Source organism: Streptomyces dryopteridis (genome assembly GCF_049606955.1).
Classification (GTDB): Bacteria; Actinomycetota; Actinomycetes; order Streptomycetales; family Streptomycetaceae; genus Streptomyces.
In genome coordinates, this window is sequence record NZ_CP187113.1 from 4,192,166 (window position 1) to 4,249,836 (window position 57,671).

Here is a 57,671-nt window from a genome sequence, read left to right on the forward strand (position 1 = left end):
TCGAACGGCCTTCGGAGCGGCCGGAGTTGGTGCGGGACACGCTGTGCGTGAACAAGCTGTACGCGCGCGAGTTCCTGGACGCGCACGAGATCCGCTTCCCCCAAGGCCGGTTCGTGTACGAGGACTTCGTGTTCACCGCGCTCGTGTTGGCGGCGGCGCCGCGCCTCGCGGTGGTCCCCGATCCGGTGTACGTGTGGCACGTGCGGCGGACGGAGGATCAGGTGTCGATCTCCCTGGACCGGGACCTGGACAACTGGCGGGCGCGGATCCGGGCGCACGAGCGGGCGGCCGAGATCCTGACGAAGGCGGACCCGCTGCTGGGTCGGGCCGCGCGCGCGAAGTTCCTCGACGTGGACCTGCGGATGTACCTGCGGGAGCTGGCGGCCGAGCGGGACCGGCAGGCGAGCTGGTGGCGGGTGACGCGCGAGTACACCACCGGGTTCCCGGCGGCGGAGTCGGCGACGGCCGGCGCGGCCGGGCAGTGGATCGCGGCGCTGCTCGCGGCGTGCGAGGAACTGCCGTCGGCGGCGGACGTGTCGCGGCTGCGGGCCCTGGCCGCGCGGCCGGCCCGCCTGCTGCCCCCGTACGCGCGGGATGCGGAGGGCCGGCCGGTGTGGAGCACGGCGCTGCCGGTGCCGGAGCCGCCGGCCCTGGCCGCGCTGCCGCCGGCGGCGCTGCCGGTGTCGGCGGACGCGGAGGGCTGCAAGCGGGGCCTGCGGGTGCGGGTGCGGGACCAGTACGGGCGGTTGGCGGCGGCGCATCCCCGGCGGGTGTTCCTGCGGTCGGTGCCGAGGGCCGGCGGGGACCCGGTGGACGGGGAGTCGGCGGCGCTCAGGCCGGAGCCCGGCGAGGGTGCGTGGACGGCCGAACTGCCGTTCAACATGCGGCCGTTGGCGGTGGCGGGGCGGCGTCGCGGTCGGCGCGGGCTGCAGGGCTGGGAGGTGCGGCTCGTGGTGGTCTTCGACCCGCCGCGCGGCGCCCGGGGCCCGGACCGGTCGGAACCGGTCGCGACCGGAGCCCCGGGTGATCAGGGTCGGGCCGGAAGCGGCACGGAACCGCTCGTGGTCGGACTGCGTCCCCTGGGAGGGCTGCTCCGGCGTCGGGTGCTGCCCGACAGCCGGTACGGTGTTCTGCTGGCGCAGCCCTTCCGGACGGCTTCCGGGACGCTCGGGCTGCGGCTGGCGCCCGGGAAGACCGGGGCGTTGAACCTGCTGCGCAACCGCCTGCACCGGTTGCGGGTCCACCTGCGCCGGCGTCTGCGGCCGTGACGCACGGGTCAAGGGAGAAGGCATGACGTATCTGATCACCGGTGGGGCCGGCTACATCGGCTCGCACGTCGTCCGCGCGATGTTGGCCGCGGGGGAGCGGGTGGTGGTCTTCGACGACCTGTCCACCGGCAAGACCTCGCGGGTCCCGGAGGGCGTTCCGCTGGTCGTCGGATCGGTGCTGGACCGCCCGCTGCTGGACAAGGCGATCGCCGAGCACGGGGTCACCGGCGTGGTGCACCTGGCCGGCAAGAAGCAGGTCGGCGAGTCCGTCGAGCGGCCCCTGTACTACTACCACGAGAACGTGGAGGGCCTTCAGGTCCTGCTCGGGGCCGTGGCGGACGCGGGCGTGCGCAACTTCCTGTTCTCCTCCTCGGCCTCCGTCTACGGGATGCCGGACGTGGACTCGGTCACCGAGGAGACTCCCTGCGCCCCCCTGAGCCCGTACGGCGAGACCAAGCTCGCGGGCGAGTGGCTGGTGCGGGCGGCGGGCCGGACCCACGGCATCGCCACCGCCTGCCTGCGGTACTTCAACGTGGCCGGCGCGGGCGCTCCCGAGCTGGCCGACACCGGGGTGTTCAACCTGGTCCCGATGGTCTTCGAGCGCTTCGAGGCGGGGGAGGGCGCGCGGATCTTCGGCGACGACTACCCGACCCCGGACGGCACCTGCGTGCGCGACTACATCCACGTGGCCGACCTCGCGGACGCGCACCTGGTGGCGGCCCGCAAGCTGGCCGAGTGGGCCGAGGCCGGCACCCCCCGCGACCTGACCGTGAACATCGGGCGCGGCGAGGGGGTCTCCGTGCGCGAGATGGTCGAGCTGATCAACGAGCACACCGGGCACGCGCACGAGCCGCAGGTCGCGCCGCGCCGTGCGGGCGACCCGGCGAAGGTCGTGGCCGCCGCCGACCGGATCCACGCCGAGCTGGGCTGGAGCGCCAAGCACGACGTGCGGGACATGATCGTCTCGGCGTGGGAGGGCTGGCAGGCCAACCGCGGCTGAGCCCCACGCGCCCCACGCGTCACGAGCGCCCCGTCCGGGCGGCCCCTCAGGGGGTCCGGGCGGGGCGCTCGCGCGTTCCGGGGCCCCTGAGGTGCCCCGGGGTGTCAGCGGCCCCGGGAGCCCGTCAGGGCCCGGCGGGCCCGGTCCACGAGGCGGCGGGGGACGGAGGCGGCGGCGAGCAGGCGCAGCGGTTTGCCGTCGGGGCCGGGCACGGGGAGTTCCACTCGGCAGCCGGCGGCGTCGACGCGGAGCAGCACGGTCCAGCGGCCGGGCGCGAGGCCGCGCGGTCCGCCGGTCAGCAGCAGTCGGCCGTCGGGGGCGGCCTCGGCGGCGGGGTGGGCCTCGGCGGAGGCACGGGCGCCGTTCGGGCCGTGCAACACGAGGCGGACGGTGGCCTCGGCGGGCAGCGGGGCGAGGTCGGCGCGGAGTTCGACGCCGCCGGGTCGGTCGGGGTCGACGGTGCCCCGGAGCCGGTCGACGAGGGGGAACGCGCCCGCGCCCACGTCGAGGACGAGGTGGCGGTGGGCGGCGTTGTGGAAGAGCAGCACGGGACGGACGCCGGCCGGTCCGAGATCGGCGAAGTGCGGGGCGGCGGCGGGCCGGGGCGCGGGGCCGTCGGCGGGCGCGGCCCCGGGGGCGGGCGCGTCGTGGCGGTCCCAGGCGGGGCCGGCGGGGCGGGCGAGCCATGCCTCGCGGGCGGGCCCGCCGGCGTCGGCGGTGACGCGGAGCCTGAGGGTCCAGGCGCCGTCGGGCAGGGGAGCGCCGTCGAGGGCGTGGGCGAGGTCGATCCGGTGCGTCCAGGAGAGGGTCCCGGGTTCCTCGGTGCCCTCCGTGCTCGCGGCGCTCTCGACCGGGAGGGTCAGTGCGTGGCCCGGGGCCCGCAGCAGCAGTTCCACGCGTTGCCCGGCGAGCGGCAGGCCGGTCAGGCGGGCCCGGCCGGTCAGGGTCAGGACGGGGCCGTCGAGGGCGTGAGCGAGGAGCTCCTGGCGCAGGGCGACGCGGTCGGTGAGGTCGAAGAGCGCGTCGGGCAGGGCGAGGTCGGGGGCTGCGTCGGGGTCGCGGAACAGGGGGTAGTGGGCGTAGGCGCGACCCCCGTCCGTCAGCACGGGCACCTCGGGGGCCGGGGCGCCCGGGTCGCGGGAGGTGTCGGCGGTGACGATCCGGTCGAGGTCGGCGAAGCGACGGGTCCGCAGGAGGTGGGCCCGCAGCCGCAGGCGCGGCGGCAGGGCCCCGGATATCCGCTCGGTGAGCCAGGCGTCCACGAGGGGGGCGGCGGCCTCGGCCACGGCCCGGCGGCCGGCCTCGTCGCGGGCGAGGTAGTGCGGGCCGAAGGGGGCGAGGAGTTCGCCGTGGAAGTGGCGTTCCATGAGCTTGTCGCGGTTCGGCCCGGCGGGGACGTGGGCGGCGACGAGGTCGAGGATGTCGGAGACGTGCGCGAGCTGGGCGACCCAGTCCACGTCCTGGCGGCTGGCGTTGCTGCCGTCGTCGCGGCCTTCGAGGTGGTAGCAGTCGTGGTCGGCGACCACGGATATGCGGGCGGCGTGCAGCAGGGCGTGCACGGCGAAGGGCAGGTCTTCGCCCAGGAGCCGCCCCTCGGTGAACCGCAGCCCGTGGGCGTCGATCAGCTCGCGACGCCACAGCTTGTACGCGGCCAGGGTCCAGTAGACGGGGGAGGAGTACAGGTCCACATCGGGGCTGGTGGTGCGCAGGTCCACCGGGGCGGGCCGGCCGCCGACGCCGACGATCCGCCCGTAGACCACGTCGGACCCGTGTTCGTCGGCCATGGCCAGGAGGCGTTCGAGGGCCTCGGGGCCGAGGAAGTCGTCGGAGTCGAGGAAGAACAGGAACTCGCCCCGGGCCCGTTCGATGCCCACGTTGCGGGGTCGGCCGGCGCCGCCGGAGGGCGGCTGGTGCACCACGACGGTGCCGGGGCGGTTCGCGGCCCAGGCGTCGAGGAGGGCGCCGCTGCCGTCGGTGGAGCCGTCGTCGACGAGGATCACCTCCACGGTGTCCGCCCGCAGGGTCTGGGCGGTCACCGAGTCCAGGCAGCGCGGCAGCCAGCGCTCGGTGTCGTGTACCGGGATGATGACGCTGACGCGCGGATCCATGCGTGACTTCCTAGGCTCGTGACCCTTTCGGACGTGCGTCCGAGCCTACGATCCCCGCCGGCCGCCGACCACCACCCTGGGGTGGAGAGCGGTCGGCCGGCGGGGATCCGCGCCGGTCAGCGGCGCAGGAACGCGAAGAGCTCCTCCCACCGGTCGGTGATCGCCCCGGGGGCGTAGCGGCGCACGTCGCGGAAGGCGTTGTCGCCGAGGCGGGTGCGCAGGGCCTCGTCGCGCATCAGCGCGTCGAGGTGCGCGGCGAGCTCCACGGTGTTGCCGAGCCGGGCCAGCAGCCCGTCCTCGCCGTGGGTGACGATCTCGCGGACGCCGGGGGCGCAGTCGAAGGCGGCGCAGGGCACGCCGGCCGCCATGGCCTCCAGCAGCGTGATCGGGAAGCCCTCGGCGCGGCTGGCCTGCGCGAAGACGGAGGCGCCGGACAGGGCGCCGAGCACGTCGGAGGTGCGGCCCATCCACTCCACCGAACCGTCCAGGCCCAGGTCGGTGCAGCGGCGGCGCAGCATGGCCTCGTCCTCGCCGGCGCCGTAGATCCGCAGGGTCCAGTCGGGGTGCTTGGGCGCCACGTCCGACCAGGCGTCCAGGAGCAGGTCCACGCCCTTCTCGTCGGAGAGCCGGCCGATGGAGGCCACGACCTTGGCGGTGCGGGCCACGGGGGCGTCCGGGGTGAAGGGCAGCGGGTTGGGCATGTGGCCCACGTTGTCCAGGCCGGAGCGGATCCAGGCGTCGGCGTCCTCGGGGGTGAGGGCGAGCATCCGGTCCACGTCGGCGTACCAGCGCTTGACGCGGTGGCCCCGGGAGGACTTGAAGCTGGCCTCGTGGGACTCGTGGCTCATGCCGATCACGGTCAGCCCGGCGGTGTCGGCGGCGGCCACCCACTCCATCGCCCACACCTGGGTGACGATCACCACCGAGTTCGGGCGGGCCGCCCGGAAGAGGGCGCCGAGCCGCTCCGAGGCGGTGCGGGCCGCCGCGTCCCGGGCCGCGCGCCGGGCCCGCAGGCCCGCGTTCAGCTTGTCCCGCACGCCCCGATTCGCGGGGATGGACGGCGGGCGCTCGCGGTACAGGGTGGTGGTGGCGTAGGGCAGGTCCTCGGGGAACTCGCGGCGCAGTTCCTCGGCCACGGGGGAGATGCCGATCACGTGCACGGCGTGGCTGCGGGCGGTGAACAGCTCGGCCATCTGGTGCGACCAGGTGGTCACGCCGCCGATCTCGTCGACGGAGTTCGCGATCAGGAACACGTCGCCGGGCGCGGTCGGGTCCGGGACCGCGGGGTCGGCGGGGGCGTCGGGGGCGGTCAGGGTGTCGTGCGTGCTCACTTGGTGCCCCCGAAGAACTTCTCGACGATCTGGCGTGCGGCGTCGCCCCGGTCGTACTCGCCGAACTCGGCGGTGAAGCGGGCGCGGGCCGCCGCGTGCTTGGCGGCGTCCTCCTCGAAGTCCTCGACCGCGTCGAAGAGCTCCTCGGCGGTGGCGACCACCGGCCCGGGGGCGACCTCGCGCAGGTCGAAGTAGGTGCCGCGGATGTCGCCCGCGTAGCTGTCCCAGTCGTACGCGTAGAAGAGCACGGGCCGGTCGAGGTTGGCGTAGTCGAACATCACCGAGGAGTAGTCCGTGATCAGTCCGTCGGCCAGCGCCAGCAGGGGGGTGATGTCGTGGTACCCGCTGACGTCGAGCACCCGGTCGCGGACTGAGGGCGGCAGCGACACGTTGTTCAGGTAGTGCGTGCGCAGCAGCAGCGTGTACCGGTCGCCGAAGCGGTCGGCGAACTCGTCCACGTCGAAGGGAAGTTCGAAGCGGCGCACCGCCCCGTCCACCCCGGCCCGGAAGGTCGGGGCGTACAGCAGCACCTTCTTGTCCGGGTCGATGCCCAGCTCCGCCGCGAGCGGGCCGCGCACCCGCTCGCCGCTCTCGACCTCGGCGCGGTGCGTGGCGACCAGTTCGTCGTTGCGCGGGTAGCCGGTGCGCAGCAGCACCTCCGGGCTGAGCCGGAAGCCCTTGGCCAGGGTACGGGCGTCGTGCTCGGAGCGGATCAGGAAGTGGTCGAAGCGGTCCAGGGCGCGCTGGTAGTTGTCCTGCCCGGCGCGGGCCATGGCCTTGGTGCGGGGTTCGTCGAAGCCCATCCGCTTGAGGGCGGAGCCGTGCCAGGTCTGGATGTAGGTGGTGCCGGGCCGCTTGCGCAGGGCCAGCGGGAAGCCCTGGTTGTCGATCCAGAACTCGGCCTGGGCCAGCGCCCGCAGATACTGCCGGCCCCAGCGGCGGACCAGGATCGCGTCCTTGGGGAAGCCGACGGGCTTGGCCCCGGCGTAGGACCAGACGGCGGTGAAGGGCACGCCCTGGCGGCGCATCTCCTCGTAGATCGCCTTGGGGCTGTCGCTGTACTGCTTGCCGAGGTGGCTCTCGAAGACCACCAGCCCCTTCTTGATCGGCAGCTTGGAGAACACCTCGTGGTACAGCTTCACGAGCTGCTCGCCCGAGCCGATCTTCCGGCGGGTCTGGAGGGCCTTGCGCAGGCCCGACTTGAGCAGTCCGGCGGCCTTGCCGTGCATCGCGTTCTGGATGGCGCCGTGGCCGCGCAGCGCGGCGGCCCCCTCGGGCACCAGCACGTAACTGAGGTTGCCCTTGCGGGTGATCTCCGGCTCGAAACGGTCCGAGACCAGCCGGGTCAGGCGGGGGCGCACGGGCAGCCGGGAGGCGGACTCCAGGTCCACGTCGCCGACCGCGACCCGGGAGACGAGCAGGCCGCCCTCCCCGGTGTCCACCTTCAGCAGCACGTCCCACACCACGTCGATCACGCCGAGCGGGCGGACGGCGCGCGCGATGTCCGCGCGCCCGGACCACACGATCCGGTCACCGGCGTGCTCCACCCGGTCCAGGGGGAACGACACCGGCCGGCCCCCGATCCGGCGCCGGGCCCGGAACTCCAGCTCACCCTTGAGGGGGGCGTCGGCGGGGATCCGGCCCAGCGGGTTGACCAGGGTGCCGGTCATCGTGATCGCGCCCTGGCCGTCGTCCTCGTAGGAGGTCAGACGGCTGCCGGGGCGCACGGAGGGCAGCGGGCGGGTGTGGTAGCCCTGCGTGGTGACGTCCATGATCCGGCGCCCCTCCTCGGTGTCGAGGAGGGTGTCGCACCAGTAGATCCGGCCGTCGCGCTCGACCAGCGGCGAGGTCAGGCGGCCGGTGTTCGTCATGGACTCGGCGGCGGCCAGCAGGTTGTCCCAGTCCTCGGCGGCCAGCAACTGCGCGCAGATCGCCTGGAGCGGGCTGACCCGCTCGTAGGCGGCCGGGTCGATCTCGGCGAGGTAGCTGTTGGCGAGGCGGGCGAACTCGTGCCGGTAGGCGTCGTCGAGGAGGTGCAGGTCGCGCAGGTGCAGCACGAGGTCGTGCTTGAGGAACTTGACGTCCTTGGCGAACTTGAGGTCCTCGTGCCCGTGCTCCTCCAGCAGGTGGTCCACGCGGCGGTGGATCTCCATGCGGTGCACGAAGTTGGCGATCTCGTGGCGCCGGTTGCTGATGGACTTCGCGGCGGACTTCTCGGCCACGTTCCAGTAGTAGACCGTGTTCGGGATCAGCGTGATCCGGCGCGCGGCCACGTACGCCTGCGCCGAGAACAGCAGGTCCTCGTAGTGGATGCCGACGGGGAAGTCGAGGCCCTGCTCCAGCAGGAAGGAGCGCCGGTAGCACTTGTTGGTCGACAGGGTGTCGTAGACCAGCAGATCGGGGTACTCGGTGATCGAGTCCAGGGTGCGCGTACGGGTGTAGATCCACCGGTACCAGTCGGTGGTCTTGCGATTGCGGCTGTCGAGGTGGACGCGGACGCAGAGACCGGCCACCAGATCGGCGTCGGTGCGCTCGGCGGCCTCCAGCATGTTGCGGCAGGCGTTGCGCTCAAGGACGTCGTCACTGTCGAGGAACATGACGTACGCGCCCCGGGCCTGCCGGATGCCGTGGTTGCGGGGCGCCCCGCACCCCCGCTGTTCTCGGGCAGGCGGAACGCGCGGACCCGGCCCGGGTGCGCGGCCTCCAGCTCCTTGGCTACCTCGAAGGAGCGGTCCTTGCTGCAGTCGTCGACGATGACGACCTCGACCCCGCGAAGGGTCTGGTCGATCACCGACGCGACCGCCGCCGGCAGACGCTCTGCGTCGTTGTAGACGATGACGACCACGGAGACGTCGGGCACGTGCACCTCGATCCTCGCTGCTTTCGGGTATGTGCGTTCCGGATTCGAACCCGTCAAAGCTACCTCCTGTACAGACGGACTTCGGCAGGCCGGCCGCGGCAGTGCATACTTCTGGCGGAGGCTCGGGGGGTACGGGTCCACGGGCCGGGAGGCCGCGACGACGACCCCATCACCAGAAAGAACCTGATGACGAAGCTGTCCGTAGTGGTTCCCTGCTACAACGAAGAAGCCGTCGTGGAGAGCTTCGACAGGGAGATCAGAAAAGTCCTCGACGCACTCGACGGGATCACCTACGAAGTCTGCTACGTGGACGACGGATCCCGCGACGACACCCTGGTCAAACTCCGCGCCATCGCCGCCGAGCACCCCGAACGCACCCGGTACGTGTCCTTCAGCCGCAACTTCGGCAAGGAGGCCGGCATGCTCGCCGGCCTGCGCGAGGCCGGCGGCGACGCCGTCGTGATCATGGACGCCGATCTCCAGCACCCGCCCGAGATGATCGCGACCATGCTCGACCTGTACCGCCAGGGCCACGACCAGATCATCGCCCGCCGCACCCGCGAGGGCGACAAGATGGTCCGCTCCGCCCTCAGCCGCGTGTACTACCGCGCCGTCAACCGATGGGTGGACGTCGAGATCGCCGACGGGGTCGGCGACTTCCGGATGCTCTCGCGGCCCGCCGTCGACGCCCTGCTATCGCTGCCCGAGTACAACCGCTTCTCCAAGGGCCTGTTCTCCTGGATCGGCTTCGACACCGTCACCTTCGACTACCGCAACGCCCAGCGCGAGGCCGGCGAGACCAAGTGGAAGCTCGGCACCCTCGTCAACTACGGCATGGACGGGCTGATCTCGTTCAACAACCGGCCGCTGCGGATCGGCATCTGGGCCGGGGTGAGCCTCTTCGGCCTCGCCCTGCTGTACGCCGTGTGGATCATCGTCGCCGCGATCATCGGCGGGGTCACCGCCCCCGGCTACGTCACCACCATCGCCACCATCACCGGCCTCGGCGGCGTCCAGATGGCCATGCTCGGCCTGATCGGCGAGTACATCGGCCGCATCTACTACGAGACCAAGCGCCGCCCCCACTTCCTGGTCAGGGAATCGCACGGCGCGCCCCGCCGACCCGACACCGACCACCGCACCGGCATGACCCCCGGCGGACAGGTCCCCGAGATCCCCGACCTCCCCGAGGTCAAGGAACGGTCCACCCGATGAGCACGGCCTCCCGCCCCGCCCCCGCGACCGACAAGGCCGCGGCGCGGCGCACCGCCCTCGGGCAGATCTTCCGCTTCGGCCTGGTCGGCGGCGTCAACACGCTCACCTTCTACGGCATCTACCTGCTGCTCCACCCGTGGATGCCGTACTTCGTCGCCTACACCCTGGCCTTCCTGTTGTCGATGGTCGGCTCGTTCTTCATGAACACCTACTTCACCTACCGCACCCGGCCCACGTGGCGGAAGTTCCTGTTCTTCCCCCTCACCAACGTCACCAACTTCGTGATCCAGTCCGTCGGCCTGTGGGCCCTGGTCACCTGGGCCCACATGGACAGCCGGATCGCCCCGCTCGTCGCCGCCGTCGTCGCGATCCCCTTCACCTTCGTGCTCTCCCGCAAGATCCTCGTGCCCGGCGCCGCGCACGCCGCCGCCGTCCAGGCCGAGGGCGCGCCCGCCCGCACCTCCCCGTCCGGGGGCTGAAACGCGCGGGCGCCCGACCGGGGCCACGCCGTAGATTGAGGACGCGCGCCGCGTGCCGCGCGCACCGATCCGAAGCAGGGCGAAGGGCAAGGGGACCAGGGTGTCTACGGCGAGTGGGGTCCGGGAAGACGAGCGGGAGATCGTGCGCGCCGCGCACCGGATCGTGGTCAAGGTGGGCTCCTCCTCCCTGACCACCGCCGCCGGAGGGCTCGACGCCGACCGCGTCGACGCCCTCGTCGACGTCCTGGCCAAGGCCCGCGACGGCGGCGCCAAGGAGATCGTCCTGGTCTCCTCCGGCGCCATCGCCGCCGGCCTAGCCCCCCTCGGACTGCACCGCCGCCCCGCCGACCTCGCCCGCCAGCAGGCCGCCGCCAGCGTCGGCCAGGGCCTGCTCGTCGCCCGCTACACCGCCTCCTTCGCCCGCCACGGCACCCGCGTCGGCCAGGTCCTGCTCACCGCCGACGACGTCAGCCGGCGCGCCCACTACCGCAACGCCTACCGCACCCTGGACCAGCTGCTGGCCATGGGCGCCCTGCCGATCGTCAACGAGAACGACACCGTCGCCACCGACGAGATCCGCTTCGGCGACAACGACCGCCTCGCCGCCCTCGTCGCCCACCTCGTCCGCGCCGACCTCCTCGTGCTCCTCTCCGACGTGGACGGCCTCTACGACGGCGACCCCTCCCGCCCCGGCACCACCCGGGTCGAGGAGGTCCGCGGCCCCGAGGACATCGCGCACGTCACGATCGGCAGCGCGGGCAAGGCCGGCGTCGGCACCGGCGGCATGGTCACCAAGGTCGAGGCCGCCCGGATCGCGGCCGAGGCCGGCATCCCCGTCGTCCTCACCTCCGCCCAGCAGGCCGCCGCCGCCCTCACCGGCCGCCGCACCGGCACCCTCTTCCACGCCACCGGCCGCCGCTCCGCCGGCCGGCTGCTGTGGCTGCGCCACGCCTCCGCGCCCCAGGGGCACCTCGTGCTCGACGACGGGGCCGTGAAGGCCGTCGTGGAGAACCACAGCTCCCTGCTGCCCGCCGGGATCTCCGCCGTCGAGGGCGATTTCGTCGCCGGCGACCCGGTGGAACTGCGTGCGACGGACGGACGTGCGGTGGCCCGCGGACTGGTCAATTTCGACGCCCGCGAACTGCCCCGCCTCCTCGGCCGATCCACCCGTGACCTCGCGCGGGAGCTCGGACCCGAGTACGAACGCGAGGTCGTGCACCGTGACGACTTGGTGCTGCTCCCGGGCTGAGTCTCGCCAAAACCCGCACGCGTGCGGTCCGGGACTGGTCAACTGTGGTGGGAGCGGGACCACCCGGACAGGCCGGACGAACAGGAGACGATCGGTGGGACGAGCACTGACCAGCGTCAAGGGCGGCGCCGCGGACGAGCTCTCCCGGCTCTGGCACGTCACCCTCAGCGTCTCCGGCGCCCCCGTCCCCCTCGCCGAGGTCCGCCGGGGCCTGGAGCAGCTCGCCCACGACCACCCCTTCCTCCTCACCAGCCGGTACGCCGACGACCACGCCGAGATCCGGTACTGGGAGGAGGCCCGCGACCTGCACGACGCGGCCGCCGTCGCCCTGCGCCTGTGGGGCGAGCACCGCTCCACCGCCGGACTGCCCGCCTGGGAGATCGTGGGTCTGGAGGTCATCGACCGGGTCACCTACCGGCAGCGGGTCTCCGAGGGCTACGGCCCGCCGCCCGCGCACCCCGTCGGCGTCCACCCGTACTGAGCCGGCAGGCCCGGGCGCGGCGGCCCGTCTCGCCCTCCGGAAGGCCCGGGCCCGGGCCCCGGGCCTGGGACTACCCTGCGAGCATGACCTCGCAGAACGACGCTCCCGCCACCGCATCGCCCGTGCTCGCCACCGCGCGCGCCGCCCGTGAGGCCGCCGCCGAACTGGCCCCGCTGCCGCGCTCCGCCAAGGACGCCGCGCTGCACGCCATCGCCGACGCCCTGCTCGCGCGGGCCGCCGAGGTCGTCGAGGCCAACGCCACCGACGTGGCCAAGGCCCGGGCCGCCGGCACCGGCGAGACCACCATTGACCGGCTCACCCTCACCCCCGAGCGGATCGCGGCCATCGCCGCCGACGTGCGCTCGGTGGCCGCCCTCCCCGACCCGATCGGCGAGGTCGTGCGCGGCTCCACCCTCCCCAACGGCATCGACCTGCGCCAGATCCGGGTGCCGCTCGGTGTGGTCGGCATCATCTACGAGGCCCGCCCCAACGTCACCGTGGACGCCGCCGCCCTCTGCCTGAAGTCCGGCAACGCGGTCCTGCTGCGCGGCAGCTCCTCCGCCTACGCCTCCAATACCGCCCTCGTGGCCATCCTCCGCGACGCCGTGGCCGCCGCCGGGCTGCCCGCCGACGCCGTGCAGCTCGTGCCCGGCGAGAGCCGCGACTCCGTGCACGAGCTGATGCGCGCCCGCGGCCTGGTCGACGTGCTCATCCCGCGCGGCGGCGCCTCCCTGATCCGCACCGTGGTCGAGGAGTCCACGGTCCCGGTCATCGAGACCGGCACCGGCAACTGCCACGTGTACGTGGACGCCGAGGCCGACCTCACCACCGCCGTCGAGATCCTGATCAACTCCAAGGTCCAGCGGCCCTCCGTCTGCAACGCCGCCGAGACCCTCCTCGTGCACCGCGACATCGCCGACGCCTTCCTGCCCGTCGCCTTCGCCGCCCTCGCCGAGGCCGGGGTCACCGTGCACGGCGACCCGGCGATCCTGGCCGCCGCCGAGGGCCACAAGGTCACCGTCGTCCCCGCCGACGACACCGACTGGGCCGACGAGTACCTCTCCCTCGACATCGCCGCCGCCGTCGTGGACTCCCTCGACGACGCCGTCGCCCACATCCGCCGCTGGAGCTCCGGCCACACCGAGGCCATCGTCACCACCTCGCAGGGCGCGGCGCGCCGGTTCACCCGTCTGGTCGACTCCACCACCGTCGCCGTCAACGCCTCCACCCGCTTCACCGACGGCGGACAGTTCGGCTTCGGCGCCGAGATCGGCATCTCCACCCAGAAACTGCACGCCCGCGGCCCCATGGGCCTGCCCGAGATGACCTCCACCAAGTGGATCGTCACCGGCGACGGGCACGTCCGGAACTGATCGCACGAAGGGTGTCCCGGGGGCCCGGAACCGCCCCCGGGCACCCCGTTCGGCCGTCGGCCGGCCGGCCGGAATTCGGCGGGAACCCTGTCGGGACACCCGCCCCGGGTCTACCCTGAGCCTGTGCCGGACGACGTGGGGGGCAAGCCGTTCCCGGACGACGGGACGCCCGACGACGACCGCGGAGGCGCGGGCCAGGACTTCGCCTCCGTGGTGTTCGACGAGGTCTTCGTCCAGAACGCCAGGATTCACGAACCGAGCGCGGCGGAGCGGCTGCGGGCCGCCGAGGCCGCCCGAGCCGTCGCCGGCGGGCGCGGCGCCGACGAGGACCACACCGACCCCTGGGACCCCTGCGCCCCGGGCACAGCCCTGATCGGCTTCGACGGCTACGGGACGGCCTTCGCCTACGGCTACGGGCCCTACGGTGCGTACGGCGGGGCGCTGCGCCCCTACCGGGGCCGGTCGCGCTGGCTGCGGCCGGTGGCCTGGGTGCTGGCCGTCGTGATCGGCGTGGGGATGGTCTCGCTGGCCTTCGTCTCCGTCTACCGGGGCAACGAGGCCGCCGCGGCCGACCCCGGTCCCGTCCCGGCCGGCACCCCCTTGGCCGAAGTTCCCGGGCGCGCCGCGTTTACCCACCCCGTCACAGACCCACCCTGAAAGTGTGAACCCTTCTCCCGTGCGCGCCGGGCGCGCACGACGGCGGAGCGGGGGGCTTCTCTGAAGCGGGGACAGCGGGGAGAAGCGGATGGCCGCAGCAGAACCACCCGACCGCCCCGACGGGCCGGCCGGCGGTGACGACGAGTTCCGTGCCCTCGTCTTCGACGAGGACTTCGTGCGCTCCGCGCGCATCCAGGAGTACTCGGCCGAGGAACGCATGGGCGAGCACGCCCGCGCCGTGCACAGCCGTTCCCGCTGGTCGACGGCGTCGGGCGCGGCGGAGGGCACGCCGAGCCGGCACGCCCGCACCGGCCTGCTCCTCGTCATGATCATCACGATGGCCTTCGCCACCGCCGTCTACCTCGGCCTGCGCCGCCCCTACGAACCCCCGCGCGCCGACCGCACCGACCCGCTCAGCGGCATGGTGGTGCCGCTCGCGCCCACCGAGACCGTGCCCGGCGGCACCCCGGCGCAGCTCTACGAGCACAGTCCCGCCGCCCGCTACCGGGTGGGCGCGGCCGGCATCACCCTGCCCGCCGTGGTCCGCACCGACCACTTCACCGAGACCCAGATCGTCACGGCCCTCACCGTCGCCAAGGACTACCTCGTGCAGTCCGGCCTCGACCCCGACGTGCTCGACGGCAGCGCCACCCGGCCGGTGCGGGCCCTGCTCGACCCCGATCAGCTCGACCAGTTCGAGAAGAGCCTGCGCGAACCCGTCGCCGACGGCCGGCACGCGGCCACCGCCTGGCTGGTCCGCTTCGACCCGGCGGTGGCGGTCCTCGCCGATCCGAGGGTCCGGGTCAGCGGGGAGCTGAGCTACGCGGAGGCGGGCGGGGACGTGCTGGAGGTGGTCGCCGACCACAGCTACGTGTACGCCGTGCGGCCCGCCGGGGCGCCCGGGCGGCGCACGGGGGAGAACGCGCCCTCGGGCGCGGCCTCGCTGTTCACCGTGCGCCGCGAGATCCGGTTCCGCTTCGACCGCGAGGACCTGGCCGCGCGCCGGGCGGAGCTGTTCGGGGCGTACGTGATCGCCGGGCCGCAGAGCTGCGCCGAGGACCCGGCGGGAGCCTTCCGCCCGCTGCTCGCCGGGGCCGCGCCGACCACGGTGGGACCGGCGGCGGGGGATCCGTACGACACCGGTCGGGACCGGCGCCCGGGCGGGCTGTGCGGGGTGCTCGCGGCCCCCGGGGCCCCGCCGGCCGCGTCCGCGTCGGCCCCCGCGTCGGCGTCGGCGACCGACCGGCCCCGGGCGACGGCCCCGGGCGGCGCCGTGCCCGAAGCGGCCGCCCTCGTCCCCGACCCCACCCCGCTGCCGCGCGGCACGGGCTGAGGGGGCCGGTCCCGGCCCGCGGGGGTCAGGACTCCTTGGTGCCCGCGCCGCCGCCCTCGGCGCCCTCCTCGGGCGCGCCGTCCCCGGCGCCGCCGCGCCGGCCCGCGCCCGTGAAGCGGTCGCGCAGGGAGCCGGCCAGGTCCCCGGCCCCGCCCGCGAGGTCCCCGACCAGCTTGAACAGCGGGTCCTTGCTCTCGCGCACCGATTCGGCGTAGTGCGCGGCGGACTGCCGGAAGGAGTCGGTGACGGAGGTGTCCTTGTCCTCCTCGCGGCGCGGGTAGTGGCCGGCCATGAGCCGCTGGTGGTCCCGGCTCTCGGACCACTCGCGCAGCTCGGCGGCGCGCACGGTGGTGAAGGGGTGGGTGCGCGGCAGCACGGAGAGGATCTTCAGCACCGAGTCGCGCAGGTCACCGCCCCGCTCGTACTCCTCGGCCTGGGCGAGGAAGGCGTCCACGTTCATCTCGTGCAGGTGGTTGCCGCCCGCGATCTTCATCAGGCCGCGCATGGACGCCTGCGGGTCCTGGCCCACGAGCAGCCCGGCCCGGTCCGCCGACAGCTCCGACTTGCGGAACCACTCGCGCAGCGCCGTCACGATCGCCGTGATCGCCACGTTGCCCAGCGGGATCCAGGCCACCTTCACGGCCAGGTTCGTCAGGAACAGCAGGATGGTGCGGTAGACCGCGTGCCCCGACAGGGCGTGCCCGACCTCGTGGCCGATCACCGCCCGCATCTCCTCCTCGTCGAGCAGCTCGACCAGGGCCGTGGTCACCACGATGATCGGCTCGTCCATCCCGACGCACATCGCGTTCGGCTTCGGGTCCTGCTGCACGTAGAACTGCGGCACCCGCTCCAGGTCGAGGATCCGGCAGGCGTCCACGAGCATCTCGTGCAGGTGCGGGAACTGCTCGGGGCCCACCCGCACCGAGTCCGACAGGAACAACAGCCGCAGGCTGCGCTCCGGCAGCAGTCCGCTCAGCGCCTTGAAGACGGTGTCGAACCCGCTCAGCCTGCGCAGCGCCACCAGCGCCGACCTGTCGGCCGGGTGCTCCCAGGCCCGCGACGAGATGCCCGGGAACTCCCTGCGCTCCCTGGCCGGCGTCTTCTCGAAGTCCGCGGTGTCCGTCATCGCGCCTCCCCCTTGATCGTCCGATTCGTCCTGCGTCTATCCTCTCCAACGCCCGGGTCGGCGCGAGCGTGCCCAGGTCACCGGCATACGATGTGAGCGAGATCTCGTCGCCCCGTGCCCGCCGGCCCCTGCCCGCGCCGCCGACGCTCACGGGCGACCCGTCCCCGACCCGAAGAGGTACCTGCCCGATGAGCTTCACCGCCTCCGCCCAGAACCTGATCCTGCTGGCGTCCGAGGGCGCCGAGCAGCACGGCGGCAACCACGACAGCCTGTCCCCCTACCTCACCGGTGGCGGCGCCCTGGCGATCCTGCTGTTCATGCTGTGGGTCACCACCCGCCTGAACCGCGACCGCTGAACCGCCCCCGACTGTTCGCCGAAGTGTTCGAAAGTCGGCTCGGCTCGGCCGTGACGGGCCGGTAGGGTCTGCGCTCATGGGAGAGCAGGAAACGCCTACCGGCCCGATCAAGCGCCGACTCGGCGTGATGGGCGGGACATTCGACCCGGTCCACCACGGGCACCTGGTGGCAGCCAGCGAGGTCGCCGCACTTTTCCACCTCGACGAGGTGATCTTCGTGCCCACGGGGGAGCCCTGGCAGAAGTCGCAGCGGGCCGTCTCGCCCGCCGAGGACCGCTATCTGATGACGGTCATCGCCACGGCCTCCAACCCGCAGTTCTCGGTCAGCCGCATCGACATCGACCGCGGCGGCCCGACGTACACCATCGACACGCTGCGGGACCTGCGCACCCTCAACGACGACGCGGACCTCTTCTTCATCACCGGCGCGGACGCCCTCGCCCAGATCCTCACCTGGCGCGACGCGGAGGAGCTGTTCGCCCTCGCGCACTTCATCGGTGTCACCCGTCCGGGTCACGACCTCACCGACGACGGACTCCCCAAGGGCGGAGTCTCGCTGGTGGAGGTGCCGGCGCTCGCGATCTCCTCCACCGACTGCCGCAGCCGGGTCCGCCAGGGCGACCCGGTCTGGTATCTCGTTCCCGACGGTGTGGTCCGCTACATCGACAAGAAGGAGCTGTACCGCGGGGACTGACGCGCCCGCGGCGGCCGGCCGAGAGGGGCGATGAGGGTGACCGAACGGGACGCACGCCGCGGAGCGCACCGACCGCGGAGCGGAGCCCCCGAGCCCGCGCCCCCGCCCGGCCCCCAGGCCCCGCCCCCCGAAGGCCGCCCCTTCGTCCCGGCCCCCACGAGCCCCCCGTACGAACAGCCGTACGGGGGGCTCCCGTACGAATACGGCCCCCCGCAACCCCCGACACCGCACCCCGCGACGGCCGGGCCCGGGATCCCGCGCCAGGCCGCCGCCGAACCCGCGCCCGAGGCCCCCCGCTACCACCCCGAACAGTTCGCGTTCGTCGAACAGGCCGACACCGACGCCGGCTCGGGCGACGTCATCGACTGGCTCCGCTTCACCGAGAGCCGCACCGAACGCCGCGAGGAGGCCCGCCGCCGACTGCGCGCCCGCGCCCGGCTGCTGACCGGCGTGCTCGCCCTCGCCCTGCTCGCCGGGACCGGCGGGCTGTGGGCCGCCGGCCTGCCCCCCTTCGCCCCGGCCGCCGACGCCCCCGCCGCCGACGCGGGCCCGCAACGCCGGCACACCCTCGTGGTCCACCTGCACGACACCAAACGCGGCGGCACCGCCACCGCCCTCCTCGTCGACAACGTCACCGCCCGCCGCGCCACCTGCCTGCTGCTGCCCAACTCCCTCGCCGTCCCCGGCGACCGGGGCGACGGCCAGGCCACGGGCCTGGGCGCCTCCGTGGCCGAGGACGGCCTCGGCGGCACCCGCGAATCCCTCGACACCCTCCTGGGCACCCGCCTCGACGCCACCTGGCGCCTCGACACCCCCTACCTGGAGACCCTCGTCGACCGGCTCGGCGGCATCACCCTCGACACCGACACCGCCGTCCCCGCCGACCCGGCCCTCGGCACCCCCGCCGTGCCGCGCGGCCCGGCCCGCGCCCTGACCGGCGCCATGGCCGCGGCCTACGCCACCGCGCGCGGACCCGAGGAACCCGAGGAGGCCGCCCTGCGCCGCTTCGGCGCCGTCCTGGCCGCCGTCCTCGCCGAGACCCCCACCGACCCGGCCGCCGCGGGCCGGCTCGTCACCGCCCTCGGCCGGATCCCCGACCCCGCCCTCACCGACACGGCGCTGGCCGGCACCCTCGCCGCGCTCGCCGCCCACGCCGACCGGGGCGCCTACGCCACCGCCCTGCTGCCCGTCGGCGCCGGCGGGGCCCTCGCCGCCGACACCGGCCCCACCCTCGTGCGCGAGCTGCTCGGCGGCGCGGCCCGCGACCCCGGCGGGGCCGTCACGGTGCCCCGGATCGGCCTCGTGGACGCCACCGGCGCGAGCGGCCCCGGCTACGCCGCCGCCCGCGCCGCCCTGCGCAACAGCGGCTGGACCCTCGTGGAGGCCGCCGCCCCGGCCCGCGCCGCCGCCCGCACCCGGATCGACTACCCCGACGCCGCCCGGCGCGCCCGCGCCCTGGAGGTGGCCGCCCTGCTCGGACTGCCCGATTCGGCGGTGGCCCCGGCCCCGCGCCCGGCCGACACCACCGTGAACACGGACGTGTCGGTACTCCTCGGACGCGACGCCGGCTCCGCCACGACCCCGCCCGTCACCCCGTGAAACCATGCCTGACCTGCGGCGATCCAGCCGGCCGGGCGTTCGCGCGGGCGGCCGCGGCGGCGCGTGAGATCCTGGGAGGGATCTGCCCTCGACCCGAAAGCATGGCCAGTGACCGCCACGGACCGCTCCATCGAGCTCATCACCGCCGCCGCCCAGGCCGCGGCCGACCGGCTCGCGCACGACATCATCGCGTACGACGTCAGCGACGTGCTGTCGATCACCGACGCCTTCCTGCTCGCCTCGGCGCCCAACGACCGTCAGGTCAAGTCGATCGTGGACGAGATCGAGGAGCGCCTGCTCAAGGACCTCGGCGCCAAGCCGGTCCGCCGCGAGGGGGACCGCGACGCCCGCTGGATCCTGCTCGACTACGTCGACATCGTGGTCCACGTCCAGCACAGCGAGGAGCGCGTGTTCTACGCGCTGGAGCGCCTGTGGAAGGACTGCCCCGAGATCGACCTGCCCGAGGACGCCAAGCTCACCAAGGGCAAGGCCGAGGAGCACGCCGCGCTCAAGGCCGCCCGGCCCGAGGGCGAGGACGACGAATGGGACGGTGAGGAATTCTGAGCACGAGCGCGAACGCCCCCCGGGGGCGCAGGATCGTCCTGTGGCGACACGGCCAGACCTCGTGGAACCTGGAACGCCGCTTCCAGGGCTCCACGGACATCGAGCTGACCGAGACCGGCGTGGCCCAGGCCCGTCGGGCGGCCCGACTGCTCGCGGCCCTGCGGCCGGACGCCGTGATCGCCTCCGACCTCAAGCGGGCGGCGGCCACCGCCGCCGAACTGGCCGCGGTCACCGGACTGTCCGTCACCCACAGCGACGCCCTGCGCGAGACCTACGCGGGTGAGTGGCAGGGGCTGACGCACGACGAGATCCTCGACAAGTACGGCGAGCAGTACGCCGCGTGGAAGCGCGGCGAGGCCGTGCGGCGAGGCGGCGGCGAACTGGAGACCGAGGTCGCCGACCGCGCGGCCCCCGTGGTCCTCGCGCACGCCGACGCCCTGCCCGACGGCGGCACCCTCGTCGTGGTCAGCCACGGCGGCACCATCCGCACCACCATCGGCCGGCTGCTCGGCCTGGACGCGTACCACTGGGAGGGCCTCGGCGGGCTCTCCAACTGCTGCTGGTCCGTGCTGGGCGAGGGCGCGCGCGGCTGGCGCCTGCTGGAGCACAACGCGGGCACCCTGCCCGAGCCCGTGCTCGGCGACGACGACTGAGCTTCCAGCGGTCCGTCGGCGCCGTCCCACACGGCGCCGACGCACCCCCGTTCCCCCAGCTCACACGGGGTGCGGACCCGGATTTCACTTTTCGGGGAAGGTCAGGCTAGAGTTCTTCTTGTTCGCAGCGAAGAACACCGGAAACGGAAGAAACGCGGCGGACGAGAGGCAAGGGGCTATAGCTCAGTTGGTAGAGCGCCTGCATGGCATGCAGGAGGTCAGGAGTTCAATTCTCCTTAGCTCCACAGTGACAAGGATCCCGTCCCCCGATCAAGGGGGGCGGGATCCTTGCCGTTCGGCCCGCTGCCCCGACCCGTCCCGGCGTGGCAGAATCGGACGGCCGATGGGGGAGACGACGGCCCGCGAACGGGAGGGAGTCGCTGAGGGATGGGTGCACACCGGCGGCGGTGCGACTGGTGCGACAACGGCACGCCGATCGTTCGGGACATGGAACCGGTCAATCCCGACTACCAGTACTGGTGCGAGGAGTGCGCGCGGGCGCTGATCATAAAAGGCGACCCGATCGAGACGTACCGGGAGTTGGAGGGCGAGCCCATCTACGGCCGCCTGCTCGACGAGCACTGCACGCTCAAGCGCTTCTACCAGTTCGCCCGCGCCTGAAGGCGATCTGACGCCGCGAAACCCGCGCCCCGACACCCGACGCCCGCGACCCCGCACCACCCGAGCCCCGGCCCCGGACCCCTCGTCCGCGCCGGGGCTCCGTCGTGCCCGCCACCGGCGGAAACCCGTTTTTGGAGTTCGGCGCGGACCGTGTAATGTTCTCGATGTCGCCAGGGGGAACCGGACAGGGAAACCGGCCGGGAAGCCTGGAGGACACGGCAGTACAACAGGACACGGGGCTATAGCTCAGTTGGTAGAGCGCCTGCATGGCATGCAGGAGGTCAGGAGTTCAATTCTCCTTAGCTCCACAGAAGAGAAGCGGGTCATCCCAAGAGATGGCCCGCTTCCTCGTTTCCCGGCCCGTGGACGAACCCGCGCCGGCCGACCGCGCTGCGGTACCCTGGCGCCATGCGTGCCGTACGTCTTCTGCTTACCGAGCCGCGCTGAGGAGCGCCGACCCACGACGGGTCGGCATCGGCGCGGCGTCCCCTCCTGTGCGAGGGGTTTTTTCGTTTGGGGCACAGCACAAGACGGCAGAGACGATCGATGGAGCTTCGAAGGACATGAGCGAGACGAACAGCGCGGCCCCCGAGGCGGCCGCGGCGCACCGTTACACGGCCGAGGCGGCCGCCCGGATCGAGGCACGCTGGCAGGACGCCTGGGACGCGGAGGGCACGTACGAGGCCCCGAACCCCACCGGCGACCTGGCGGGCGACGCGGAGCTGGTCGCGCGCCCCAAGCGCTTCATCATGGACATGTTCCCGTACCCCTCGGGCGCGGGCCTGCACGTCGGGCACCCGCTCGGCTACATCGCCACCGACGTGTTCGCCCGCCACCAGCGGATGACCGGGCACAACGTGCTGCACACCCTCGGCTTCGACGCCTTCGGCCTGCCCGCCGAGCAGTACGCCGTGCAGACCGGCACCCACCCGCGGGTCTCCACCGAGGCCAACATCGAGAACATGAAGTCCCAGCTGCGCCGGCTGGGCCTGGGGCACGACAAGCGCCGCTCGTTCGCGACGATCGACCCCGAGTACTACAAGTGGACGCAGTGGATCTTCCTGCAGATCTACAACTCGTACTACGACGAGGACGCCAAGCGCGCCCGGCCCGTCGCCGAGCTGGTCGCCGCCTTCGAGAACGGCACCCGTGAGGTCCCCGGCGGCCGCGCCTGGGCCGAGCTGACCGCCGGCGAGCGCGCCGACGTGCTCAACGAGTTCCGGCTGGCGTACTCCTCCGACGCGCCCGTCAACTGGTGCCCCGGCCTGGGCACCGTGCTGGCCAACGAGGAGGTCACCGCCGACGGTCGCTCCGAGCGCGGCAACTTCCCCGTCTTCAAGGCCAAGCTGAGCCAGTGGAACATGCGGATCACCGCGTACGCGGACCGCCTGCTGGACGACCTGGAGGCGCTGGACTGGCCCGAGGCCATCAAGCTCCAGCAGCGCAACTGGATCGGCCGCAGCGAGGGCGCCCGCGTCGACTTCCCCGTCGCCACCGGCGCCGGCGAGCAGGCCGCGATCACCGTCTTCACCACCCGCCCCGACACCCTGTTCGGCGCCACCTACATGGTGCTCGCGCCCGAGCACGACCTGGTCGACCGGATCGTCCCGGCCGCCTGGCCCGAGGGCACCCGCGAGGTGTGGACCGGCGGCGCCGCGACCCCGGCCGAGGCCGTGACCGCGTACCGCAAGCAGGCCGCGTCCAAGTCCGACGTGGAGCGCCAGGCCGACGCCAAGGAGAAGACCGGCGTCTTCACCGGCGCGTTCGCGACCAACCCGGTCAGCGGCGAGCCCGTCCCGGTGTTCGTCGCCGACTACGTGCTGATGGGCTACGGCACCGGCGCGATCATGGCCGTCCCCGGCCACGACACCCGCGACTTCGCCTTCGCCCGCGCCTTCGAGCTGCCGATCCGCTGCGTGGTCGAGCCCACCGACGGGCGCGGCACCGACCCGGCCGCCTGGGACGACGCGTTCAACTCCCACGACGCCAGGCTGATCAACTCGGCCGGCGCCGGTCTGAGCCTGGACGGCCTGGGCGTCGCCGAGGCCAAGGCCGCCGTCACCACCTGGCTGACCGAGCGCGGCATCGGCGAGGGCACCGTCAACTTCCGCCTGCGCGACTGGCTGTTCAGCCGCCAGCGGTACTGGGGCGAGCCCTTCCCGATCGTCTACGACGAGGACGGCGTCGCCCACCCGCTGCCCGAGTCGATGCTGCCGCTGGAGCTGCCCGAGGTCGAGGACTACTCGCCGCGCACCTTCGAGCCCGACGACGCGAACTCCCAGCCCGAGACCCCGCTGTCCCGCAAGGGCGACTGGGTCCACGTGGAGCTGGACCTCGGCGACGGGCGCGGCGTGCGCCGCTACCGCCGCGAGACCAACACCATGCCCAACTGGGCCGGGTCCTGCTGGTACGAGCTGCGCTACCTGGACCCGCACAACTCCGAGGCGCTGGTCGACCCGGAGATCGAGAAGTACTGGATGGGCCCGCGCGAGGGGCAGCCGCACGGCGGCGTCGACCTGTACGTGGGCGGCGCCGAGCACGCGGTGCTGCACCTGCTGTACGCGCGCTTCTGGTCGAAGGTGCTGTTCGACCTGGGCCACGTGTCCTCGGCCGAGCCGTTCCACAAGCTCTTCAACCAGGGCATGATCCAGGCGTACGTGTACCGCGACGAGCGCGGCTTCCCCGTCACCGCCACCGAGGTGGAGGAGCGGGACGGGAAGTTCTTCTTCGAGGGCGAGCCCGTCAAGCGCGAGCTGGGCAAGATGGGCAAGTCCCTGAAGAACGCCGTCACCCCCGAGACCATCTGCGAGGAGTACGGCGCGGACACCCTGCGCCTGTACGAGATGGCGATGGGCCCGCTGGACGTGTCGCGGCCGTGGGACACGCGCGCCGTGGTCGGCCAGTACCGGCTGCTGCAGCGCCTGTGGCGCAACATCGTCGACGAGGAGACCGGCGCGGTCACCGTCGTCGACGCCGAGCCCGCCGAGGACACCCTGCGCGCCCTGCACAAGGCCGTCGACGGCGCGGGCGGGGACATGGCGGCGCTGCGGTTCAACACCGCCATCGCCAAGATCACCGAGCTGAACAACCACCTGACGAAGGCCGGCCGGCCGCTGGAGCGCTCGGTCGCCGAGGCCCTGGTGCTGCTGATCGCCCCGCTCGCCCCGCACATCGCCGAGGAACTGTGGCACCGCCTGGGCCACACCGACTCCGTCGTGCACGGCGAGTTCCCGGTCGCCGACCCGCGCTACGTGGTGGACGAGACCGTCACCTGCGTCGTGCAGGTCAAGGGCAAGGTCAAGGCCCGTCTGGAGGTCGCGCCCGACATCTCGGACGCCGACCTGGAGGCGCTGGCCACGGGCGACGCGACGGTGATCGCGGCGCTGGGCGGCGCGGAGATCCGCAAGGTGATCGTGCGCGCGCCGAAGCTGGTCAACATCGTCGTCTGACGGTCGACCGACCGGGCCGGGGCCCCGGCCGTCCCCCTCCGCGCGAGGGGAGCGACGGCCGGGGCCCCGGCGCGTGCGGGGTCCGGGCGGGGCGTCTCGGGGTTTCCCCGTACGGGCATCTTGGGGGACGATCTGGAACCCGTGACGGCTCCCCGACGTTTACGGTGGAAGGGACGGGAAGCGAAGCGACGACGCGTGTTCCGCGCGGGTGGAGGGAGTCACGGCTGATGGAGGTGCTCTTGATCATCCTCGCGGTGATCGCGCTGGCCATCGTGGCGCTGGGGGCGTACGCGACGGTCAAGGCCGTCGGCGCGGCCAAGCGCGGCGTCGAACGCACGGTCACACAGACCCGGCGCGCGGTGGAGGACACCACGCTCAAGGCCCGCAGCCTCGGACAACCCGGGGTCGCCGGCGAACTCGCGCAGCTGCGGCTCGGCCTGCGCCAGTCGATGCGCGCCACCCAGGAGGCCCTCCAGGAGGGCTCCCGCACGGACGCCTCGCTGCGCGAGTCCCTCGTGCTCTTCGAACGCCTCAGCGCCCACGGGCTCGAACTCGACGACACCCTGCGCCGCCTGGAACGCGAACCCGACAAGGCCCGCGCGGGCGCGGCCCTGCCGCAGCTCCGGGAGCGGGTCCGCACCGTCACCGAGAACGCGGACGCGCTGCGCTGGGCCGCCCGGGACCGCGCGGTGCGGTTCGCGGCCGACGACCTCGACTCGCTGTCGGCGGAGATCCGCGTGGAGTCCGGCGCCCTGCGCGACTGGTCCCGCGAGAGCCTCGACGAACGACTGGCGCGCAGCGAGGCCGAGGCCGGCGCCGCGACCCCGGCGCCCGAGCAGGCCCGCCCCGAGCCGACCCGGCCGGGCCCGGCCGAACGCTTCGCGAAGGCCCGCGAGCAGCGCCGCACCCCGGCCATCGACCCGGCGGCGCCCGCGCCCGCCTACCCCTGGCAGCGCGCGGTGCGCCCCGAGACCACCACCTGAGCGATCCCGCGAGCCGCCCGGGAGGGTGGGCGGTGCGCCGCCGGCTGACCCGGAGGTCACCTTGCGGGTAACCTCCGGCTCATGTCCCGCCATGTCGCGATCGTCACCGACTCCACGGCCTACCTGCCCCCGGACGCCTCGGCCCGGCACGGGATCGTCGCCGTCCCCCTGACCGTGGTCCTGGGCGACGAGGCGCTGGAGGAGGGCACCGAGATCTCGGCCCGCCATCTGGCGGAGGCCCTGCGCAAGCGCCGCGCGGTCACCACCTCCCGCCCGAGCCCCGAGGAGTTCGCCCGGGTCTACCGGGAGGCCGCCGAGGCCGGCGCGGAGGGCATCGTCAGCCTGCACCTGTCGGCGGAGATCTCCGGCACCCACGACGCGGCCCTGGTCGCCGCCCGCGACGCGCCCGTGCCGGTGCGGGTGGTGGACACGGGCATGGTGGCCATGGCGCTCGGCTTCTGCGCCCTGACGGCCGCCGAGACCGCCGACGCGGGCGGCAGCCTGGACGAGATCACGGCGGCCGCGCAGAAGCGGGCGGCGGGGGTCTCGGCGTTCTTCTACGTGGACACCCTCGACTACCTGCGTCGGGGCGGCCGGATCGGCACGGCGCAGGCCCTGCTCGGCTCGGCGCTCGCGGTGAAACCGCTGCTCACGCTGGAGGGCGGGCGGATCGAGATGCTGGAGAAGGTCCGCACGGCCTCGCGGGCCATCGCGCGGCTGGAGGAGCTGGCCGTGGAGCGGGCCGGGCTCCAGGAGGTGGACGTGGCGGTGCACCACCTCGCGGCGCCGGAGCGGGCCCAGGCGCTGGCGGACCGGCTGCGGGAGCGGATCGGGGGCCTGGGAGAACTGCACGTGAGCGAGGTGGGCGCGGTGATCGGCGCGCACACGGGGCCGGGTCTGCTCGCGGTGGTCGTCTCCCCGCGTTGACGATTGTCGAAGATCGTACGAAGGGGTGTCGGGGGCGCGGACGGCGTCGCTGAGGCTCTGGTGTCCTCCGTTGTGAGCTGCGGTTTCGTCCGGAGGGGCGGTCGGGCCGGGATTCTGGTGCGGGCGGTCGGCGGGGGTCGGTGAGGGGCTCGGTGGGCGGGGTTTTCCACAGGCCGGGGCGGGGCTCGGCGGGGCGTCGGCCGGGGACCGTACGGTCCCCGCATGAACATCACCGAGAGTGACCACAGCGCGGCCCACGTCGTCCACGCGCCCCTCCCGCCGGCGGGGCACGGCGCACGGGGTCCCACCGCGGCGGCGGACCGGGCGTGGTTGACGGTACGGCGCCGGTTGAGGCTGGCGGTGGGCGAGCGGGTGCCGCCCTGGGTCCGGGGGCACGCCTGGCGGCCCCGCACGGTCGGCGCGGTCGCCGTGCTGCTGGCCGTCGCCGTCGGCTGGTCGGCCCGGCACACGTGGAGCGGGGCGGGGGGCACCCTGCCGGTGGCCCCGCCGGCCCTCCTCACGGCCGCCGAACCCCCCGAACGGGAGGGCCCGCGCCGTGCGTCCGGGTCCGGGACCGGGACCGCCGGGCCCGGGACCGGGTCCGGGCCGGTTCGCTCCACGGCCGGCCCCGCCGCGCCGCCGGTGGTCGTGGACGTCGGGGGACGGGTCCTGGCCCCCGGGGTGCGCCGGTTGCCGGCGGGCTCCCGCGTCGCCGACGCCCTCGCCGCCGCCGGCGGGGTCCGCCCCGGCACGGACACCACGAACCTCAACCGCGCCCGCGTCCTCCTCGACGGCGAACACCTCCTCGTCGGGGTGCCCGGCCCCGTTCCGGGTCCCGCCGCCGGCTCGCCCGCCCCCGGGCCGGGGTCCGCGACGGCCCCGGGCCCACCCCTGAGCCTGGCCACGGCCACCGTGGAACAGCTCGACGCGCTGCCCGGCGTCGGGCCGGTCCTCGCCGGGCACATCGTGGCCTTCCGCACGGCCCACGGCGGATTCCGCTCCGTCTCCGAACTGCGCGGGGTCCAGGGCATCGGCGACCGGCGGTACGCCGAACTCCGAGAGCTGGTCCGGCCGTGAGCACCCCGCGCGCGGCCCCGGCCGTGCCGCCCTCGCAGCCGCCTGCGTCGGTCGCCGATCGGCGGTTGCTCGGGCCCGCGCTCGCCACATGGGGGGCGACCGCCCTGGCGCTGGGGTGGTCCGGGTCTGCGACGGGGGTCCTCGTGGCGGTGCTGCTCGGCTGTGCGGCGGGGGCGGCCGGCGCGGGCCGCCGGGGCTCGGGCGCGGGCGGACGGGCGCGGGGCGGGGCCTCGGTGTGGGTGGGGGCGGCGGCGGTCTGTCTGTGCGCGGCCGTCGGCGCGGCCGGGGCGGGGCTCGTACGGGCCGGTGAACGGGCGCCCGCGGTGCTCGACGCGGTGCGTCGCGAGGCGCGGGTGGAGGTGGAGCTGACCGTCACGGGGGATCCCCGGCGCGGGCGGGGGGAGTTCGGGGGCTGGTGGGTGCCGGCCGAGCTGACGGCCCTGGGCCCGGTCCCGGGCGCGGGGCGGGTCGCGGGGTTGCGGGTGCCGGTGTCGGTGGTGGCGCGCGGGGAGGGATGGGGGAGTCCGCTGCCGAGCACGCGGGTGCGGGCGGTGGGGCGGTTGACGGAGCCGGGGCGGCCCGGGGAGCGGGCCGTGGCCGTGCTGCGCGTGGCGGGGAAGGGGCCGCCGGAGCGGATCGGACCGCCGAGTCGCGCCCAGGCGTTCGCCGGACGGCTGCGGGCCGGGCTGCGGCGGGCGGCGGAGCCCTTGGGCGGGGACGCGGCCGCGTTGTTGCCGGGGCTCGTGGTCGGTGACACCTCGGGAGTGCCGGATGATCTCGACGCGGCCTTCCGGGCCACGGACCTCGGGCACCTGGTGGCCGTCTCGGGTTCGAACCTGACCCTCGTGCTGGCCCTGCTGCTGGGGCCGGTGGGGGTGTCCGCGCGGGCCGAACGCGGCGGGCTCGCGCCCCTCGTCGGGCTGTCGCTGCGGGGGACCGCGCTCGTCGGGGGCGTGCTGGTGCTCGGGTTCGTGGTGGTCTGCCGGCCCGATCCGAGTGTGGTGCGGGCCGCGGCCTTCGGCGGGCTGGCGCTGCTCGCGCTGGCCACCGGTCTGCGTCGGTCGCTGTTGCCGGCGCTCGCCGCGACCGTGCTCGCCCTGGTGCTGTGGGATCCGTGGCTGGCCCGCTCGATCGGGTTCCTGTTCTCGGTCCTGGCGACGGGTTCCCTGATCGTGCTGGCGCCCCGCTGGGCCGCAGCCCTGCGCGCGCGGGGGGTGCCGGAGCGGGTCGCGGGCGCGCTCGCCGCCGCCTGCGCCGCGCAGGCCGTGTGCACCCCGGTGAGCGCGGCCCTGAACGGGCGGCTCGGGGTGGTGGGGGCGCTGTGCAACCTGCTCGTCGAACCGGCCGTCGGACCGGCCACCGTGTTCGGGTTCGCGGCCCTGCTCCTGGCCCCCGCCCTCCCCGGGCTCGCCGAGGGCTCCGCGTGGCTGGCGGGGTGGCCCGCGCGGTGGATCGCGACCGTGGCCCGGGTCGGGGCCGCGCAGCCCGGGGCGCACGTGGAGTGGGCGCGGGGGCCGGCGGGGGCGGTGGCGGCGGTCGCGCTCGTGGCGCTGCTGGTGGTCGCGGCCCGCCGGTGTCTGCGGACCCGCCGGCGGACCCGGGCGGCGGCCGGGGCGCTGGTCGTGGCCTTCGCGCTGTTCGTGGTGCGGCCGTTCCCGACCGGGCCGTTCACCGGGTTCGGGCCCCTGGGGGCCTCGGGCCCACCGCCGGACTGGCGGTACGCGCAGTGCGCGGTCGGGCAGGGGGACGCCGGGGTGCTGCGGGTCGCGGCGGACACGGCGGTGGTCGTGGACGCGGGGCCCGAACCGGGCCCGGTGGACGGGTGCCTGCGGGCCCTCGGCGTGACCCGGGTGCCACTCGTGCTGCTCACGCACTTCCACGCCGACCACGTCGCCGGGCTCGCCGGGGTGCTGCGAGGCCGGGAGGTGGGGCTCGTGCAGGTGTCGCCGCGCCCCGACCCGCCCGCGCAGGTGGCGCTGGTGCGGCGGACGGCGGGGGCGGCCGGGGTGCCGGTGGCGGTGGTGACGGCGGGGGAACGACGGCGGATCGGGGAGCTGGAGTGGGAGGTGCTGTGGCCCACGGCGCGGGACGCGGCCCTGGCCGGGGGGCCCAACGACGCCGGGGTCGTGCTGCTGGTCCGCTCCGGTGGGCTGCGGCTGCTGCTGGCGGCGGACCTGGAACCGGTCGCGCAGCGCGAACTGTCGCGGCGGGTCGGGCACTGGGAGCGGGTGGACGTGTTGAAGGTCGCGCACCACGGCTCGGGCCGGCAGGACCCGGAGCTGCTCGCGGCGCTGCGGCCCCGGCTCGCGGTGGTCCCGGTGGGCGAGGGCAATCCGTACGGGCACCCGGCGCCCCGGACCGTGCGGGCCCTGGGCGCGGCCGGCGGGGCGGTGGCCCGCACCGACCGGGACGGCACGGTGATCGTCTCCGGGGCGGGCGCCGATCTGCGGGTGGCGGTCACGGCGCGGCGCCGGCCCGGCGGGCGGCGCGGGAGGGGGCCGGGGGTGGGGGAGAATCGGGGGGAGCGTCCGCGGCCTCGCGGGCGTCCGTCAGGTGCGGCGGGCCCGAGGGCCCGGCGGACTTCGGCGAGGGTGTCCGGCCCCGTGACCACACGGTCGCGCGGGGGGTGTGTACGGGTTTGCGACCACCCGTCCGCCATGATCGAATGCCTTCTCGCCACACGGATTCACGTTCGATCAGCACGGGGGTGCATCAATCATGTTCGGTCGCCGAAGAGGCACGGACACGGGCCGGACCGGCCCGGCGCGAGGCTCGTCCACCACGCTCACGCTGCCGCCCGCGGCCGGCCTGTTGAGCTGCCGGGTCACCGACACCGTCCACCAGCCGGTCCGGCAGGCCCGGTTCGAGATCACGGACCCCATCGGCCGCCGGATCGTCTCGGGCGAGAGCGACCCGTACGGGGGTTTCGTCGCGACGGTGCCGGAGGGCGAGTACCGGATCGCGGTCGCGGCGGAGGGCCACGCGCCCTACGTCGGGGTGCTGCCGGTGCCGGCGGGCGGGGGACAGGGCACGGCGGAGATCGTCCTCGACACCGTCGAACCGCCGTTGCTGCCGCAGCCCGGGCACTGGGAACTGGACCCGGCGCACTCCACGATCGGCTTCACGGCCCGGCACATCGGCCTGGCCCGGATCCGGGGCCGCTTCGACAGCTTCACGGGCGAGGTGCGCATAGCCGAGCGGATGGAGGACTCGGCGATGCGGGTCCACATCGAGGCGGCCTCCATCAACACCGGGGTGCGGATGCGGGACGACCACCTGCGCTCCGCCGACTTCCTCGACGCGGCCCGGTACCCGACCATCGAGTTCAACAGCCAGCGGTTCATCCACCGCAGCGGGGCCCGCTGGTCGGTGGCCGGGGCCCTGACCCTGCACGGCGTCAGCCGCTCGGTGACCCTGGACACCGAGTACCTCGGCATCGGCACCGGGATGCAGGGCGAACCCCGAGCCGCGTGCCGCGCCTCCGCCCAACTGCACCGCGAGGACTTCACCCTCACCTGGCAGTCGATGCTCGCGCACGGCATCGCCGCGATCGGGTCGAGCATCGAGGTGGAGCTCGACGTGCAGATCGTCCACAAGGCCTGAGCCCCGGCCCGGTCCGGCAGCGGTCGCCGCCCCGGAAAACCGCTTGGCGGGACGCGGCGGCCGTTGCTACGGTCCGGGAGGCCGTGCGAGAGAACGAGGAGGTGGTACCCGTGAACGATGCGACATGGGTGCTCCCCTCGCGGGTCACGGTCGGGCGATAGGTCGTCCGGGAGCGCCGTCCTCACGAGCACTCCCGAAAGGCACGACCGTGCGCTTCACCTCCGAGAACCGCCTCGACGACGGGGTCGTCGAACGCGAATTCACCCTCGGCGAGATCCCCGGCACCCTGTGGACCCCCGGTCCCGCCGCCGCGTCCGCCGAGGCCCCCGTCCCGCTGATCCTGATGTCCCACAACAACGGGCTGCCCCGCCGGGACCCCCGGCTGACGGCCCGCGCCCGCCACCACGCCGCCCGCGGTTACGCCGTGGTCAGCATCGACGCCCCCGGCTGCGGGGACCGGCCCCGCACCGCCGCCGAGGACCGGATCCGCGCCGAGATCCGGCGCGCCCTCGGCGCCGGCGAACCCGCCGACGAACTCTTCGAGGCCCTCGTCGGCCCGCTCGTCGAACGCGCCGCCCCGGACTGGCTGGCCACCCTGGACGCCGCCCTGGCCCTGCCCGGGATCGACGGGCCGGTCGGGTACACGAGCTGGACGGCCCTCGGGATCCGCCTGGCCGCGCTCGAACCGCGGATCGCCGCCGTCGGGCTCTTCGCCGGTGGATACGTGCCCCGCGCGCAACGCGAAGCGGCCAGGGAACTCACCGTCCCGCTGCTGTTCCTGCTCCAGTGGGACGACGAGGGCAACCCCCGACAGCGGGCCCTGGACCTGTTCGACGCCTTCGGCAGCACCGAGAAGACCCTGCACGCCAACACCGGCGGACACGTCGGCACCCCGTCGTTCGAGCTGGAGGACGGCCGCCGGTTCTTCGACCGGCACCTGAAGCGGGCCTGAGCCCGGCCCCCTGACCCCGACCCCGTCGGGGTCAGGGGGCCTCCAGCCAGCCCTCGTGTTCGGCGGCCAGGGCGTCCAGCGCGGCCGCGTCCAGCGCGCCGCGCGGATCCTCCACGACGACCAGCCATTGCGCGTCCTCGGCGTCGTCCTCGCCCGCCAGCGCGTCGCGCACCAACCGAGGCTCCTCCGCCGGCGCGTACCGCTCGACGATCTCGTCGGCGACGTCCTCGGCGGCGTCGCGATCGGGCAGGACCAGTACGTGTCGCTCGTTCACCGCACCATTGTGGCCCGGGCCCCCGCCCGCCCCGTCGCGGGGGCACGGGGGTGTCGGTGCCGCGTGGGATCCTGGAGACGATGGCCACCAGGAAGAACACCGCCGAAGACCCGCTCGCGCCGATCACGATCGCCGTGGGCCAGGAGGACCTGCTCCTCGACCGCGTCGTACGGGACGTGGTGAAGGCCGCGCGCGCGGCCGACGCCGACACCGACGTCCGCGACCTCACCTCCGACCAACTCCAGCCGGGCACCCTCGCCGAGCTGACCAGCCCCTCGCTGTTCTCCGAACGCAAGGTGCTGGTCGTGCGCAACGCGCAGGACCTGTCCGCCGACTCGGTCAAGGAGGTCAAGGCGTACCTGGCCGCGCCCTTCGAGGAGATCGTCCTCGTGCTGCTGCACGCCGGCGGGGCCAAGGGCAAGGGGCTGCTGGACGCGGCCCGCAAGGCCGGGGCCCGCGAGGTGGCCTGCCCGAAGATGACCAAGGCCGGGGACCGACTGACCTTCGTGCGCGGAGAGTTCCGCGCCCTGGGGCGGAGCGCGACCCCCGAGGCCTGCCAGAGCCTCGTCGACGCCATCGGCAGCGACCTGCGCGAGCTGGCGAGCGCGGCCGCGCAGTTGTGCGCGGACGTCGAGGGCACCATCGACGAGGCCGTCGTCGGCCGCTACTACACCGGCCGCGCCGAGGCCTCCAGCTTCGAGGTCGCGGACCGGGCCGTGGAGGGTCGGGCGGCGGAGGCGCTGGAGGCACTGCGCTGGTCGCTGTCCACGGGCGTGGCCGCCGTGCTGATCACGAGCGCGCTGGCGCAGGCCGTGCGGGCCATCGGCAAGCTCGCCTCGGCGCCGCGCGGCGCCCGCCCCGGCGACCTGGCCCGGGACCTCGGGATGCCGCCGTGGAAGATCGACCGGGTGCGCCAGCAGATGCGCGGCTGGTCGGCGGACGGGGTGGCGACCGCGCTGCGGGCCGTCGCCGAGGCCGACGCGGGGGTCAAGGGCGGGGGCGACGACCCCGAGTACGCGCTGGAGAAGGCCGTGGTCGCGGTCGCCCGCGCGGCCCGCTCCGGCAGCGCCCAGGGCGCCCCGCGCCGCCCCTACTGAGCCCCGGCCCGCCCCGCCCCGGCCCGTCCGGGTCCCGGACAGGCCGAAGGCCCCGTGCGAACCCTGGGGAAGGGATCGGACGGGGCCTTCGGTTGAAGTGCTTGCGCCGCACCCGCGTGGCGAACGCAGGCCGCGTGCGGCGCGGGGTGCCGGTCAGGAGCGGATGAGAGGGCCCGCTGGGTCCCTTCCGGCGTTCACATCAGGAAGCGGAAGCTCAGGCAGCGATGCCGGAGAGACGCGCGGCGATCGCCGACTTCTTGTTGGCGGCCGCGTTCTTGTGGATGACACCCTTCGAAACGGCCTTGTCGAGCGCACGCGCGGCGTCACGGGAAGCCACGGTGGCCTTCTCGACGTCACCGGCGGCCACGGCCTCGCGGGACTTGCGGATCGCGGTCTTGAGCGCGGACTTGACCGCCTTGTTGCGCAGGCGCGCCTTCTCGTTGGTCTTGTTCCGCTTGATCTGGGACTTGATGTTCGCCACGAAAGAGCCTTTTCAGGTTCAGAGTTTTTTCGGAAGTTGCGTCCCGTCCGCTGAGAGGGCGCGCGAGACACAGCTCTCCACGTTAGCAGGCACCCCACGGACGGCCCAAACCGAGCACCGGCCCCAGTCCATGGGACCATGGGACTCTGCGTATAGATCCGTCTTCGCTCCCGACGCGACCCGAGAATCAGGACACTGCGTGCCCGCGACCCCCAGCCATGTGCCCGAGCCGAGCCGTACCGACCCGGCGCTGATCCGCAACTTCTGCATCATCGCCCACATCGACCACGGCAAGTCGACCCTCGCCGACCGGATGCTCCAGCTCACCGGCGTCGTCGACCAGCGGCAGATGCGCGCCCAGTACCTCGACCGCATGGACATCGAGCGGGAACGCGGCATCACGATCAAGTCCCAGGCGGTGCGTCTGCCGTGGGCGCCGACCGTGGGCGAGGGCCAGGGCACGACCCACATCCTCAACATGATCGACACCCCGGGCCACGTGGACTTCACCTACGAGGTGTCCCGTTCGCTGGCGGCCTGCGAGGGCACGGTCCTGCTCGTGGACGCGGCCCAGGGCATCGAGGCCCAGACCCTCGCCAACCTGTACCTGGCGATGGAGAACGACCTCGCGATCGTCCCCGTCCTGAACAAGATCGACCTGCCGGCGGCCCAGCCGGAGAAGTTCGCCGAGGAGCTGGCGAACCTGGTCGGCTGCGACCCCGACGACGTGCTGCGGGTCTCGGCGAAGACCGGCGTGGGCGTGGACGCGCTGCTGAACCGCGTGGTCGAGCGGGTGCCGGCGCCGGTCGGCGTCAAGGAGGCCCCGGCCCGCGCGATGATCTTCGACTCGGTCTACGACTCCTACCGCGGCGTGGTCACCTACGTCCGTGTGGTGGACGGCACGCTCAACAAGCGCGAGCGGATCCGGATGATGTCCACCGGCGCCACCCACGAGCTGCTGGAGATCGGCACCAACTCGCCCGAGATGCTGCCCGCCGACGGCCTGTCCGTGGGCGAGGTGGGCTACCTGATCACCGGCGTGAAGGACGTGCGCCAGTCCAAGGTCGGCGACACGATCACCCAGATGCACAACGGGGCCCAGGAGGCGCTCGGCGGCTACAAGGACCCGAAGCCGATGGTCTTCTCGGGCCTGTACCCGCTGGACGGCTCGGACTACCCGGAGCTGCGCGACGCCCTCGACAAGCTCCAGCTCAACGACGCCGCCCTGGTGTACGAGCCGGAGACCTCCGCGGCCCTCGGCTTCGGCTTCCGCGTGGGCTTCCTGGGCCTGCTGCACCTGGACGTGATCCGGGAGCGCCTGGAGCGCGAGTTCGGCCTCGACCTGATCGCCACCGCCCCCAACGTGGTCTACCGCGTGGTCCTGGAGGACGGCAAGGAGATCACGGTCACCAACCCGAGCGAGTTCCCCGAGGGCAAGATCTCGGACGTGTACGAGCCGGTGGTGCGGGCCACGATCCTGGCGCCCACCGAGTTCATCGGCTCGATCATGGAGCTGTGCCAGAACCGGCGCGGCACCCTCCTCGGCATGGACTACCTCTCCGAGGACCGGGTCGAGATCCGCTACACGCTGCCGCTCGCGGAGATCGTCTTCGACTTCTTCGACCAGCTGAAGTCCAAGACGCGCGGCTACGCCTCGCTGGACTACGAGCCCACCGGCGAGCAGGCGTCCAGCCTGGTCAAGGTCGACATCCTGCTGCACGGCGACAAGGTGGACGCGTTCTCCGCGATCACCCACAAGGACGCCGCGTACGCGTACGGCGTGCGCCTGGTCGCCAAGCTGCGCGAGCTCATCCCGCGCCAGGCATTCGAGGTGCCGGTGCAGGCCGCCGTCGGCTCCCGGGTCATCGCCCGCGAGACCATCCGCGCCATCCGCAAGGACGTCCTCGCCAAGTGCTACGGCGGTGACATCTCCCGGAAGCGCAAGCTGCTGGAGAAGCAGAAGGAGGGCAAGAAGCGCATGAAGATGGTGGGCTCCGTCGAGGTCCCCCAGGACGCCTTCATCGCCGTCCTCTCCAGCGACGAGAACGGCCCCAAGAAGAAGTAGCCGACGGCCCCCGGGCCCGCCCCCCGACCGGATCGAGGTCAAGATCCGGTCAAGGGCGGGTCAAGGGGTGGTGCGTTGTCGCTGGTCGAGGGGTGGCCCCCGCGCGTGTGCGCGGGGGCCTTCTCGTTTGGGAAACGGTCGCGCGCGGCCTCTTACGTGGGGGCGGGGTGGGCTCTACTCTGATCACTGCTCGATGGTTACTCGCCAGTTACAACCCACCCCACGCTCCCCACGCCCTGCCGCGTGGTCCGGCCCGGAGGATGTCGTGAGCGACACACAGACCCTGATCGAGAACCGGCCGTCCAGTGTGGCGGCGCTCTTCCTTGAGCGCGTGGCCGCGACCCCCGACGGAGAGGCGTACCGGTACCCGGTGCCCGCCGCGGCCGGGAGCGGGCCCGACGACTGGCGGTCGTTGAGCTGGGGGCAGGCCGCCGAGCGGGTGTACGCCGTGGCCGCCGGGCTCGTGGACCTGGGGGTGGAGCCCGAGGAGCGGGTGGCGCTGGCCGCCAACACGCGCGTCGAGTGGATCCTGGCCGACCTCGGCGTGATGTGCGCCGGCGCCGCGACCACCACCGTCTACCCGAGCACCAACGCCGAGGAGTCCGCGTTCATCCTGGCCGACTCCGGCAGCCGGGTGCTGATCGCGGAGAACGCCGAGCAGCTGGCCAAGGCCCGCGAGCGGCGGGCCGAGCTGCCCGAGCTCGCGCACGTGGTCGTGATCGACGCCGCCGACGCGGTGCCCGCCGAGGGGGACCCCGAGGGGTGGGTGCTGTCGCTGGCGGAGCTGGAGGAGCGGGGGCGGGCGCTGCTCGTGGAGCGGCCCAAGCTGGTGGAGGAGCGGATCGGGGCCATCCGCGCCGAGCAGTTGGCCACCCTCATCTACACCTCCGGGACCACCGGCCGGCCCAAGGGCGTGCGGCTTCCGCACGACAACTGGTCGTACATGGCCAAGGCCATCGGCTCCACCGGGCTGCTGGACAAGGACGACGTGCAGTACCTGTGGCTGCCGCTCGCGCACGTCTTCGGCAAGGTGCTGATCTCCGGGCAGATCGAGCTGGGGCACGTGACGGCCGTCGACGGCCGCATCGACAAGATCATCGAGAACCTGCCGGTGGTGCAGCCCACCTACATGGCCGCCGTGCCCCGGATCTTCGAGAAGGTCTACAACGGGGTCGCGGCCAAGGCCCGGGCGGGCGGCGGGGCCAAGTACAAGATCTTCCTGTGGGCGGCCGAGGTGGCCCGTGAGTACGCCAAGACCAGTCAGGACAACTTCCGGCGGACCGGCCGGCCCGGGGCCCCGCTCGCGCTCAGCGTCAAGCACACGGTCGCCGACAAGCTCGTGTACGGAAAGCTCCGCGAGGCATTCGGCGGCCGGCTGCGCGCCGCCGTCTCCGGCTCCGCCGCCCTCTCGCCCGAGATCGGCTTCTTCTTCGCCGGCGCCGGCATCCACATCCTGGAGGGCTACGGGCTCACCGAGTCCAGCGCCGCCTCCTTCGTCAACCCCGGCGAGGCATACCGCACCGGCACGGTCGGCAAGCCGCTGCCCGGCACCGAGGTGCGGATCGCCGAGGACGGCGAGATCCTGCTGCGCGGCCCCGGCATCATGCAGGGCTACCACGGGCAGCCCGAGAAGACCGCCGAGGTGCTGGAGAGCGACGGCTGGTTCCACACCGGCGACATCGGCGAGCTCTCGGCCGACGGCTACCTGCGGATCACCGACCGCAAGAAGGACCTGATCAAGACCTCCGGCGGCAAGTACGTGGCGCCCGCCGAGGTCGAGGGCCAGTTCAAGGCCCTGTGCCCGTACGTCTCCAACATCGTCGTGCACGGCGCCAACCGGAACTTCTGCTCCGCGCTCATCGCCCTCGACGGCCCCGCCATCCTCGCCTGGGCCGCCGAGAACGGCCTGGAGGGCAAGGACTACGCGCAGGTGGTGGCCGCCCCCGAGACGGTCCGGCTGATCGAGACCTACGTGCAGACCCTCAACGAGGGCCTCCAGAAGTGGCAGACCGTGAAGCGGTTCCGGCTGCTGCCCCGCGACCTCGACGTGGAGCACGGCGACCTCACCCCCAGCCTCAAGCTGAAGCGGCCGGTGGTCGAGCGCGAGTTCAAGGGCCTGCTGGACGAGATGTACGCCGGGTCCCGCGAAGCCTGAGGCCCCGCCCGTACCCGGGCGGGCCGATCGGCCCGCCCGGGTACGGGACAATGGGGGAATGCCTTCCGTACTGCCCGATGGTGAGCCCGTGCCCGAGGACGGCCGACTGCCGGCCGCCGCCCGGGAGGGCGCCGTCGACCGGCCGCTCGGGTTCTACCTGCACGTCCCGTACTGCGCGAGCCGCTGCGGGTACTGCGACTTCAACACGTACACCGCCACCGAGCTGCGCGGCAGCGGCGGCGTGCTCGCCTCCCGCGAGAACTACGCCGACACCCTGATCGACGAGATCCGGCTGGCCCGCGAGGTCCTCGACGGGGACCCGCGCGAGGTCCGCACCGTCTTCGTCGGCGGCGGCACCCCCACCCTGCTGCCGGCCGCCGACCTGGTGCGGATGCTGGCGGCGGTCCGCGAGGAGTTCGGGCTCGCCCCGGACGCCGAGATCACCACCGAGGCCAACCCCGACTCCGTGGACCCGCGCTACCTGGAGACCCTGCGCGAGGGCGGCTTCAACCGGCTCTCCTTCGGGATGCAGAGCGCCCGCCCGCACGTCTTGAAGATCCTCGACCGCACCCACACCCCCGGCCGGCCCGAGGCATGCGTGGCCGAGGCCCGCGCGGCCGGGTTCGAGCACGTCAACCTCGACCTCATCTACGGCACCCCCGGCGAGTCCGACGAGGACTGGCGGGCCTCCCTGGACGCCGCGATCGGCGCCGGCCCCGACCACGTCTCCGCGTACGCGCTGATCGTCGAGGAGGGCACGGGCCTGGCCCGCCGGATCAAGCGCGGCGAGGTCCCCATGACCGACGACGACGTGCACGCCGACCGCTACCTCATCGCCGACGAGGCCATGGCCGCCGCCGGCTACCACTGGTACGAGGTGTCCAACTGGGCGACCACCGAGGCCGCCCGCTGCCTGCACAACGAGCTGTACTGGCGCGGCGCCGACTGGTGGGGCGCCGGACCCGGCGCCCACAGCCACGTCGGCGGGGTCCGCTGGTGGAACGTCAAGCACCCCGGCGCCTACGCGGCGGCCCTGGCCGCCGGCCGCTCCCCGGGCGCGGGCCGCGAGGTGCTGGCCGAGGAGGACCGCCGGGTCGAGCGGATCCTGCTGGAACTGCGCCTGGTCACCGGCTGCCCGCTGGAACTGCTGGCCCCGGCCGGCCTCGCCGCCGCCCGCAAGGCGGTCGCGGACGGACTGCTGGAGCCGGGGCCCTTCACGGAGGGACGGGCCGTGCTCACCCTGCGCGGCCGGCTCCTGGCCGACGCCGTCGTCCGCGACCTCGTCGACTGAGGGGTCGCGGACCCGCGGGGTCTCAGAACGCCTCGCGCCACGGGCGGTAGTTCGGGTTGTCCACGCACTCGGACATGACCTCCGTCTTGGTGGCCTTGTCCACCGGGCAGACCCCCACCACGAACGAGGGCGCGATCCCGCCGGGGAAGGCCACCTCCACCTGCGAGGCGTACTTGTGGGTGTCGCCGATGGTGCGGTTCACGTCGATGCCGCCCGGGGCGTCCACGTAGTAGTTCCAGCCCGACTTCCACCAGGTCTTGTACAGGTCGTGGTCGTAGGTGGTGGACACGTACGGGGAGGGCTGGTTGGCCAGCACGTAGCTCTCCACGTCGTACTGCCCGCCCACGGTGTCCTTCGGCCGGAACCCCTCCTCGAAGATCACCGCCGGCGGCCGGCCGTCCGAGCGGTACAGCTGCCGGCAGTCGATCCGCCAGGACGGGGACGGGGTGATCCGCCCCAGGTCCACCCGGGGGTCGGCGGCCGGGTAGAGGTGGTCGGAGACCCGGGGGCAGGAGTTGGCCGGGGCCAGGGCCCGGGCGGCGGTCCGGGTGGTGACCCGGGCCGAGACGGTGGCGGCGTCGGCGGAGCCGAGCGAGGGCAGCAGGGAGGCGGCGAGCGCGGTCACGACCACGAGGGCGCGCCGGCGCAACACGTTGACGATCATGACCGGCAGCCTGGCGGCCGGCCGGGCACGGGCGCCGGCACGTCACCCGTGCGTGAGCGTGTCGCTGTCGGCGGGTTGTCGTCCGCGTGCTAGAGGACCGTTTCTGCCGGGTCTCTCACCCCTCCGGCGCCGTCACGAAGTCGATCAGCTCCTCCACCCGGCCCAGCAGCGCCGGCTCCAGGTCCCGGTACGAACCCACCCGCGCGAGGATCCCGCGCCAGGCCACGCCCGGCTCCGTCGACCACCCCAGCGCCCGGCACACCCCCGTCTTCCAGTCCTGCCCCGGCGGGATCACCGGCCAGGCCGGGATCCCCAGCGCCGAGGGCTTCACGGCCTGCCACACGTCCACGTACGGATGCCCCGCCACCAGCATGTGCGGCGAGGTCACCGATGCCGCCAGCCGCGACTCCTTCGACCCCGGCACCAGATGGTCCACGAGCACCCCCAGCCGGGCGTCCGGGCCCGGCGCGAACTCCGCGACCACCGCCGGCAGGTCGTCGATCCCCTCCAGGTACTCCACGACCACCCCCTCGATCCGCAGGTCCTCGCCCCACACCCGCTCCACCAGCTCCGCGTCGTGCCGGCCCTCCACGTAGATCCGGCCCGCCCGCGCCACCCGCGCCCGCGCCCCCGGCACCGCCACCGAACCCGAGGCCGTGCGCGCCGGCGCGGCCGGGGCCCGGGAGGGGCGCACGAGGGTCACGACGACGCCGTCCAGCAGGAACCCGCGCGGCTCCAGCGGGAACACCCGCCGCCTGCCGAACCGGTCCTCCAGGGTCACCGTCCCGGCCTCGCAGCCCACCACCGCGCCGCAGAAGTCGACGCCGGCGACCTCCACCACGAGATCGGGGTCGGCGGGCACCTCGGGGACGGCCTTCGGACGCTTCCAGGCGGGGGTCAGATCGGAGGAGTACTCGCGCATTGTGCCGAGGGTAGTGCTCAGGGGCCCGGCGGCACGGCCTTCGGGGCCACCCCGTGCGCCGCCGCCAACGACTCCCGTTGCGCCGCCACGAAGGCCGCGTCCACCACCGCCCCGTGCCCCGGCACGTAACGGGCCTGCGGGCCGCCCAGCGACAGCAGCCGGTCCAGGGCGTCCGGCCAGCGCGCCGGCACCGCGTCCGGGCCCACCGAGGGCGCCGCCGACTCCTCCACCAGGTCCCCGCAGAACACCACCTCGACCTCGCCCGGCACGCACACCGCCAGATCGTGCGGGGAGTGCCCGGGGCCCACGTTCGCCAACAGCACCTGCACCCCGCCCAGCTCCAGGGTCCACTCCCCGGACACCGAGTGCCGGGGCTCCACCAGGGCCTCCGTGGCCGCGACCGCCGCCTCCTCCGGCAGCCCGTGCCGCACGGCGTCCGCGCACAGCTCGGCCCGGCCCGTGCGCAGGGCCGCCGCCAGGCCCACCGCGCCGAAGACCTCCGCGCCGGCGAAGGCCGCGGCCCCCAACACGTGGTCGAAATGTCCGTGGGTGAACGCGAGGTGCGTCACACGCCGGCCGGTCAACCGTTCCGCCTCCCGACGGATTTCCGCGCCCTCCGCGAGCGAGGAACCCGGGTCGATCAGGAGGGTCGACACGTCGCCCACCACCAGTCCCACGGTGCAATCCCACACCGGCAGCCGTCGCCGGCCGACCCGACCCGCGAGTCGTTCCCAGCCGGCCTCTTCCCATCGCACGTCCATGCGGGGACGCTACCGTGACGGACCGGCCTTGCCTCCGGTCCGCTCGCCCGCCGTACACTGACCGGGGGATCTCTGGCACTCGCACGACGGGAGTGCCGGCAGGGGCCGGGGGACAACGGGACGAGACCACGAGTCAACGAGCTGGAGGTGCGCGCGAATGCTCAGCGAACGCAGACTTGAAGTGCTGCGCGCCATCGTCCAGGACTATGTCGGCACGCAGGAGCCCGTCGGCTCCAAGGCGCTCACCGAACGCCACCACCTCGGGGTGTCGCCCGCCACCGTGCGCAACGACATGGCCGTCCTGGAGGACGAGGGGTACATCGCGCAGCCCCACACCAGTGCCGGGCGCATCCCCACCGACAAGGGCTACCGCCTCTTCGTGGACAAGCTCGCGGGGGTCAAGCCGCTGTCCACGCCCGAGCGACGGGCCATCCAGAACTTCCTCGACGGCGCCGTCGACCTCGACGACGTGGTCGGCCGCACGGTGCGGCTGCTCGCGCAGCTCACCCGCCAGGTCGCCGTCGTGCAGTACCCGAGCCTGACCCGCTCCACCGTCCGGCACGTCGAACTGATCGCGCTGGCCCCGGCCCGCCTGATGCTCGTGCTGATCACCGACACCGGCCGGGTCGAGCAGCGGATCCTCGACTGCCCGGCGCCCTTCCCCGAGACCTCCCTGGCCGATCTGCGGGCCCGGCTCAACAGCCGGGTCGTCGGCCGGCGGTTCGCCGACGTGCCGGGCCTGGTCACCGACCTGCCCGAGTCCTTCGACGGCGAGGACCGGGGCACCGTCACGGCCGTGCTGGCCACCCTCCTCGAAACCCTGGTCGAGGAGACCGAAGAGCGGCTGATGATCGGCGGCACCGCCAATCTCACCCGCTTCGGACACGATTTCCCCCTGACGATCAGGCCGGTGCTGGAGGCGCTGGAGGAGCAGGTCGTGCTCCTCAAGCTCCTCGGCGAGGCCGGAGAGTCGGGGATGACCGTACGCATCGGCCACGAGAACGACTACGAGGGGCTCAACTCCACCTCCGTCGTCTCGGTCGGCTACGGTTCCGGCGGCGAAGCCGTCGCCAAACTCGGCGTGGTCGGCCCGACCCGCATGGATTACCCCGGAACGATGGGAGCGGTACGCGCAGTGGCACGTTACGTCGGACAGATCCTGGCGGAGTCGTAAGTGGCCACGGACTACTACGCCGTACTCGGCGTGCGCCGCGACGCATCGCAGGACGAGATCAAGAAGGCATTCCGGAGGCTCGCCCGCGAGCTGCACCCGGACGTGAACCCCGATCCCAAGACGCAAGAGCGTTTCAAGGAGATCAACGCGGCCTACGAGGTCCTCTCGGACCCGCAGAAGAAGCAGGTCTTCGACCTCGGCGGGGACCCCCTGTCCTCGGCCGGCGGCGGAGGCGGCGCGGGCGGCTTCGGCGCCGGCGGCTTCGGCAACTTCTCCGACATCATGGACGCCTTCTTCGGCACGGCCCAGCAGCGCGGACCGCGCTCGCGGACCCGCCGCGGCCAGGACGCCATGATCCGGCTGGACCTGGAGCTGGACGAGGCCGCGTTCGGCACCACCAAGGAGATCCAGGTGGACACGGCCGTCGTGTGCACCACCTGCTCCGGCGAGGGCGCCGCCCCCGGCACCTCCGCGCAGACCTGTGACATGTGTCGCGGGCGCGGCGAGGTCTCGCAGGTCACCCGGTCCTTCCTGGGCCAGGTCATGACCTCGCGGCCCTGCCCGCAGTGCCAGGGCTTCGGCACCGTCGTGCCCACCCCCTGCCACGAGTGCGCGGGCGACGGACGGGTCCGCTCGCGGCGCACCCTCACCGTCAAGATCCCCGCCGGCGTCGAGAACGGCACCCGGATCCAGCTCTCGGGCGAGGGCGAGGTCGGCCCCGGCGGCGGCCCCGCCGGCGACCTGTACGTGGAGATCCACGAACTGCCGCACCCGGTGTTCCAAAGGCGCGGGGACGACCTGCACTGCACGGTCACCCTCCCCATGACGGCGGCCGCGCTCGGCACCACCTGCCCGCTCGACACCCTCGATGGCATGGAGGAGGTCGACGTCCGGCCCGGCACCCAGTCCGGCCAGGCCATCCCCCTGCACGGCCGGGGCGTCACCCACCTGCGCGGCGGCGGACGCGGCGACCTCATCGTGCACGTCGAGGTCCAGACCCCGAACAAGCTCGACGCCCAGCAGGAGGAGCTGCTGCGCCAGCTCGCCAAGCTGCGCGGCGAGGAACGCCCCCTCGGCGAGTTCAAGCCGGGCCAGCAGGGCCTGTTCAGCCGCCTGAAGGACGCCTTCAACGGCCGCTGAGCGAGCCCGCGCCCCCGGCGGCGCACACCCCGGCCCGAGGGCCCGGACCGTCACCCGACGGACCGGGCCCTCGGCCCGTTTCCGGGCCCCGCGAGTCCGGCGCGGCGGACGGCGCGACGGACGGCGCGGCGGACTGTGCCAGGGGAATGTGGCGATTCGGCGTGCCGTGGGGGACATGGCACGATGCAGCTCATGTCCTCCGCGCTGAACGGCCTTTTCCGGTACCCGATCGTGCAGGCGCCCATGGCCGGCGGCGGGTCCTGTCCCGTCCTCGCGGCCGCCGTCTCCGAGGCCGGCGGGCTCGGGTTCCTCGCCGGCGGGTACAAGACCGCCGACGGCCTGTTCCAGGAGATCAAACAACTGCGGGCCCTCACCCGCCGCCCCTTCGGCGTCAACCTCTTCATGCCGCACGCCCCCTACGCCGACCCCGCCGCCGTCGAGGTCTACCGCCAGCAGCTCGCCGGCGAGGCCGGCTGGTACGAGGTCTCCCTCGCCCCCGAGGACACCGTCGGCAGCGACGACGACGGCTACGAGGCCAAACTGGCCCTGCTGTGCGACGCGCCCGTCCCCTTCGTCACCTTCACCTTCGGCTGCCCCCCGGCCGCCGTCCTCGCCCGCCTGCGGGCCGTCGGCACCCGCACCGCCGTCACCGTCACCTCCCCCGAGGAGGCCCGCGCCGCGACCGCCGCCGGAGCCGACGCCCTGTGCGTGCAGGGCATCGAGGCCGGCGGCCACCAGGGCACCCACCGCGACGACGCCCAGGACGACGCCCACGGCGCCGGCATCGGCCTCCTCACCCTCCTCACCCGGGTCCGCGAGATCTCCCCGCTGCCGCTGATCGCCGCCGGCGGCCTGATGCGCGGCGCGCAGATCGCCGCCGTCCTCGCCGCCGGCGCCACCGCCGCCCAACTCGGCACCGCGTTCCTCACCTGCCCCGAATCCGGCGCCCACCCCCTGCACAAGAAGGCCCTCACCGACCCGCTGTACGTGCGCACCGAACTCACCCGCGCCTTCTCCGGCCGGCCCGCCCGCGCCCTCGTCAACCGCTTCGTGCGCGAACACGGCCCCTACGCCCCGGCCGCCTACCCGCAGGTCCACCACCTCACCGCCGGACTGCGCCGCGCCGCCGCCGCGGCCGGCGACCCCCAGGGCATGGCCCTGTGGGCCGGCCAAGGCCACCGCCTGGCCCGCACCATGCCCGCCGCCCGCCTCGTCGACCTGCTGACGGCCGAACTCGCCGAGGCCCGCCCGAACGACCCCGCGCCCGGCACCGACCCGGCCGCGGACCCGCAGAACAGGAGCAACCGATGACCGCCCCCGTCTTCGTGGTGGAGCAGATCCCCACCGGACCCCGCTGCGTGCTCGACGGCCCCGAGGGCCGGCACGCCGTCTCCGTGAAGCGGCTGCGCGCCGGGGAGGCCGTGGTCCTCACCGACGGGCGCGGCGGCTGGGCCGAAGGGCTCGTCGAGGCCGCCGAGGGCAAGGACCGGCTCACCGTCGCCGTCACCGCCACCGGGGTCGAGGACGAACCCGAGGTGCGGATCACCGTCGTCCAGGCCCTGCCCAAGGGCGACCGGGGCGAACTCGCCGTCGAGACGATGACCGAGACCGGCATCGACGCCATCGTGCCCTGGCAGGCCGCCCGCTGCGTCACCCAGTGGCGCGCCGACCGGGGCGCCAAATCCCTCGCGAAATGGCGGGCCACGGCCCGCGAGGCCGGCAAGCAGTCCCGCCGCGTCCGCTTCCCCGAGGTCACCGACGCCAAGACCACCTCACAGGTCGCCGCCCTCCTCGCCGAGGCCGACCTCGCGATCGTGCTGCACGAGGACCGCGACACCCCCTCCCTCGCCCTCGCCGACGCCCCCCTGCCCACCTCGGGCTCCATCGTGCTCGTCGTCGGCCCCGAGGGCGGGGTCTCCCCGGAGGAACTGAACCTCTTCGCCCAGGTCGGCGCCGGCCCCCACCGGCTCGGCCGCTCCGTGCTGCGCACCTCCACCGCCGGCACCGCCGCCGGCGCCGTCCTCCTCGCCCGCACCGGCCGCTGGAGCTGACCGCACAGCCCTTAGGCCCTCTCTTCCGGATCTTGCCTGACCCGCGCCGCCTGGCACCGCACCTCGCCGCGTTGTCGCAACACCCTCGTACGCCCAGTACGAGGGCATCGCTCCGCCTTGCGATGCACGGCACCAGACGACGCGGGCTTGACCGGCAAGATCCGAAAGAGAGGGCCTAGCATGGCGACCGGTCGATCACCCACGAGTGCATGGAGGCCCGCGCATGGCCGGAGAACCGCAGGCGGACTGCCTGTTCTGCAAGATCGTCAACAAGGAGATCCCCGCGACCCTGGTCCGCGAGACGGCGACCACCCTCGCCTTCCGCGACATCAACCCGCAGGCCCCCACCCACGTGCTCGTCATCCCGCGCGCCCACTACCCCGACGCGGCCTCCCTCGCCGCCGGGGACCCGGCCGCCGCCGCCGACGTGCTGCGCGAGGCCGGCGAGGTCGCCGCTCAGGAAGGCGTCGACGGCGAGGGCTACCGCATCGTCCTCAACACCGGCGCCGGCGCGGGCCAGACCGTCTTCCACGCCCACGCCCACGTGCTCGGCGGCCGCGGCCTCCAGTGGCCCCCCGGATAATGTCCGCACGCGAGTTCGTCGTCCTGGGCACCGCCAGCCAGGTGCCCACCCGACGCCGCAACCACAACGGCTACCTGCTGCGCTGGGACGGCGAGGGCATCCTCTTCGACCCCGGCGAGGGCACCCAACGCCAGATGCTGCGCGCCGGCGTGGCCGCCCACGACATCAACCGGATCTGCGTCACGCACTTCCACGGCGACCACAGCCTCGGCCTCGCCGGGGTCGTCCAGCGCATCAACCTCGACCGCGTCCCGCACCCGATCACCGCCCACTACCCGGCCTCCGGGCAGCGGTTCTTCGACCGCCTGCGGTACGCCACGGCCTACCGCGAGACGGTCGCGCTCGGCCAGGAACCGATCGAGGACGACGGCGTGCTCGCCCGCACCCCCGGCTACACGCTGGAGGCCCGCCGGCTCTCACACCCGGTGGAGTCCTTCGGCTACCGGCTCGTCGAACCCGACGGCCGCCGGATGCTGCCGGAACTGCTGGCCCGGCACGGCGTCCAGGGGCCGGCGGTCGGCCGACTGCTGCGCGAGGGCGCCGTCGACGGGGTCACCCTGGAGCAGGTCAGCGAGATCCGCCGCGGGCAGCGCTTCGCGTTCGTCATGGACACCCGGCTCTGCGAGGGGGTCGACGCGCTCGCCGAGGGCGCGGACATGCTCGTCATCGAGTCCACCTTCCTGACCGCCGACGAACACCTCGCCACCGAACACGGCCACCTGACCGCCGGTCAGGCCGCCCGCGTCGCCCGGGAGGCGGGGGTGCGGCACCTGGTGCTCACCCACTTCTCCCAGCGCTACCCGGACCCCGGCGCCTTCGAACGCGAGGCCCGCGACGCCGGGTTCGACGGCGAACTGACCGTCGCCGCCGACCTGGACACCGTGCCCCTGCCCAAACGGGGCTGAGACCCGCGGACCGGGCCCGGCGAGCAGCCGGGCCCGGCCCACCCGCCGCGCCTCCGCCCGCGTCAACACCGCCCGCACCGACACGGGCCGCACCGACACGGGCCGCGCCGCCGCCGAGGCCCGCACCGAAACCCAGGTCAACGCCGCGCACGCCACCGCCAACAGCGCGCCCAACACCACCCCCGTGCCCGCGAACCCCCACGCGCCCACCGCCAGCCCACCGGTCACCGGACCGCAGGCCACCCCCAACGCCGAGGCCGCGCCCGCCCGCACCGCCCACCGCCCTTCCCGGTCCAGCGCCGCCGCCAACCCGAACACGTGCGACAACACCACCGGGTACGCCGCGTTCCACACGACCTCCCCGACCGCGAAGCCCACCGGCCCGCGCGCCCCGGCCGCCACCACCACGCACCCCGCGATCAGCGCCCCGCCCACCGCGATCGGAGCCGTCCGCCCCCACCGCGTGCCCAGCGCCGCCGCCCCGGCCACCCCCACCAGCCCCGCGCCCAGCGCCACCGCGAAGACCACGCCCAGCGCGGGTTCCGAGAGCCCGGCCGGCCCCGAACCGATCCGACCGCTCACCCCCCACAGCGCGTTCTGCCCCAGCGACCACAGGCCCAGGGCCGGCGGCAGCGCGGCGGCCGCCCACCCGATCGCCGAGCCGCCCCGCGCCCGTTCGGCCCGCCCGGCCCGCGCCGCCCGTTCGGCCCGCGCGGACACCCCGGCCGCCGGCAGCCGCCCGGCCACCGGCCACAACAGCGCCGCCGCCCCCGCCAGGGCCGCGAACGGCAACGCGTGCCCACCGCCCAGCGCCGGCAGCACGAGGTACAGGGCCCCGGCCACCGCCGACACCCCCAACAACCCGCGCGCCGTGGCCCGGTGCGGATCGGCCAGCCCCGCGATCCCCGCCGCGCCCACCGCCAACGCCGTCCCCGACCCGAACCCGCCGAGCACCGATCCGGCCACCACCAGCGGCACGGACCCGCTCGCGCCGGCGCCCCCGTACCCGAGCAGCGCCGCCAGCAACCCCCACCGCGCCACCCGACGAGCCCCGAGCCCCGGCAGCCGCACCGCCGGGTTCAGGAACCCGGCCGCCGCCGAACCGAGCAGCAGCAGCGACCCGCACAGAGCCGCCGCGCCCGGCCCCCACGGCAACGCCGCGTCCAGCCGGCCCACCAGGGTCGGCAGCAGATAGGGGGCCAGGTACCCGAAGGCGAACAGGGCGGTCGGGGCGGCGGGCGCGGGGCGCGCGGAGGTGCGGACGGACACGAGGGATCCCGGGAGGACGCGAAGGAGGGCAGGGTGGGGCGGGACGGGGCCGGCGGGCACGCCCGATGTGACGGAGGCGCGACAGCCGGCGTGGGGAGGGAATGCCCGATGGGACAGGAGGGAAGGGCCAGAGCCCCGGGTCCGATCGGACGAGCGGGGGTGCCCTTGTCTATCAAGGGAGATCAGCGGACGAGAAGGGTGTTTCGGTCGTGATCTGCGACACACTGTGTTTGGAAGCCCCGGAGGACGGGCAGAGCGCGAGGATTTCCGGTGTGCGCACCGCGCCTCGAGTCCTTCCGGCCTGGGATTCGACCTGCGGAAACGACTCTTCCGGTACGGCGCGCACGGATCCGCCGCGATCTCGGATCCGGACCGGGCCGACCACAGCCACACAGCTCACCACGGACGACGCCACGGGGAGAAGAACGTGACCACTCGCAGCACCCGCCAGCACCGGGACGGATCGCAGGCGCACGAGTCCCCGCACCCCGCCCACGTCGTGCACACCTCGGCGGGCCCCACCCTCGACCCCCTCGGCGCCCTGCGCACCCCCCTGGACCCCGACTGCGACGTGTTCCTCACCGGCACCGTCTTCCTCGACATCGTGCTCACCGGCCTCGACTCCGCCCCCGTGCGCGGCACCGAGTCCTGGGCCCGCGGCATGGGCCAGAGCCCCGGCGGCGTCGCCAACATGGCCACCGCCCTGGCCCGCTTGGGCCTGCGCACCAGCCTGGCCGCCGCCTTCGGCGACGACCACTACGGCGCCTACTGTTGGGACGCCCTCGAACAGGGCGAGGGCATCGACCTGAGGCTGTCGCGCACGGTGCCCGACTGGCACTCGCCCGTCACCGTCTCCATGGCCTACGAGGACGAGCGCACGATGGTCTCCCACGGCCACGAGGCCCCGCCCACCGTCGGCCCCGACGCCCTGCCGGACGGGGCGCCCCGGGCCCGCGCCGCCGTCGCCTCGCTGACCACCGGCCGCGCCGAGGGCTGGATCGAGGCCGCCGCCGCCCGCGGCACCCGCGTCTTCGGCGACGTGGGCTGGGACGACACCGGCCGCTGGGACCTCGCCGAGCTGCCCGACCTCGCGCACTGCGAGGCGTTCCTCCCCAACGCGGGCGAGGCCATGCGCTACACCCGCACCGACTGTCCGCGCGCCGCCGCGCACGCGCTGGCCGAACACGTGCCGCTCGCGGTGGTCACGATGGGTTCCGAGGGCGCGTACGCGGTGGACTCGGGCACCGGCCGGACCGCCGAGGTGCCCGGGATCCGGGTCGAGGCCCTGGACCCGACGGGGGCCGGGGACGTGTTCGTGGCCGGATTCGTCACCGGCACCCTCGCCGACTGGCCGCTCGCCGACCGGCTCGCGTTCGCCGGGCTCACCGCCGCCCTCTCGGTGCAGGAATTCGGCGGATCCCTGTCCGCGCCGGGCTGGCAGGAGGTCGCGGCCTGGTGGCGCGGCCACCGGGACCGGCCGGCCCGGTTCGCGTTCCTGGACGAGGTGCTGCCGCCCGAGGCCCGCCCCGGACCCCGCCGCCGGGCCGTCCCCACGATCGGTTTCCGCCAATCCGCCTGAGCCGGCCCCCACACCGGCCCGCACACCGGCCGCGCGCACCCCGTGAGAGGGCGCCCGCACCCGCTTCGCCGGACGGAAAAAGACCTCGGTGAAGCGGGTGCGGCGACGTACCCTTGGGGACTCCAGAGGTCGTCGCCAGAGACGGCTTCACAACCGGAGGTGTGCGCAGGCCCCAGGGCCGGCCCATGACTCAGACACCCACCACCCACACCGGTTCCCCCCGCCCCGCCGGCGGCAGCGCGGAACCGATCCCGCCGGGCCGGACGCGGGCGGAGTTCTCCGTCCCCGCCAGGCACCCCATGGTGACCCTCCTCGGTTCCGGTGACTCCCTCCTGCGCGTGATCGAACGGGCCTTCCCGGGCCTCGACATCCACGTCCGGGGCAACGAGGTCAGCGCCGAGGGCGAGGCCGGGGAAGTGGCGCTCGTGCGCCGCCTGTTCGACGAGATGATGCTGGTGCTCCGCACCGGACAGCCGATGACGGAGGACGCAGTGGAACGATCCATCGCCATGCTCAGGGCGGGCGAGAACGGCGACGGGCCGAAGGAGACCCCCGCCGAGGTCCTCACGCAGAACATCCTGTCCAATCGGGGCCGCACCATCCGCCCCAAGACGCTCAACCAGAAGCACTACGTCGACGCCATCGACAAGAACACGATCGTCTTCGGCATCGGCCCCGCCGGCACCGGCAAGACCTACCTGGCCATGGCCAAGGCGGTCCAGGCCCTGCTGTCCAAGCAGGTCAGCCGGATCATCCTGACCCGCCCGGCGGTCGAGGCCGGCGAACGCCTCGGGTTCCTGCCCGGCACCCTGTACGAGAAGATCGACCCGTACCTGCGCCCGCTGTACGACGCCCTGCACGACATGCTGGACCCGGACTCGATCCCCCGCCTGATGGCGGCGGGCACCATCGAGGTGGCACCCCTCGCATACATGCGTGGGCGCACATTGAATGATGCGTTCATCATCCTGGACGAGGCGCAGAACACCACCGCCGAGCAGATGAAGATGTTCCTGACCCGGCTCGGGTTCGACTCGAAGATCGTCATCACCGGTGACGTGACCCAGATCGACCTGCCCGGGGGCGCCAAGTCCGGGCTGCGGCAGGTGCAGGACATCCTCGACGGGGTGCCCGACGTGCACTTCTCGCGGCTCACCTCCCAGGATGTCGTACGACACAAGCTCGTCGGCCGTATCGTCGACGCGTACGAGAAGTACGACAGCAGCACCAGCCACGGGAAGTAGAGCCGAACAGCACCATGTCGATCGACGTCAACAACGAGTCCGGAACCGAGGTCGACGAACGGGCGATCCTCGACATCGCCCGCTACGCGCTCGCCCGGATGCGGATCCACCCGCTGTCCGAGCTGTCCGTCATCGTCGTCGACGCCGACGCGATGGAGCAGCTCCACATCCAGTGGATGGACCTGCCCGGCCCCACCGACGTCATGTCCTTCCCGATGGACGAGCTGCGTCCGCCGGCCAAGGACGACGAGGAGCCCCCGCAGGGACTCCTCGGCGACATCGTGCTCTGCCCCGAGGTCGCCAAGCGGCAGGGGGAGGAGGCCCCGACCGGCCACTCGATGGACGAGGAGCTGCAACTGCTCACCGTGCACGGGGTCCTCCACCTCCTCGGCTACGACCACGAGGAGCCCGACGAGAAGGCCGAGATGTTCGGCCTCCAGGCCGCCATCGTCGACGGCTGGCGTGCCGAGCAGGGCCTGACCAGCCCCTCCCCGGCCCCGACCGTCTCGTGATGACCACCCCGCAGCTGATCACCGGGGCGGTCCTGCTCGTCGTGGTGGCCTGGCTGGCCGCCTGCGCCGAGGCCGGCATCGCCCGGGTCTCGGCCTTCCGCGCCGAACAGGCCGCCCGCGAGGGGCGGCGCGGCGGGGCGAAGCTGCTCCAGGTGGCCTCCGACCCGACCCGCTACGTGAACGTGGCGCTGCTGGTCCGGGTGACCTGCGAGATGGCCGCCGGGGTGCTCGTCACCTACGTCTGCCTCGACGCCTTCGGCGAGAACTGGACGGCCCTGCTCGTCGCCATCGCCGTCATGGTGCTGGTCTCCTTCGTGGCCGTCGGGGTCTCGCCGCGCACCATCGGCCGCCAGCACCCGTTGAACACGGCCACCGCCGCGGCCTACGTGCTGCTGCCGCTGGCCCGCGTGATGGGCCCGATCCCGCAGTTGCTGATCCTCGTCGGCAACGCCCTCACCCCGGGCAAGGGCTTCCGCAAGGGACCCTTCGCCTCGGAGGCCGAACTGCGGGCCATGGTGGACCTCGCGGAGAAGGAGTCGCTGATCGAGGACGAGGAGCGCCGCATGGTGCACTCCGTCTTCGAGCTGGGCGACACGCTGGTGCGCGAGGTGATGGTGCCGCGCACCGACCTGGTGTGCATCGAGCGGTACAAGACGATCCGCCAGGCCACCACGCTGGCGCTGCGGTCCGGTTTCTCGCGGATCCCGGTCACGGGGGAGAACGAGGACGACATCGTCGGCATCGTCTACCTCAAGGACCTCGTGCGCCGCACCCACATCAACCGGGACGCGGAGTCCGAGCCGGTCTCGATCGCGATGCGCCCGGCGGTGTTCGTCCCGGACACGAAGAACGCGGGCGACCTGCTGCGGGAGATGCAGCAGGTCCGCAACCACGTCGCGGTGGTCATCGACGAGTACGGCGGCACCGCCGGGATCGTCACCATCGAGGACATCCTGGAGGAGATCGTCGGCGAGATCACCGACGAGTACGACCGCGAGCTGCCGCCGGTGGAGGAGCTGGGGGAGGACCGCTACCGGGTCACCGCCCGCCTCGACATCACCGACCTCGGCGAGCTCTTCGGCCTGGAGGACTACGACGACGAGGACGTGGAGACGGTCGGCGGTCTGCTGGCCAAGGCCCTGGGCCGGGTCCCGATCGCGGGGGCCGCGGCCGTCGTGGAACTCCCCGACGGGCGTTCGCTGCGGCTCACGGCCGAGTCGGCGGCGGGTCGTCGGAACAGGATCGTGACGGTGCTCGCCGAGCCCGTGGAGCCGGCGCCCGAGGAGGACGCGCGGGACCGGGACCGGGATCGGGACCGGGGCGGGGACGAGGCGGCGGAGGGCGCGCGCGGGCCGGGCGCGCCGGCCGAGGGCGCGGGCGGGTCCCGATGAGCGGGGGCATGACGGCGGCGCGGCTGCGGACCTTCTGCCTCGGTTTCAACGACGCGGAGGAGGTCTTCCCCTTCGATCCCGAGCTGTCGGTGTTCAAGGTGGCCGGCAAGATCTTCGCGTTCGGGAACCTGGCCGCCCGCCCGCTGGTGGTCACGCTGAAGTGTGATCCGGACGAGGCGGTGCGGCTGCGGGCCGCGTACGAGGCGATCGTGCCGGGCTACCACGTGAACAAGCGGCACTGGAACACGGTGACGGTGGGCGCGCTGCCCGAGGCGATGGTGCGCGAGCTGATCGAGGATTCGTACGACGCGGTGGTGGCCGGCCTGCCGCGTGCGGTCCGGCTCCGCCTGGACCGTCCCTGAGGCACGGTCACCCGGAGACAGCGGGGCGCCCCTTTTGGGGCTTCGTGAGGCATTGATCCATCACGAAACGGGAACGGATGGCCGGTTCTGATCGGAACTGGTGTCCGACACGCCGGTGTGTACTTAATTTTGACTTACTCTTCCCTTCGCTTTCGCCGAGCAAGACCGCACTGGAGTTCCCGTGTCCCGCCGTACCACCCGCGTCGCGCTCGCCGCGCTCGCCGCCTCCTCCCTCCTGCTCGTCACCGCCTGCACGGGCGACGAGGGCAAGGACAAGGCGGCCGACAAGCCCGCCGCGCCGCCGAAGCCGAAGGTGCTGAGCGAGGCTCAGGCGCGGACCGTGCTGGTCAAGCCGGCCGACATCGCCCCGGGCTGGAAGCTCAAGCCCGACTACGTCATCGACGTCATGGACCCGGCCCAGTACACCTTCGGCAAGGCCGACAAGCCCGCGTGCCAGCCCTTCGTGGACCTGATCAACACCGGCCGCGTCCTGACCGACTACAAGGTCACCGTCCAGCAGGTCATCGGCGACCCCGGCGACAAGACCAACGTGGCCCAGGACGTCAGCGGCTACGCCGACGCCAAGGCCGTGCAGGCCGCCGTGCAGTCCGTGGCCGACGGGGTCGCCGGCTGCGCCGAGTTCGGCTCCACCGCCGAGAAGAAGCCCGTCAAGGTGCGCGTCAAGCCGCTGAAGATGGCCGCGCAGGGCGAGCAGTCCACCAGCCTGGAGATCGTCTTCGAGGAGAACGGGGCGGACGCCTCCACCTACACCTTCGAGTCCGCGATCGTCCGCGTCGGCGCGAACGTGACGTACCTCCACAACAACCTGGGCGAGGGCGGCGAGCGCAACCAGAAGGGCTTCGCCCAGGCCGTGGCCAAGGCCGCCGAGAACCTGAAGAAGGTCACCCCCGCCGCCGGTTGATCCGACGGCGTCCCGAGCAGGGGGGCAGGAGGGGAGAGCGCCTCGGCGTCGACGCGGACCACCGCGCGCGCCGAGGCGCTCCGCTCGTTCCGGCACGCGAACCGCGCGCGGGTCCAAGGGGGACGGGGTGATGACCTTCGCGGGGAACACGGCCGCGCGGGCCGACGTACGGTGAACCGACCCCGTACCGCCCCGGTTTCGGCCGGACCGTCCCCAAGGACCCTCCCATGAACCCGCGTTCCACGCGCACCGGCCTGGCCGTCCTCGCCGCCGGCGCCTCCCTCCTCCTGCTGACCGCCTGCGGCGGCGGCGAGGCCAAGGACTCCTCCGACAAGGCCAAGGGCGCCGACAAGGTCGCCGAGGTCACCGACGTGATGCTGGACGCGGCCCTGCTCAAGGCGGCCGATCTGGGTGAGGGATGGAAGGACGCGGCGAGCCTCGACACCGGTACGGCGGCCGGCGGCACGGTGAAGCCCGAACAGTGCCGGGCGATCGGGGGCATGGTGTCCGCCGACGGTAAGGCGGCCGGCGCCCGCGCCATCCGTGCCGGTCACCTGACCACCGAGACCGGCGGCGCCGTCAGCCCGGCCGTCTACGCCTTCGAGGACGGTGGGGCCGCCAAGCTGATGGCGGACTTCGACAAGAAGATCACCGACTGCGCGACGTACGAGCTGAACGCCCCGGGCGGTGCGGGGACCGTCAAGATGACCACCGCCGCCGCCACCGCCCCGACCGTGGCCGGCGCGGACCAGGTCGTCGCGTTCAAGGCCACCATGGACATCGGCATGAAGTTCGGGCTCGACGTGGTCCTGATCCGCAAGGGCGACGCGATCGCGCAGGTCGGCGTCATGGACTCGGGCAGTGGCACGTCCAAGGCCGAGGACCTGGCCAAGGGCGTCGCCAAGGCCGGCGAGAAGCTCGTCGCCGCCGTCAAGTAGTCGCCCCCGTCGAGCGGTCGGCGGGCCCCGCCTATGCTGACCGCATGACCGACAGCAACAGCACCGGCGCCGCCCTCGACCCCGAGGACGCCAAGATCATCACGCTGGCGCGCAGCGCGCGCGCCCGCAACGGCGTCCCCGAGGGCGCTGCCGTGCGCGACGAGACCGGCCGCACCTACACGGCCGGCACCGTCGCCCTCGACTCCCTGCGGCTCAGCGCCCTGCGCACCGCCGTCGCGATGGCCGTGGCCAGCGGCGCCCGCTCGCTGGAGGCCGCGGCCGTGGTCGGCGAGGGCGAGGCGCCCAGCGCCGAGGACCTCGCCGCCGTCCGCGACCTCGGCGGAGCCGGCACGCCGGTGCTGCTCGCGGGCCCGGACGGGACGTGGAAGTCCACCACCCCGGCTGGCTGACCCGGCCCGTTCCCCACCCCGTGAGCCGTCGGCGTCGCGCGGGACCCGACCCCGGTCAGGACCGCGCCGCCGCCGGCTTCGGCGCTCGCGGGCCCGGGTCCTCGCCCGCGACCCCGTCCCCGCGCCGCAGCACCATCGCCATCACCGCCGCCAGCGCGCACAGCGCACCCGAGGCGTACCAGACCGGGTCGTAGCTGCCGAACACGTCCCGGGCCACCCCGCCCGCGAAGGCCACGACCGCCGCGCCCACCTGGTGCGAGGCCAGCACCCAGCCGAACACGATCGCGCTGTCCGCCCCGTAGTGCTGCCGGCACAGGGCGAGCGTCGGCGGCACGGTGGCCACCCAGTCCAGGCCGTAGAAGACGATGAAGAACAGCATCGGCGGGCGCACGCTCGGGGCCAGCAGCATCGGGAGGAGCAGCAGCGACAGCCCGCGCAGCGCGTAGTACACGGCGAGCAGCCGGCGCGATTCGAAGCGGTCCGTGAGCCACCCCGAGAAGATCGTGCCGACCACGTCGAAGAGGCCGATCAGCGCGAGCAGCCCGGCCGCCGCCGTCACCGGCATCCCGTGGTCGTGGGCGGCGGGCACGAAGTGGGTGCGGATCAACCCGTTCGTGGACGCCCCGCAGATCGCGAAGGTCCCGGCGAGCAGCCAGAACGGGCCGGTGCGGGCCGCCCGGAACAGCACCCTCACGGTCCGTCGCGCGGCGCCCGTCACCGGTGCCGGGCGCGGGGCCCAGCGCCCCCCGTACGGGGCGAGGCCCACGTCCGCCGGGTGGTCCCGCAGCAGGGTCCACACCAGCGGGATCACGGCCAGGGCGGTCAGGGCCACGACCACGGCGGCCCGCCGCCAGTCGAACTCCGTCACGATCCACGCGAGCAGCGGCAGGAAGACCAGCTGTCCGGCGGCGCCGGCGGCGGTCAGGACGCCGGTGACCAGGCCGCGCCGGGCCGTGAACCAGCGGTTGGTGACGGTCGCGGCGAAGGCCAGGGCCATGGAGCCGCTGCCCAGACCGACGAGCACGCCCCAGCCGAGGACGAGCTGCCAGGCCGCCGTCATGCCCACGGTGCCCAGCGCGCCGAGCGCGATCACGGCCAGGGCCACGCAGACCACCCGGCGGATGCCGAAACGATCCATCAGGGCCGCGGCGAAGGGGGCCGTCAGCCCGTACAGGGCCATGTTCACGGAGACGGCGAAGCCGATCGTGCCGCGCGACCAGCCGAACTCGGCGTGCAGCGGCTCGATCAACAGCCCCGGCAGGGAGGCGAAGGCGGCGGCGCCGACGATCGTCACGAAGGCGACGGCGGCCACGAACCAGGCGCGGTGCACGCGGCCCGGCCGGCGCGGGGCGCCGTCGGCCTCGGCGGGGGACTCGGTCGGGGGTTCGGCGGGGGATTCGGTGGCGGGATCGGGTGTGGTTCTGGTCACGGGGAACAGCTTGGATCCGGCCGCACCCCGGACGCCGGCGTCTCGAACGACACCCTTCGATACGATCGGGACACGGCCGCCGCGCGGACCCGCC

The 57,671-nt window shown here is 73.8% G+C and carries 49 protein-coding genes, 2 tRNA genes and 2 pseudogenes (1 of these 53 cut by a window edge); 43 read left to right on the plus strand and 10 right to left on the minus strand.

Annotated features, from left to right (window positions below):
• Both ACN20G_RS17915 and galE read left to right on the plus strand, forming a co-directional pair.
• Positions 1-1,268 carry the 3' portion of a glycosyltransferase family 2 protein gene (locus ACN20G_RS17915; RefSeq protein ID WP_424213800.1) on the plus strand. 502 nt of this gene lie to the left of the window's left edge, so only the last 1,268 of its 1,770 coding nucleotides appear in the window; the start codon falls outside the window, past its left edge; the stop codon is at positions 1,266-1,268.
• A gap of 22 nt (positions 1,269-1,290) precedes the next feature.
• Positions 1,291-2,268: a UDP-glucose 4-epimerase GalE gene (gene galE, locus ACN20G_RS17920; protein WP_424213801.1), complete on the plus strand. Its 978-nt coding sequence runs from the start codon at positions 1,291-1,293 to the stop codon at positions 2,266-2,268.
• Positions 2,269-2,372: 104 nt separating this feature from the next.
• Here galE and ACN20G_RS17925 read toward each other — a convergent pair whose 3' ends face one another.
• From ACN20G_RS17925 to ACN20G_RS17935, 3 genes and pseudogenes are all read right to left on the minus strand, one after another.
• Positions 2,373-4,376, minus strand: coding sequence for a glycosyltransferase family 2 protein (locus ACN20G_RS17925; protein ID WP_424213802.1), 2,004 nt, complete (start codon positions 4,374-4,376; stop codon positions 2,373-2,375).
• 116 nt (positions 4,377-4,492) lie between these two features.
• Positions 4,493-5,689: a glycosyltransferase gene (locus ACN20G_RS17930; RefSeq protein WP_424215560.1), complete on the minus strand. Its 1,197-nt coding sequence runs from the start codon at positions 5,687-5,689 to the stop codon at positions 4,493-4,495.
• A gap of 14 nt (positions 5,690-5,703) precedes the next feature.
• A pseudogene (locus ACN20G_RS17935) lies at positions 5,704-8,573 on the minus strand (bifunctional glycosyltransferase/CDP-glycerol:glycerophosphate glycerophosphotransferase).
• 180 nt (positions 8,574-8,753) lie between these two features.
• On the opposite strand from ACN20G_RS17935, the gene ACN20G_RS17940 reads away from it, so the two are divergent.
• The 7 genes from ACN20G_RS17940 to ACN20G_RS17970 all read left to right on the plus strand — a co-directional run bounded on the left by ACN20G_RS17940 (position 8,754) and on the right by ACN20G_RS17970 (position 15,354).
• Positions 8,754-9,782, plus strand: coding sequence for a glycosyltransferase family 2 protein (locus tag ACN20G_RS17940; protein ID WP_424213803.1), 1,029 nt, complete (start codon positions 8,754-8,756; stop codon positions 9,780-9,782).
• Positions 9,779-10,261, plus strand: coding sequence for a GtrA family protein (locus ACN20G_RS17945; RefSeq protein ID WP_424213804.1), 483 nt, complete (start codon positions 9,779-9,781; stop codon positions 10,259-10,261). Before ACN20G_RS17940 ends, ACN20G_RS17945 begins: the two co-directional genes overlap by 4 nt.
• 142 nt (positions 10,262-10,403) lie before the next feature.
• Positions 10,404-11,510: a glutamate 5-kinase gene (gene proB, locus ACN20G_RS17950; protein ID WP_424215561.1), complete on the plus strand. Its 1,107-nt coding sequence runs from the start codon at positions 10,404-10,406 to the stop codon at positions 11,508-11,510.
• A 94-nt stretch (positions 11,511-11,604) separates the two neighbouring features.
• Positions 11,605-11,991 carry a hypothetical protein gene (locus ACN20G_RS17955; protein WP_424213805.1) on the plus strand — a complete coding sequence of 129 codons (387 nt, stop codon included), beginning with the start codon at positions 11,605-11,607 and terminating at the stop codon, positions 11,989-11,991.
• A gap of 83 nt (positions 11,992-12,074) precedes the next feature.
• Positions 12,075-13,364 carry a glutamate-5-semialdehyde dehydrogenase gene (locus ACN20G_RS17960; RefSeq protein ID WP_424213806.1) on the plus strand — a complete coding sequence of 430 codons (1,290 nt, stop codon included), beginning with the start codon at positions 12,075-12,077 and terminating at the stop codon, positions 13,362-13,364.
• 123 nt (positions 13,365-13,487) lie between these two features.
• Positions 13,488-14,021, plus strand: coding sequence for a hypothetical protein (locus tag ACN20G_RS17965; RefSeq protein WP_424213807.1), 534 nt, complete (start codon positions 13,488-13,490; stop codon positions 14,019-14,021).
• A gap of 88 nt (positions 14,022-14,109) precedes the next feature.
• On the plus strand, positions 14,110-15,354 hold the full coding sequence (locus tag ACN20G_RS17970; RefSeq protein ID WP_424213808.1) for a hypothetical protein: 1,245 nt from the start codon (positions 14,110-14,112) through the stop codon (positions 15,352-15,354).
• A 25-nt stretch (positions 15,355-15,379) separates the two neighbouring features.
• Here the strand turns inward: ACN20G_RS17970 and ACN20G_RS17975 are convergent, their stop codons facing one another.
• Positions 15,380-16,480, minus strand: a complete 1,101-nt coding sequence (locus ACN20G_RS17975) for a M48 family metallopeptidase (protein WP_424213809.1) — start codon at positions 16,478-16,480, stop codon at positions 15,380-15,382.
• Positions 16,481-16,668: 188 nt separating this feature from the next.
• Between ACN20G_RS17975 and ACN20G_RS17980 the strand changes: the two genes are divergently transcribed.
• The 15 genes and pseudogenes from ACN20G_RS17980 to ACN20G_RS18050 all read left to right on the plus strand — a co-directional run bounded on the left by ACN20G_RS17980 (position 16,669) and on the right by ACN20G_RS18050 (position 31,958).
• Entirely contained in the window at positions 16,669-16,836 is a 168-nt protein-coding gene (locus tag ACN20G_RS17980; RefSeq protein WP_424213810.1) for a hypothetical protein, read from the plus strand.
• 76 nt (positions 16,837-16,912) lie between these two features.
• The gene (nadD, locus tag ACN20G_RS17985; protein ID WP_424213811.1) at positions 16,913-17,530 is read left to right on the plus strand and encodes a nicotinate-nucleotide adenylyltransferase; all 618 of its coding nucleotides are present in this window, start codon (positions 16,913-16,915) and stop codon (positions 17,528-17,530) included.
• 36 nt (positions 17,531-17,566) lie between these two features.
• Entirely contained in the window at positions 17,567-19,129 is a 1,563-nt protein-coding gene (locus tag ACN20G_RS17990; RefSeq protein WP_424213812.1) for a LytR C-terminal domain-containing protein, read from the plus strand.
• Between the two features lie 108 nt (positions 19,130-19,237).
• A complete protein-coding gene (rsfS, locus tag ACN20G_RS17995; protein WP_424213813.1) occupies positions 19,238-19,693 on the plus strand; it encodes a ribosome silencing factor in 456 nt (151 codons plus the stop codon).
• Complete coding sequence (locus tag ACN20G_RS18000) at positions 19,690-20,346, plus strand: histidine phosphatase family protein (protein WP_424215562.1); 657 nt, start codon at positions 19,690-19,692, stop codon at positions 20,344-20,346. Before rsfS ends, ACN20G_RS18000 begins: the two co-directional genes overlap by 4 nt.
• Before the next feature lie 172 nt (positions 20,347-20,518).
• A tRNA-Ala gene (locus ACN20G_RS18005) sits at positions 20,519-20,591 on the plus strand.
• 142 nt (positions 20,592-20,733) lie between these two features.
• Complete coding sequence (locus ACN20G_RS18010; RefSeq protein WP_266577344.1) at positions 20,734-20,967, plus strand: hypothetical protein; 234 nt, start codon at positions 20,734-20,736, stop codon at positions 20,965-20,967.
• Positions 20,968-21,202: 235 nt separating this feature from the next.
• A tRNA-Ala gene (locus tag ACN20G_RS18015) sits at positions 21,203-21,275 on the plus strand.
• Positions 21,276-21,530: 255 nt separating this feature from the next.
• A complete protein-coding gene (gene leuS, locus ACN20G_RS18020) occupies positions 21,531-24,416 on the plus strand; it encodes a leucine--tRNA ligase (protein ID WP_424213814.1) in 2,886 nt (961 codons plus the stop codon).
• Between the two features lie 227 nt (positions 24,417-24,643).
• On the plus strand, positions 24,644-25,399 hold the full coding sequence (locus tag ACN20G_RS18025) for a hypothetical protein (protein ID WP_424213815.1): 756 nt from the start codon (positions 24,644-24,646) through the stop codon (positions 25,397-25,399).
• A gap of 81 nt (positions 25,400-25,480) precedes the next feature.
• Complete coding sequence (locus tag ACN20G_RS18030) at positions 25,481-26,326, plus strand: DegV family protein (protein ID WP_424213816.1); 846 nt, start codon at positions 25,481-25,483, stop codon at positions 26,324-26,326.
• A gap of 222 nt (positions 26,327-26,548) precedes the next feature.
• On the plus strand, positions 26,549-27,403 hold the full coding sequence (locus ACN20G_RS18035) for a helix-hairpin-helix domain-containing protein (RefSeq protein WP_424213817.1): 855 nt from the start codon (positions 26,549-26,551) through the stop codon (positions 27,401-27,403).
• 764 nt (positions 27,404-28,167) lie between these two features.
• Positions 28,168-29,577: pseudogene (locus ACN20G_RS18040) on the plus strand (ComEC/Rec2 family competence protein); the annotation flags it as partial.
• Positions 29,578-30,121: 544 nt separating this feature from the next.
• On the plus strand, positions 30,122-31,006 hold the full coding sequence (locus tag ACN20G_RS18045; RefSeq protein WP_424213818.1) for a YceI family protein: 885 nt from the start codon (positions 30,122-30,124) through the stop codon (positions 31,004-31,006).
• Between the two features lie 208 nt (positions 31,007-31,214).
• Complete coding sequence (locus tag ACN20G_RS18050; protein WP_424213819.1) at positions 31,215-31,958, plus strand: dienelactone hydrolase family protein; 744 nt, start codon at positions 31,215-31,217, stop codon at positions 31,956-31,958.
• A gap of 31 nt (positions 31,959-31,989) precedes the next feature.
• Here the strand turns inward: ACN20G_RS18050 and ACN20G_RS18055 are convergent, their stop codons facing one another.
• Positions 31,990-32,232 (minus strand): hypothetical protein, encoded by a 243-nt coding sequence (locus tag ACN20G_RS18055; protein WP_424213820.1) that lies wholly within the window; start codon positions 32,230-32,232, stop codon positions 31,990-31,992.
• Positions 32,233-32,312: 80 nt separating this feature from the next.
• Here ACN20G_RS18055 and holA point away from each other — a divergent pair, with 80 nt between their 5' ends.
• Positions 32,313-33,329: a DNA polymerase III subunit delta gene (holA, locus tag ACN20G_RS18060; RefSeq protein ID WP_424213821.1), complete on the plus strand. Its 1,017-nt coding sequence runs from the start codon at positions 32,313-32,315 to the stop codon at positions 33,327-33,329.
• 214 nt (positions 33,330-33,543) lie between these two features.
• Here the strand turns inward: holA and rpsT are convergent, their stop codons facing one another.
• A complete protein-coding gene (gene rpsT, locus ACN20G_RS18065) occupies positions 33,544-33,810 on the minus strand; it encodes a 30S ribosomal protein S20 (protein ID WP_424213822.1) in 267 nt (88 codons plus the stop codon).
• Positions 33,811-34,009: 199 nt separating this feature from the next.
• On the opposite strand from rpsT, the gene lepA reads away from it, so the two are divergent.
• The 3 genes from lepA (at position 34,010) to hemW (ending at position 39,321) form a co-directional block, all read left to right on the plus strand.
• Positions 34,010-35,875 carry a translation elongation factor 4 gene (gene lepA, locus ACN20G_RS18070; protein ID WP_424213823.1) on the plus strand — a complete coding sequence of 622 codons (1,866 nt, stop codon included), beginning with the start codon at positions 34,010-34,012 and terminating at the stop codon, positions 35,873-35,875.
• A 265-nt stretch (positions 35,876-36,140) separates the two neighbouring features.
• Positions 36,141-38,030 (plus strand): AMP-dependent synthetase/ligase, encoded by a 1,890-nt coding sequence (locus tag ACN20G_RS18075; protein WP_424213824.1) that lies wholly within the window; start codon positions 36,141-36,143, stop codon positions 38,028-38,030.
• 58 nt (positions 38,031-38,088) lie between these two features.
• Positions 38,089-39,321, plus strand: a complete 1,233-nt coding sequence (gene hemW, locus ACN20G_RS18080; protein WP_424213825.1) for a radical SAM family heme chaperone HemW — start codon at positions 38,089-38,091, stop codon at positions 39,319-39,321.
• A 22-nt stretch (positions 39,322-39,343) separates the two neighbouring features.
• Here the strand turns inward: hemW and ACN20G_RS18085 are convergent, their stop codons facing one another.
• The 3 genes from ACN20G_RS18085 to ACN20G_RS18095 form a co-directional block, all read right to left on the minus strand.
• Positions 39,344-39,985 carry an ADP-ribosyltransferase gene (locus ACN20G_RS18085; RefSeq protein WP_424213826.1) on the minus strand — a complete coding sequence of 214 codons (642 nt, stop codon included), beginning with the start codon at positions 39,983-39,985 and terminating at the stop codon, positions 39,344-39,346.
• Positions 39,986-40,100: 115 nt separating this feature from the next.
• Positions 40,101-40,907 carry a DUF3097 domain-containing protein gene (locus tag ACN20G_RS18090; protein WP_424213827.1) on the minus strand — a complete coding sequence of 269 codons (807 nt, stop codon included), beginning with the start codon at positions 40,905-40,907 and terminating at the stop codon, positions 40,101-40,103.
• A gap of 17 nt (positions 40,908-40,924) precedes the next feature.
• Positions 40,925-41,668, minus strand: coding sequence for an MBL fold metallo-hydrolase (locus ACN20G_RS18095; RefSeq protein ID WP_424213828.1), 744 nt, complete (start codon positions 41,666-41,668; stop codon positions 40,925-40,927).
• A gap of 157 nt (positions 41,669-41,825) precedes the next feature.
• On the opposite strand from ACN20G_RS18095, the gene hrcA reads away from it, so the two are divergent.
• From hrcA to ACN20G_RS18170, 15 genes are all read left to right on the plus strand, one after another.
• A complete protein-coding gene (gene hrcA / locus ACN20G_RS18100) occupies positions 41,826-42,842 on the plus strand; it encodes a heat-inducible transcriptional repressor HrcA (protein ID WP_424213829.1) in 1,017 nt (338 codons plus the stop codon).
• Positions 42,843-43,982 (plus strand): molecular chaperone DnaJ, encoded by a 1,140-nt coding sequence (gene dnaJ, locus ACN20G_RS18105; protein ID WP_424213830.1) that lies wholly within the window; start codon positions 42,843-42,845, stop codon positions 43,980-43,982. It begins immediately after the preceding gene.
• Positions 43,983-44,174: 192 nt separating this feature from the next.
• Positions 44,175-45,293, plus strand: coding sequence for a nitronate monooxygenase (locus ACN20G_RS18110; protein ID WP_424213831.1), 1,119 nt, complete (start codon positions 44,175-44,177; stop codon positions 45,291-45,293).
• Entirely contained in the window at positions 45,290-46,033 is a 744-nt protein-coding gene (locus ACN20G_RS18115) for a 16S rRNA (uracil(1498)-N(3))-methyltransferase (RefSeq protein WP_424213832.1), read from the plus strand. The genes ACN20G_RS18110 and ACN20G_RS18115 overlap by 4 nt, the downstream gene beginning before the upstream one ends.
• 223 nt (positions 46,034-46,256) lie before the next feature.
• Positions 46,257-46,616 carry a histidine triad nucleotide-binding protein gene (locus ACN20G_RS18120; RefSeq protein WP_424213833.1) on the plus strand — a complete coding sequence of 120 codons (360 nt, stop codon included), beginning with the start codon at positions 46,257-46,259 and terminating at the stop codon, positions 46,614-46,616.
• Complete coding sequence (locus ACN20G_RS18125; RefSeq protein WP_424213834.1) at positions 46,616-47,521, plus strand: ribonuclease Z; 906 nt, start codon at positions 46,616-46,618, stop codon at positions 47,519-47,521. The genes ACN20G_RS18120 and ACN20G_RS18125 overlap by 1 nt, the downstream gene beginning before the upstream one ends.
• 184 nt (positions 47,522-47,705) lie before the next feature.
• Positions 47,706-48,716 carry a hypothetical protein gene (locus tag ACN20G_RS18130; RefSeq protein ID WP_424213835.1) on the plus strand — a complete coding sequence of 337 codons (1,011 nt, stop codon included), beginning with the start codon at positions 47,706-47,708 and terminating at the stop codon, positions 48,714-48,716.
• A 573-nt stretch (positions 48,717-49,289) separates the two neighbouring features.
• A complete protein-coding gene (locus ACN20G_RS18135) occupies positions 49,290-50,369 on the plus strand; it encodes a carbohydrate kinase family protein (RefSeq protein WP_424215563.1) in 1,080 nt (359 codons plus the stop codon).
• A 185-nt stretch (positions 50,370-50,554) separates the two neighbouring features.
• Complete coding sequence (locus tag ACN20G_RS18140; RefSeq protein WP_424213836.1) at positions 50,555-51,613, plus strand: PhoH family protein; 1,059 nt, start codon at positions 50,555-50,557, stop codon at positions 51,611-51,613.
• A 14-nt stretch (positions 51,614-51,627) separates the two neighbouring features.
• Positions 51,628-52,125 (plus strand): rRNA maturation RNase YbeY, encoded by a 498-nt coding sequence (ybeY, locus tag ACN20G_RS18145; protein WP_424213837.1) that lies wholly within the window; start codon positions 51,628-51,630, stop codon positions 52,123-52,125.
• Positions 52,125-53,516 carry a hemolysin family protein gene (locus ACN20G_RS18150; protein WP_424213838.1) on the plus strand — a complete coding sequence of 464 codons (1,392 nt, stop codon included), beginning with the start codon at positions 52,125-52,127 and terminating at the stop codon, positions 53,514-53,516. Before ybeY ends, ACN20G_RS18150 begins: the two co-directional genes overlap by 1 nt.
• Before the next feature lie 8 nt (positions 53,517-53,524).
• Positions 53,525-53,878 (plus strand): MmcQ/YjbR family DNA-binding protein, encoded by a 354-nt coding sequence (locus ACN20G_RS18155; RefSeq protein WP_424213839.1) that lies wholly within the window; start codon positions 53,525-53,527, stop codon positions 53,876-53,878.
• 181 nt (positions 53,879-54,059) lie between these two features.
• The gene (locus tag ACN20G_RS18160) at positions 54,060-54,800 is read left to right on the plus strand and encodes a sensor domain-containing protein (RefSeq protein WP_424213840.1); all 741 of its coding nucleotides are present in this window, start codon (positions 54,060-54,062) and stop codon (positions 54,798-54,800) included.
• 227 nt (positions 54,801-55,027) lie between these two features.
• Positions 55,028-55,738, plus strand: coding sequence for a hypothetical protein (locus ACN20G_RS18165; protein ID WP_424213841.1), 711 nt, complete (start codon positions 55,028-55,030; stop codon positions 55,736-55,738).
• A 44-nt stretch (positions 55,739-55,782) separates the two neighbouring features.
• Positions 55,783-56,148: a cytidine deaminase gene (locus ACN20G_RS18170; RefSeq protein WP_424213842.1), complete on the plus strand. Its 366-nt coding sequence runs from the start codon at positions 55,783-55,785 to the stop codon at positions 56,146-56,148.
• Positions 56,149-56,203: 55 nt separating this feature from the next.
• On the opposite strand, the gene ACN20G_RS18175 is transcribed toward ACN20G_RS18170, so the two are convergent.
• Positions 56,204-57,577, minus strand: coding sequence for an MFS transporter (locus ACN20G_RS18175; RefSeq protein WP_424213843.1), 1,374 nt, complete (start codon positions 57,575-57,577; stop codon positions 56,204-56,206).
• Positions 57,578-57,671: the final 94 nt, after the last annotated feature.

Bases quoted from the DNA above. Each gene is read 5' to 3' on its own strand.
- galE (WP_424213801.1), top strand. From the start codon at position 1,291: ATGACGTATCTGATCACCGGTGGGGCCGGCTACATCGGCTCGCACGTC.
- ACN20G_RS17925 (WP_424213802.1), bottom strand. From the start codon at position 4,376: ATGGATCCGCGCGTCAGCGTCATCATCCCGGTACACGACACCGAGCGC.
- ACN20G_RS17940 (WP_424213803.1), top strand. From the start codon at position 8,754: ATGACGAAGCTGTCCGTAGTGGTTCCCTGCTACAACGAAGAAGCCGTC.
- ACN20G_RS17945 (WP_424213804.1), top strand. From the start codon at position 9,779: ATGAGCACGGCCTCCCGCCCCGCCCCCGCGACCGACAAGGCCGCGGCG.
- ACN20G_RS17960 (WP_424213806.1), top strand. From the start codon at position 12,075: ATGACCTCGCAGAACGACGCTCCCGCCACCGCATCGCCCGTGCTCGCC.
- ACN20G_RS17970 (WP_424213808.1), top strand. From the start codon at position 14,110: ATGGCCGCAGCAGAACCACCCGACCGCCCCGACGGGCCGGCCGGCGGT.
- ACN20G_RS17975 (WP_424213809.1), bottom strand. From the start codon at position 16,480: ATGACGGACACCGCGGACTTCGAGAAGACGCCGGCCAGGGAGCGCAGG.
- ACN20G_RS17980 (WP_424213810.1), top strand. From the start codon at position 16,669: ATGAGCTTCACCGCCTCCGCCCAGAACCTGATCCTGCTGGCGTCCGAG.
- nadD (WP_424213811.1), top strand. From the start codon at position 16,913: ATGGGAGAGCAGGAAACGCCTACCGGCCCGATCAAGCGCCGACTCGGC.
- ACN20G_RS18010 (WP_266577344.1), top strand. From the start codon at position 20,734: ATGGGTGCACACCGGCGGCGGTGCGACTGGTGCGACAACGGCACGCCG.
- leuS (WP_424213814.1), top strand. From the start codon at position 21,531: ATGAGCGAGACGAACAGCGCGGCCCCCGAGGCGGCCGCGGCGCACCGT.
- ACN20G_RS18025 (WP_424213815.1), top strand. From the start codon at position 24,644: ATGGAGGTGCTCTTGATCATCCTCGCGGTGATCGCGCTGGCCATCGTG.
- ACN20G_RS18030 (WP_424213816.1), top strand. From the start codon at position 25,481: ATGTCCCGCCATGTCGCGATCGTCACCGACTCCACGGCCTACCTGCCC.
- ACN20G_RS18035 (WP_424213817.1), top strand. From the start codon at position 26,549: ATGAACATCACCGAGAGTGACCACAGCGCGGCCCACGTCGTCCACGCG.
- ACN20G_RS18045 (WP_424213818.1), top strand. From the start codon at position 30,122: ATGTTCGGTCGCCGAAGAGGCACGGACACGGGCCGGACCGGCCCGGCG.
- holA (WP_424213821.1), top strand. From the start codon at position 32,313: ATGGCCACCAGGAAGAACACCGCCGAAGACCCGCTCGCGCCGATCACG.
- hemW (WP_424213825.1), top strand. From the start codon at position 38,089: ATGCCTTCCGTACTGCCCGATGGTGAGCCCGTGCCCGAGGACGGCCGA.
- ACN20G_RS18085 (WP_424213826.1), bottom strand. From the start codon at position 39,985: ATGATCGTCAACGTGTTGCGCCGGCGCGCCCTCGTGGTCGTGACCGCG.
- ACN20G_RS18090 (WP_424213827.1), bottom strand. From the start codon at position 40,907: ATGCGCGAGTACTCCTCCGATCTGACCCCCGCCTGGAAGCGTCCGAAG.
- ACN20G_RS18095 (WP_424213828.1), bottom strand. From the start codon at position 41,668: ATGGACGTGCGATGGGAAGAGGCCGGCTGGGAACGACTCGCGGGTCGG.
- hrcA (WP_424213829.1), top strand. From the start codon at position 41,826: ATGCTCAGCGAACGCAGACTTGAAGTGCTGCGCGCCATCGTCCAGGAC.
- ACN20G_RS18110 (WP_424213831.1), top strand. From the start codon at position 44,175: ATGTCCTCCGCGCTGAACGGCCTTTTCCGGTACCCGATCGTGCAGGCG.
- ACN20G_RS18115 (WP_424213832.1), top strand. From the start codon at position 45,290: ATGACCGCCCCCGTCTTCGTGGTGGAGCAGATCCCCACCGGACCCCGC.
- ACN20G_RS18120 (WP_424213833.1), top strand. From the start codon at position 46,257: ATGGCCGGAGAACCGCAGGCGGACTGCCTGTTCTGCAAGATCGTCAAC.
- ACN20G_RS18125 (WP_424213834.1), top strand. From the start codon at position 46,616: ATGTCCGCACGCGAGTTCGTCGTCCTGGGCACCGCCAGCCAGGTGCCC.
- ACN20G_RS18140 (WP_424213836.1), top strand. From the start codon at position 50,555: ATGACTCAGACACCCACCACCCACACCGGTTCCCCCCGCCCCGCCGGC.
- ybeY (WP_424213837.1), top strand. From the start codon at position 51,628: ATGTCGATCGACGTCAACAACGAGTCCGGAACCGAGGTCGACGAACGG.
- ACN20G_RS18150 (WP_424213838.1), top strand. From the start codon at position 52,125: ATGACCACCCCGCAGCTGATCACCGGGGCGGTCCTGCTCGTCGTGGTG.
- ACN20G_RS18155 (WP_424213839.1), top strand. From the start codon at position 53,525: ATGACGGCGGCGCGGCTGCGGACCTTCTGCCTCGGTTTCAACGACGCG.
- ACN20G_RS18165 (WP_424213841.1), top strand. From the start codon at position 55,028: ATGAACCCGCGTTCCACGCGCACCGGCCTGGCCGTCCTCGCCGCCGGC.
- ACN20G_RS18170 (WP_424213842.1), top strand. From the start codon at position 55,783: ATGACCGACAGCAACAGCACCGGCGCCGCCCTCGACCCCGAGGACGCC.